This window comes from Spirosoma montaniterrae (assembly GCF_001988955.1).
GTDB lineage: Bacteria > Bacteroidota > Bacteroidia > Cytophagales > Spirosomataceae > Spirosoma > Spirosoma montaniterrae.
On record NZ_CP014263.1, the window covers coordinates 2,304,175 to 2,361,845 of the forward strand.

At 52.2% G+C, this 57,671-nt stretch carries 53 protein-coding genes (2 of these 53 only partly in view); 35 read left to right on the top strand and 18 right to left on the bottom strand.

All coding sequences use genetic code 11. The annotated features are described in order from the left end of the window. A protein-coding gene (locus AWR27_RS10045) for a 3-keto-disaccharide hydrolase (RefSeq protein WP_077131052.1) crosses the window boundary here: on the bottom strand, positions 1–322 show its start. It extends 485 nt beyond the left edge of the window; the window shows 322 of its 807 coding nt (coding positions 1–322); it begins with the start codon at positions 320–322; the stop codon falls past the left edge of the window. A 253-nt stretch (positions 323–575) separates the two neighbouring features. On the opposite strand from AWR27_RS10045, the gene AWR27_RS25500 reads away from it, so the two are divergent. Beyond that, positions 576–1,094 (top strand): collagen-like protein, encoded by a 519-nt coding sequence (locus AWR27_RS25500; RefSeq protein ID WP_198045126.1) that lies wholly within the window; start codon positions 576–578, stop codon positions 1,092–1,094. An 84-nt stretch (positions 1,095–1,178) separates the two neighbouring features. Here AWR27_RS25500 and AWR27_RS25255 read toward each other — a convergent pair whose 3' ends face one another. Beyond that, positions 1,179–1,337 carry a hypothetical protein gene (locus AWR27_RS25255; protein WP_157579186.1) on the bottom strand — a complete coding sequence of 53 codons (159 nt, stop codon included), beginning with the start codon at positions 1,335–1,337 and terminating at the stop codon, positions 1,179–1,181. Between the two features lie 107 nt (positions 1,338–1,444). On the opposite strand from AWR27_RS25255, the gene AWR27_RS10055 reads away from it, so the two are divergent. The 4 genes from AWR27_RS10055 (at position 1,445) to AWR27_RS10070 (ending at position 4,359) form a co-directional block, all read left to right on the top strand. Next, a complete protein-coding gene (locus tag AWR27_RS10055) occupies positions 1,445–2,101 on the top strand; it encodes an SDR family NAD(P)-dependent oxidoreductase (protein WP_077131054.1) in 657 nt (218 codons plus the stop codon). Between the two features lie 114 nt (positions 2,102–2,215). Beyond that, positions 2,216–3,664, top strand: coding sequence for a hypothetical protein (locus AWR27_RS10060; RefSeq protein ID WP_157579187.1), 1,449 nt, complete (start codon positions 2,216–2,218; stop codon positions 3,662–3,664). After that, complete coding sequence (locus AWR27_RS10065; RefSeq protein WP_077131056.1) at positions 3,664–4,068, top strand: hypothetical protein; 405 nt, start codon at positions 3,664–3,666, stop codon at positions 4,066–4,068. The genes AWR27_RS10060 and AWR27_RS10065 overlap by 1 nt, the downstream gene beginning before the upstream one ends. Before the next feature lie 6 nt (positions 4,069–4,074). Next, positions 4,075–4,359, top strand: coding sequence for a hypothetical protein (locus AWR27_RS10070; protein ID WP_077131057.1), 285 nt, complete (start codon positions 4,075–4,077; stop codon positions 4,357–4,359). Positions 4,360–4,372: 13 nt separating this feature from the next. Here AWR27_RS10070 and AWR27_RS10075 read toward each other — a convergent pair whose 3' ends face one another. Continuing rightward, a complete protein-coding gene (locus AWR27_RS10075; RefSeq protein ID WP_077131058.1) occupies positions 4,373–5,641 on the bottom strand; it encodes an asparagine synthetase B in 1,269 nt (422 codons plus the stop codon). A gap of 41 nt (positions 5,642–5,682) precedes the next feature. Between AWR27_RS10075 and AWR27_RS10080 the strand changes: the two genes are divergently transcribed. Then, a complete protein-coding gene (locus AWR27_RS10080) occupies positions 5,683–8,292 on the top strand; it encodes a M1 family aminopeptidase (RefSeq protein ID WP_083732809.1) in 2,610 nt (869 codons plus the stop codon). A 71-nt stretch (positions 8,293–8,363) separates the two neighbouring features. On the opposite strand, the gene AWR27_RS10085 is transcribed toward AWR27_RS10080, so the two are convergent. Then, on the bottom strand, positions 8,364–8,696 hold the full coding sequence (locus tag AWR27_RS10085; RefSeq protein WP_077131060.1) for a hypothetical protein: 333 nt from the start codon (positions 8,694–8,696) through the stop codon (positions 8,364–8,366). Positions 8,697–8,836: 140 nt separating this feature from the next. Here AWR27_RS10085 and AWR27_RS10090 point away from each other — a divergent pair, with 140 nt between their 5' ends. After that, positions 8,837–9,997, top strand: a complete 1,161-nt coding sequence (locus AWR27_RS10090; protein ID WP_077131061.1) for a catalase — start codon at positions 8,837–8,839, stop codon at positions 9,995–9,997. Between the two features lie 3 nt (positions 9,998–10,000). On the opposite strand, the gene AWR27_RS10095 is transcribed toward AWR27_RS10090, so the two are convergent. The 3 genes from AWR27_RS10095 to AWR27_RS10105 all read right to left on the bottom strand — a co-directional run bounded on the left by AWR27_RS10095 (position 10,001) and on the right by AWR27_RS10105 (position 11,830). Beyond that, positions 10,001–10,705, bottom strand: a complete 705-nt coding sequence (locus AWR27_RS10095; RefSeq protein WP_077131062.1) for a DUF4386 domain-containing protein — start codon at positions 10,703–10,705, stop codon at positions 10,001–10,003. A gap of 21 nt (positions 10,706–10,726) precedes the next feature. Next, positions 10,727–11,176: a hypothetical protein gene (locus AWR27_RS10100; protein WP_077131063.1), complete on the bottom strand. Its 450-nt coding sequence runs from the start codon at positions 11,174–11,176 to the stop codon at positions 10,727–10,729. Positions 11,177–11,266: 90 nt separating this feature from the next. After that, a complete protein-coding gene (locus AWR27_RS10105; RefSeq protein ID WP_077131064.1) occupies positions 11,267–11,830 on the bottom strand; it encodes a Crp/Fnr family transcriptional regulator in 564 nt (187 codons plus the stop codon). A 148-nt stretch (positions 11,831–11,978) separates the two neighbouring features. Between AWR27_RS10105 and AWR27_RS10110 the strand changes: the two genes are divergently transcribed. The 3 genes from AWR27_RS10110 (at position 11,979) to AWR27_RS10120 (ending at position 14,041) form a co-directional block, all read left to right on the top strand. Beyond that, a complete protein-coding gene (locus tag AWR27_RS10110) occupies positions 11,979–12,836 on the top strand; it encodes a bifunctional transcriptional activator/DNA repair enzyme AdaA (protein ID WP_077131065.1) in 858 nt (285 codons plus the stop codon). Positions 12,837–12,897: 61 nt separating this feature from the next. Next, positions 12,898–13,485, top strand: a complete 588-nt coding sequence (locus tag AWR27_RS10115; protein WP_077131066.1) for a hypothetical protein — start codon at positions 12,898–12,900, stop codon at positions 13,483–13,485. A gap of 4 nt (positions 13,486–13,489) precedes the next feature. Continuing rightward, a complete protein-coding gene (locus AWR27_RS10120) occupies positions 13,490–14,041 on the top strand; it encodes a GNAT family N-acetyltransferase (RefSeq protein WP_077131067.1) in 552 nt (183 codons plus the stop codon). On the opposite strand, the gene AWR27_RS10125 is transcribed toward AWR27_RS10120, so the two are convergent. Continuing rightward, complete coding sequence (locus AWR27_RS10125) at positions 14,036–14,890, bottom strand: glutamate racemase (protein WP_077131068.1); 855 nt, start codon at positions 14,888–14,890, stop codon at positions 14,036–14,038. The two genes, AWR27_RS10120 and AWR27_RS10125, sit on opposite strands and share 6 nt — an antisense overlap. 2 nt (positions 14,891–14,892) lie before the next feature. Continuing rightward, positions 14,893–17,571, bottom strand: a complete 2,679-nt coding sequence (gene alaS / locus AWR27_RS10130) for an alanine--tRNA ligase (RefSeq protein WP_077131069.1) — start codon at positions 17,569–17,571, stop codon at positions 14,893–14,895. Positions 17,572–17,642: 71 nt separating this feature from the next. Here alaS and AWR27_RS10135 point away from each other — a divergent pair, with 71 nt between their 5' ends. Then, a complete protein-coding gene (locus AWR27_RS10135) occupies positions 17,643–18,026 on the top strand; it encodes a MerR family transcriptional regulator (RefSeq protein ID WP_232326028.1) in 384 nt (127 codons plus the stop codon). Between the two features lie 60 nt (positions 18,027–18,086). On the opposite strand, the gene AWR27_RS10140 is transcribed toward AWR27_RS10135, so the two are convergent. Continuing rightward, positions 18,087–19,892: a cytochrome c peroxidase gene (locus AWR27_RS10140; RefSeq protein ID WP_077131071.1), complete on the bottom strand. Its 1,806-nt coding sequence runs from the start codon at positions 19,890–19,892 to the stop codon at positions 18,087–18,089. A gap of 81 nt (positions 19,893–19,973) precedes the next feature. Further along, a complete protein-coding gene (locus AWR27_RS10145; protein WP_077131072.1) occupies positions 19,974–21,434 on the bottom strand; it encodes an alkaline phosphatase PhoX in 1,461 nt (486 codons plus the stop codon). 214 nt (positions 21,435–21,648) lie between these two features. On the opposite strand from AWR27_RS10145, the gene dprA reads away from it, so the two are divergent. The 4 genes from dprA (at position 21,649) to AWR27_RS10165 (ending at position 26,283) form a co-directional block, all read left to right on the top strand. Next, entirely contained in the window at positions 21,649–22,761 is a 1,113-nt protein-coding gene (dprA, locus tag AWR27_RS10150; protein ID WP_077131073.1) for a DNA-processing protein DprA, read from the top strand. 47 nt (positions 22,762–22,808) lie between these two features. Then, entirely contained in the window at positions 22,809–23,414 is a 606-nt protein-coding gene (locus AWR27_RS25505; RefSeq protein WP_077131074.1) for a class I SAM-dependent methyltransferase, read from the top strand. Between the two features lie 48 nt (positions 23,415–23,462). Continuing rightward, positions 23,463–23,903, top strand: a complete 441-nt coding sequence (locus AWR27_RS10160) for a hypothetical protein (protein WP_077131075.1) — start codon at positions 23,463–23,465, stop codon at positions 23,901–23,903. A gap of 187 nt (positions 23,904–24,090) precedes the next feature. Next, positions 24,091–26,283, top strand: a complete 2,193-nt coding sequence (locus AWR27_RS10165; protein ID WP_157579188.1) for a DUF5916 domain-containing protein — start codon at positions 24,091–24,093, stop codon at positions 26,281–26,283. 58 nt (positions 26,284–26,341) lie between these two features. On the opposite strand, the gene AWR27_RS10170 is transcribed toward AWR27_RS10165, so the two are convergent. The 3 genes from AWR27_RS10170 to AWR27_RS10180 form a co-directional block, all read right to left on the bottom strand. After that, entirely contained in the window at positions 26,342–26,572 is a 231-nt protein-coding gene (locus AWR27_RS10170) for a hypothetical protein (protein WP_077131076.1), read from the bottom strand. Positions 26,573–26,752: 180 nt separating this feature from the next. Beyond that, complete coding sequence (locus AWR27_RS10175; protein ID WP_077131077.1) at positions 26,753–27,859, bottom strand: Gfo/Idh/MocA family protein; 1,107 nt, start codon at positions 27,857–27,859, stop codon at positions 26,753–26,755. Between the two features lie 138 nt (positions 27,860–27,997). Continuing rightward, positions 27,998–28,210, bottom strand: a complete 213-nt coding sequence (locus AWR27_RS10180; RefSeq protein WP_077131078.1) for a hypothetical protein — start codon at positions 28,208–28,210, stop codon at positions 27,998–28,000. Between the two features lie 176 nt (positions 28,211–28,386). Between AWR27_RS10180 and AWR27_RS10185 the strand changes: the two genes are divergently transcribed. The 5 genes from AWR27_RS10185 (at position 28,387) to AWR27_RS10205 (ending at position 34,759) form a co-directional block, all read left to right on the top strand. After that, on the top strand, positions 28,387–29,259 hold the full coding sequence (locus AWR27_RS10185) for a carbon-nitrogen hydrolase (protein ID WP_077131079.1): 873 nt from the start codon (positions 28,387–28,389) through the stop codon (positions 29,257–29,259). Positions 29,260–29,323: 64 nt separating this feature from the next. Then, the gene (locus tag AWR27_RS10190) at positions 29,324–30,931 is read left to right on the top strand and encodes a hypothetical protein (protein ID WP_077131080.1); all 1,608 of its coding nucleotides are present in this window, start codon (positions 29,324–29,326) and stop codon (positions 30,929–30,931) included. Positions 30,932–31,193: 262 nt separating this feature from the next. Next, complete coding sequence (locus AWR27_RS10195) at positions 31,194–33,176, top strand: ArnT family glycosyltransferase (RefSeq protein WP_157579189.1); 1,983 nt, start codon at positions 31,194–31,196, stop codon at positions 33,174–33,176. 61 nt (positions 33,177–33,237) lie between these two features. Then, a complete protein-coding gene (locus AWR27_RS10200; RefSeq protein WP_077131082.1) occupies positions 33,238–34,167 on the top strand; it encodes an ROK family protein in 930 nt (309 codons plus the stop codon). A 19-nt stretch (positions 34,168–34,186) separates the two neighbouring features. After that, positions 34,187–34,759 carry a D-sedoheptulose-7-phosphate isomerase gene (locus AWR27_RS10205; RefSeq protein WP_077131083.1) on the top strand — a complete coding sequence of 191 codons (573 nt, stop codon included), beginning with the start codon at positions 34,187–34,189 and terminating at the stop codon, positions 34,757–34,759. An 81-nt stretch (positions 34,760–34,840) separates the two neighbouring features. Here AWR27_RS10205 and AWR27_RS10210 read toward each other — a convergent pair whose 3' ends face one another. The 4 genes from AWR27_RS10210 to AWR27_RS10225 form a co-directional block, all read right to left on the bottom strand. Further along, a complete protein-coding gene (locus AWR27_RS10210) occupies positions 34,841–35,533 on the bottom strand; it encodes a molybdopterin-dependent oxidoreductase (protein WP_077131084.1) in 693 nt (230 codons plus the stop codon). A 105-nt stretch (positions 35,534–35,638) separates the two neighbouring features. Next, on the bottom strand, positions 35,639–37,018 hold the full coding sequence (locus AWR27_RS10215) for a flavin monoamine oxidase family protein (RefSeq protein ID WP_077131085.1): 1,380 nt from the start codon (positions 37,016–37,018) through the stop codon (positions 35,639–35,641). 13 nt (positions 37,019–37,031) lie between these two features. Continuing rightward, positions 37,032–38,105: a prephenate dehydratase gene (gene pheA, locus AWR27_RS10220; RefSeq protein ID WP_077131086.1), complete on the bottom strand. Its 1,074-nt coding sequence runs from the start codon at positions 38,103–38,105 to the stop codon at positions 37,032–37,034. Positions 38,106–38,183: 78 nt separating this feature from the next. Continuing rightward, positions 38,184–40,076, bottom strand: a complete 1,893-nt coding sequence (locus tag AWR27_RS10225) for a DNA topoisomerase IV subunit B (protein ID WP_198045127.1) — start codon at positions 40,074–40,076, stop codon at positions 38,184–38,186. Positions 40,077–40,324: 248 nt separating this feature from the next. On the opposite strand from AWR27_RS10225, the gene AWR27_RS10230 reads away from it, so the two are divergent. The 15 genes from AWR27_RS10230 to AWR27_RS10300 all read left to right on the top strand — a co-directional run. Further along, a complete protein-coding gene (locus tag AWR27_RS10230) occupies positions 40,325–42,940 on the top strand; it encodes a polysaccharide biosynthesis/export family protein (RefSeq protein ID WP_077131087.1) in 2,616 nt (871 codons plus the stop codon). 12 nt (positions 42,941–42,952) lie between these two features. Continuing rightward, positions 42,953–44,065, top strand: coding sequence for a GumC domain-containing protein (locus AWR27_RS10235; protein WP_077131088.1), 1,113 nt, complete (start codon positions 42,953–42,955; stop codon positions 44,063–44,065). 21 nt (positions 44,066–44,086) lie between these two features. Then, positions 44,087–44,926 (top strand): ABC transporter permease, encoded by an 840-nt coding sequence (locus AWR27_RS10240; protein WP_077131089.1) that lies wholly within the window; start codon positions 44,087–44,089, stop codon positions 44,924–44,926. Positions 44,927–44,949: 23 nt separating this feature from the next. Continuing rightward, on the top strand, positions 44,950–46,203 hold the full coding sequence (locus tag AWR27_RS10245) for an ABC transporter ATP-binding protein (protein ID WP_077131090.1): 1,254 nt from the start codon (positions 44,950–44,952) through the stop codon (positions 46,201–46,203). A gap of 98 nt (positions 46,204–46,301) precedes the next feature. Then, complete coding sequence (locus AWR27_RS10250) at positions 46,302–47,396, top strand: DegT/DnrJ/EryC1/StrS family aminotransferase (protein ID WP_077131091.1); 1,095 nt, start codon at positions 46,302–46,304, stop codon at positions 47,394–47,396. Positions 47,397–47,415: 19 nt separating this feature from the next. After that, positions 47,416–49,545 carry a protein O-mannosyl-transferase family gene (locus AWR27_RS10255; RefSeq protein ID WP_077131092.1) on the top strand — a complete coding sequence of 710 codons (2,130 nt, stop codon included), beginning with the start codon at positions 47,416–47,418 and terminating at the stop codon, positions 49,543–49,545. A gap of 3 nt (positions 49,546–49,548) precedes the next feature. After that, positions 49,549–50,262 (top strand): WbqC family protein, encoded by a 714-nt coding sequence (locus AWR27_RS10260; RefSeq protein ID WP_077131093.1) that lies wholly within the window; start codon positions 49,549–49,551, stop codon positions 50,260–50,262. 39 nt (positions 50,263–50,301) lie between these two features. Then, positions 50,302–50,958: an acetyltransferase gene (locus AWR27_RS10265; protein ID WP_077131094.1), complete on the top strand. Its 657-nt coding sequence runs from the start codon at positions 50,302–50,304 to the stop codon at positions 50,956–50,958. A gap of 5 nt (positions 50,959–50,963) precedes the next feature. After that, positions 50,964–52,184, top strand: coding sequence for a glycosyltransferase family 4 protein (locus tag AWR27_RS10270; protein ID WP_232326029.1), 1,221 nt, complete (start codon positions 50,964–50,966; stop codon positions 52,182–52,184). Next, entirely contained in the window at positions 52,171–52,857 is a 687-nt protein-coding gene (locus tag AWR27_RS10275) for an NAD-dependent epimerase/dehydratase family protein (protein WP_077131095.1), read from the top strand. Before AWR27_RS10270 ends, AWR27_RS10275 begins: the two co-directional genes overlap by 14 nt. Further along, positions 52,854–53,840, top strand: coding sequence for a glycosyltransferase family protein (locus tag AWR27_RS10280; RefSeq protein WP_077131096.1), 987 nt, complete (start codon positions 52,854–52,856; stop codon positions 53,838–53,840). Before AWR27_RS10275 ends, AWR27_RS10280 begins: the two co-directional genes overlap by 4 nt. Position 53,841: 1 nt before the next feature. Continuing rightward, positions 53,842–54,876 carry a glycosyltransferase family 9 protein gene (locus AWR27_RS10285; RefSeq protein WP_077131097.1) on the top strand — a complete coding sequence of 345 codons (1,035 nt, stop codon included), beginning with the start codon at positions 53,842–53,844 and terminating at the stop codon, positions 54,874–54,876. Then, positions 54,873–55,700: a DUF5672 family protein gene (locus AWR27_RS10290; protein WP_077131098.1), complete on the top strand. Its 828-nt coding sequence runs from the start codon at positions 54,873–54,875 to the stop codon at positions 55,698–55,700. Before AWR27_RS10285 ends, AWR27_RS10290 begins: the two co-directional genes overlap by 4 nt. Before the next feature lie 8 nt (positions 55,701–55,708). Next, positions 55,709–56,731 carry a glycosyltransferase gene (locus AWR27_RS10295; RefSeq protein WP_077131099.1) on the top strand — a complete coding sequence of 341 codons (1,023 nt, stop codon included), beginning with the start codon at positions 55,709–55,711 and terminating at the stop codon, positions 56,729–56,731. A gap of 18 nt (positions 56,732–56,749) precedes the next feature. Then, positions 56,750–57,671 carry the 5' portion of a hypothetical protein gene (locus AWR27_RS10300; protein WP_077131100.1) on the top strand. It continues 95 nt past the right edge of the window, so the window shows 922 of its 1,017 coding nt (coding positions 1–922); its start codon is at positions 56,750–56,752; its stop codon lies beyond the right edge, outside the window.

Genomic DNA, 57,671 nt, shown 5'->3' on the forward strand with positions numbered 1-57,671 from the left:
TGTCGGCGGCTCCGTATTTACCGCCCGCTGCTGCCGGGTCGTTGGTATTCAGCACCATGCCGGGCCGCGTTCGGTCGGGCTGCGTTTGGTCGCCATCAACGGGGTCTTTCACCAGAAACCACTTGATGGGCAGGGTCGTACTCAGGCGCGGGCCATCCCAGTACGTCCATTTCTCATCGAGCATCTGCCGGGTTCCGTCGAAAAACACCTCTGCCCCGGCAACGGGCTTCGCGCCTACACCAACCTGCGCCCACGCTGTTGGTAGTAAGGCAATACAACACAAAACAACCAGCGGCATAGATGTCAGAACAGAACGCTTCATGGGAGTGAATAAAGTTTTTTAGTACGATACGAATCTTACGCATTATAAGCCACATGTCGGCTACATCTACCGCAACGTGAAAACAAATAAGAGCCTACACCGGAGAAACAGCATAACAGTAACTTCACATCAGGTAAATACCCTGACTCTCAAATAGTTATTGGCTGCGTAGTTTTACTTGATTTAATGATAGTTGTTTGCCAGCACGGTTTATGGCGCGACCAAAGAGCTGTTAAACAAAATCTCTTTCACTATGAAATCTATCTATACTGGCATTCTGATGATTGCCATCATTTTCGGCTCTCTTAACTTCCAGGCGTGTCAGCCCAAAGATGGCGAACCCGGTCCGGCAGGCCCAGCCGGGCCAGCGGGACCAGCCGGACCCGCTGGGCCAGCCGGACCAGCAGGTAGCGCAAACGTACAGTATTCCCCCTGGAGTACCATTACACTCACCGGAAGTGGCACGTCGTACTCGGTGTTTTTGAACGCCCCGGCTATCACGCAGGCCGTACTCGATCAGGCTGCTGTGTTCGCCTATATCAATTTCACGACGGGCGAATATTTTCAACTACCTTATCTTGATGGAACCCGCTTTTTCCGCGCCCGTTTCTATGTAGGACGCATTGAGTTTTCGGCTAACTATGCCACTTCACCAAACCAGCGCGTTCGCTATGTGATTATCCCCGGCGGCACAACCGTAGGCGGACGCAAAGCAGCCGTCGACATGAGCAATTATCAGGCCGTAAAAGCCTATTACCATCTTCCTGACTGATTCCGCACCCTTCCTGAAACGCCCGGCCCCGGCAATACGTAATTTCGCGTATTGCCGGGGCTGTTTTTGATACCCAATACGTAGCTACTGAAGTGAGCAGACGAGCGGATAGTTTATCGGTAAAACAGGGGCGGCAACCTGTGTACGGATTGGCTCAGCAGGCCGGGCCAATACCTGTTGCTGATGCCGGACGGTTACGTAAACAAGAGCCAGAAGCATAAAAAAGAGCGATATAACTTTCATGACGTTTTACCAGTTGCTATGATACGGACGATATAGCAAAGGTTAGGCCAAAAATTGCACATACCGAATCTTTTCTTTCACCCTACCGAGCAACTGGAAAATCAACCATGTCTAATCATCTGCTGATTGTAGGCGCAGGACCGGGCGTAGCCCTCGGTGTAGCCAAACGCTTTGGCCGCGAGAATTTTCGGGTGTCGCTCGTTGCCCGCCGGATTGAATCGCTTCAGAATCTGCAACAGCAACTCGCTACTGATGGCGTTGACGTAGGCAACTACTCCGCCGACGTTGCCAACTTCGATCAGCTTCGCCAAACGCTGCTGACCGTACTGGCCGAACGCGGCCCGGCAACGGTGTTGCTCTATAACCCATCTGTATATCGGGAAGCCGACGCCCTGACCCTCGACCCGGAATTGTTCATGCAGGATATGCGTACCGACGTGGCCGGGCTGTTGGTAGCCGTTCAGGCGGTCGCTCCTGCCATGCAGCAAGCCGGGAGCGGCACGGTGCTGGTAACAGGGGGCAGCACGGCCTTACAACCGTATGGCCCGCTAACGTCGCTCTCGGTTGGCAAAGCGGCTGTTCGGAACATGGCCGAGTGTGTGCGCCAGACGCTCGAACCGCTCGGCATTCGGGTCGGCACCGTCACCATTATGGGAGCCGTCGGCAGCAACGACCATTTCTCACCCGACCGCATCGCCGACGCCTTCTGGACCCTGTATCAGCAACCACGAACGCAGTGGACGTTTGAGCGGATGTATGAATGAGGGATACGGGGAAAAGCAGAATAAATACGGGAAAAACCCCATTGCCACGAGCAAAAGGTTGCTATAGTTTTGTTCGTGTCCGCTCTGGCTCTGAACCTTCTGCCCCCGTATGCTATGAAGCATGTTTCTCAACCCGGCCTTTTCCAAAAGCTCGCCGGGCTACTTGTATTTTTGTTTACACTATCTCATCCCAGCCCCGCTCAACCGAAGATTATTACAATCGATACGCTGACGGGCGTTCCATCGGAGACATTACCATTCCATCGACCTTTTTTTCTAAAACTTCTCACCCGTAAAGATAATCCCGTTGCTATTAGTCTATTCGATCACAAACGGAATAAGACACTGGACGAAACAATTATTGAGCGAACCCAGGAGCGTATCGTCATTTATGATGCAGACGGAAATCCAAAAACGGTTTCCAGACCAAAGAATTACAACCCTCGAAGAATTCCTGAAGATTACTTTTTCATCCGAAAAGAAGGCGAAAAAGCGTATCTCTACATCAATTTCCGGGATAACGTTGCCCTTCAACCGTCCACACAATATACGATTGCTATTTACTATAAAGCACACCCTGACGCGCCCAAAGTCTTTCGCTACCTCCACAAAGCGGACTCGCTGCCCGCCACTTCTCTAAAAGCCCGAGCTTTGCTAATTCGGAAAGCGGTAGATGAGTACAACAAGATTGCGGAGAAGAGTAAAAAAGGTTCAGTCTATTTTGGGATGACCCGACTCAGTTATCCAGATTCTGCAAAGCTGGTCACAGCATCCGGTACTGATTTCGAATCAAGCGGAGTGGTTAAATCATCCTTTAAGTGGATACCAGTTGCGGGTAATCCAGGTAGTTTGACAACATATGACTCTGGCATAATAGACGTAAAAGCATTAGCTGATTATCATCAAAAGAACGTAAAACCATTATTCAAGGCCGATTCAACACTCAAAAAAACATTAGACAGTGCCGTGCAGGTTAGCCGCCGAACCAGTTTTCACAGCAGTTCAAGACCCCTGCTCGACACACTCGGTTGGTTATTCCTAAACTACGACACCCTGTCGGCCAGTAAACTCCGGGATATGTTTACGCATGACAATAACCGGGTGTTGCGTACACTTGAACAACTTAAGAGCCTAATCGGGCAAACTCATGATGATATACTTGGTGGCCTACGACCGCTCTTGTGTGAGTTCTGCGTGAACACTAATAAAAGTAATCTTGATGGACGCATAAAAAATATCGAAGAAACCGTTGCTGACCTTAATCGGGTGCGTTTGTTGAACCAGCTTTTAGTTCTTCAGAAAACCACATTGGCCGATCTTGACAGGCAACTAACTCAGCTACTCACTGATCTGGCTTTCAACCGGGCAGTACTGAAAAAAATGGTAGATAATCAAACAAAGATAAACAAGGCCATTGCCGACAATGGAAGTTTCATGACAACCGATTTTACGGGTGGCGATACTTATATTTTTAATTTTGAAACCCGTACAAAACACAGTCTGGTACCTGATTTTGGTTTGGTTTCCGATTTTCCGCTGGGCCGGGCAGCAACTATCTATTGATGCCATTCGTGGGTGCTACGATTAATTTTGCCCCGCTCGACCGCGACGTGCCTTACCACCTCATCCGAAACAAAACCTGCTGGCAGAATTTTGGCCTGACGCTGGGCTACACGCTCGTATCGCTCAAAGACAGCACAGCCAATCCGCCCCGAGATAATTTCTTTGAAAAAAGCGCATTCGTAACCGGATTGAGTTATCGGCTTAGTAACACTGTGAAGCTTACAGGGGGCTTTACTTGGTACTTTAAACGAGAAGATAGTCTGCGTAAACTAACCAGCTTTCCGGTTATCGGTATATCCTTTGACCTCGATGTCAAAAAATACCTGTCTGACTTAGTGGGAGCCATAACGTCATCGAAGGCCCCATCTGCAAAAACAACGGCAACGAATTCACCAACTCCATAAAATCTCATGAACGACCAGACCGAAAAGCTTAATCAGGCGTTGCCCGAACTAACCAAAGCAGTACAACAAATTTTATCTGATTATGACATATCAGAGGTATCTATTGAGCAACTGACCTTTAAAAGTAGTCCGCCAGCCGATATATTTTCGGATGCTGAAAAGATAACACTCTGGACAATGGAGCAGAACCAAATGGATATCCCGGTGTGCCCGCCCATCAGTGAAATACACGGTTGCATCGTTTGCCGCGACCCAGCCACCAACGAAATTCGGCATATTTGCCGACCGTAAATGCTATTCTCTCCTACGTTTTCCGTTTCTTCTTCCGGGCCGATGGGAACAGTACGTTGTTGAGAATGAGCCGGTAGCCGGGCGAGTGAGGGTGCAGGTTGAGGTCGGTGGGGGTGCGCCAGCTTCCGCCCCCGCGTGTGCCTTCGGGGTCGTGACCGCCGTAGAACGTCCATTGCCCACGCCCTACTTCACCGTAAATGTAGCGGTCAGAGGTTTTGCCTTCGCCCATCACGAGTGCGCTCGGCTTCACGGCTGTTTTGCGAAAAGCCGTAGTTTGGCCGATAAACTCTTTGATGATGTGTTCGTGGTTCTGGGTCAGCATGGCCGGAATAACGTCCCACTTGGCCGAAAAGTCGAACAGTTGAAAAAATCCCTGCGGCTGATCGTAGCCGCGTCCGCCCGTTGCGTTAATGTCGGAGAAGGTCGAAAAGCCCCGGTAGCCATTGTCGCCTTCAAGCGTGAAATTCTGAAAGGCCAGCGTTTTGTCGAAGTCGAGTTTGCTTTGCGCGTCGGCGTCCATGCCGTCGCCGTCGTAGCTGCTGCTGACAATATCGACACCTTCAGCCGCCAGCGCAATGTCGAGCGTTTCGGCACCTGAACACATGGCAAACAGGTAGCCGCCCCCCGTGCAGAACGATTTAATGCCCTTCGCCACGGCTAATTTCATCTGCGAGACTTTCGAGAATCCGTATTTTTTGGCGATGTCTTCCTGCGCTTTCATATCGGCCAGCGTCATGCGGTGCAGGCTGCGGCCAAACTGCCCGGTAAAATCTTCGTGGTGCAAATGCAGCCAGTCGTATTTGGGCAGGTCGCCTTTCAGAATCTCTTCGTCGTAAACAATCTCGTAAGGAATCTCGGCGTAGGTCAACACGAGCAATACGGCGTCAGTATTTTCAAACTCCGACGGGCTGACTTTTACGGGTGAATAGACGATGATTTTAGCCGCTTTCTGCAACGTCACGACATTCATGTTCACGTCGGGGTTGCCAATTTGCTGCCGGAGCGAGGCCGCCTGCGCATCGGAAAGCGTCTCGAACGATACGCCCCGCACCCGACACTCGGTTTCGAGAGCCGCGCTACTGGTAATCAGAAACGAACCGCCCCGGTAATTCAGCAGCCAGTCGACTTCCTGATCGTCTTTCAGCCATTTATACGCAATACCGTAGGCTTTGAGGTGGTTGGCCTGTCGGTCGTCCATCGGAATCAGGACGGAGTTGGCCCGTGCGCACAGGGCGCAGCAGCCAATCGAAAAAAGCAGCCAGAGAGAGACGTGTCGTTTCATGCTTCGCCTTACCTTTATTGTGTTCGCAATTCGTTTCGTTCATGCACACATTCTGTTACGGCTCACTCCTGTTGCTACTTTGTATGGCTTTCGCCCGCCCGTTCTCAATTGCCCAACCCGTACCTGTCGAAGCGGGTGTCTCGAAAACGCTGGCCGTTGCCCGGCAAAAAAGCATCAGCAACGTAGACTACGAATTAAATTTCGACATTCCCGCCGACAAAAACCAGCCCATTCCAGCCAGCGAAACCGTTACATTCGACTGGAAGCCCAACGGCCAGCCGGTTCAGCTCGATTTTAAAGAAGAACGCACTCACATTCAGGCTGTTTCGGTAAACGGCGCGTCGGTCCCGATTGTTTTCGAGAACGAACACCTGCTCATCGGTCCCGACCTGCTGAAGCGCGGACCGAACCGCGTTGACATTCAGTTTATTGCCGGTAATCTTTCGCTCAACCGCAACGACGATTACGCTTACACGCTGCTCGTACCCGACCGCGCCCGTACCGTTTTTCCCTGTTTCGACCAGCCCGATCTAAAAGCTACCTTTCAGCTTTCGCTTACTGTTCCGGCCAACTGGCAGGCCATGACCAATGCTTCGCTTCGGCACACAATTTACAATACAGACAAAAGCCGACTAACCTATGATTTCGTGCCTTCGGAAAAGATTCCGACGTACCTGTTTTCGTTCGTAGCGGGCCGGTTTACGCCCGTTTCCCGAACAATAGACAAACGGTCTATGACGCTGCTGCACCGCGAAACCGATAGCACCAAACTCCGGCTGAGCCTTGACCCGATTTTCACGCTGCACGCCGACGCGCTGCGATTTCTGGAAGACTACACGCAGCTACCGTATCCGTTTCAGAAGTTCGGTTTTGCGGCCATTCCCGATTTTCAGTACGGCGGCATGGAACACGTCGGAGCTATCGATTACCGCTCGTCGGCCCTGTTTTTAGACGATGGAGCCACCCGCGACCAGAAGCTAAGCCGGGCCACGCTTATTGCCCACGAAACGGCGCATATGTGGTTTGGCGACCTCGTAACGATGCGGTGGTTCGATGATGTGTGGCTGAAAGAAGTCTTCGCTAATTTCATAGCCGATAAGATTGTAGAAAAAAGCACCGACGCATCGGGTTCTTCCGAAGCTAACTATGACCTGCAATTTGTGGTCGATCATTTTCCGGCGGCTTATGCCGTTGACCGCACCGCCGGGGCCAATCCCATCGGGCAACCGCTCGCCAATTTGCAGGAAGCCGGTACACTCTATGGCGGCATTATCTACCACAAAGCACCGATCATGATGCGGCAGTTGGAGCGGCTGATGGGAAAAGACGCCCTCCGCGACGGCCTGCGCGAGTACCTGAAAACCTACGCCTTCGGCAACGCGACGTGGACCGACCTGATTACGATTTTAGACAAACGAACGCCCGTCGATCTGGCTGCGTGGAGCCGTATCTGGGTCAGCGAAACGGGCCGACCCGTGTTTTCGCACCAGTTAAACCAGCAGGGCGGACGCATCACGCAGTTCACGATTTCGCAAATGGGCGAAGATGGTTCGGCGCGGCTTTGGCCGCAACTGTTCGAGGTTGCGCTGGTGTATGCCGACCGGGTTGAGGAACTAACCGTGAACATGAACGCCCGAACGGTTTCGGTCGCTAAAGCCATCGGAAAAGCCGCGCCATTGTTTGTGCTGTTCAATACGTCGGGGCAGGGCTACGGGCGGTTTCCGATTGGCGTTTCAAGTATGCCATTGCTTGACGTAATGGCATACCTGAAACGCATAAAAAGCCCGGTTGCCCGCGCGGCCACTTACATCAATCTGTATGAAAACATGCTGGCGGGGAAGGGTATCTCGCCGAATCAGTTAGCGGATTTTTATCAGCAACAACTTGCCGACGAAGCCGATGAATTAGCACTGCGATTGCTGACGGGGCAATTGTCTGATCTTGTCTGGCACTTCACCAAACCCGCCGACCGACCTGCCCGCGCTGTTGCGGTGGAGCAAGTTGCATGGCAGGCCATGAACCAGGCTAAAACGCCCGGCCTACGCAAGCTGCTGTTTCGACTGTATCAGAACGTTGCCCTGACCGACACGGCCCAACAGCGGCTTTATGGTATCTGGGAAACGCAAAACGCTCCGGCAGGGGTTACGCTGACCGAAGACGACTACACGAATCTGGCCCTTGCGCTGGCCGTTCGCGACTATCCCGCCGATATGATTTTACCGCGTCAACTGGCCCGCGTCAAAAACCCCGACCGACAAAAACGGCTGGCCTTTCTCATGCCCGCGCTCTCGCCCGACATGGCCGAGCGCGACGCTTTTTTTGCGGGATTGGCTGTAGATAAAAATCGCGACCGCGAAGCCTGGGTTACGGCGGCTTTGGGCTATCTGCACCACCCACTCCGGGCCGAAACGTCGAAAAAATATCTACCCAAAAGTCTTGACCTTCTGGACGAAATACAGCGAACGGGCGATATTTTCTTTCCTGAACAATGGCTACGGGCCACGCTGGGCGCGTATCAAACGCCCGACGTGGCCGCGCTAATTCGCCAGTTTCTAACCGACCGCCCGAACTACAACCCGCGTTTGCGAAACAAACTGCTGCAAGCTGCCGACACGCCGTTTCGGGCCAGTCGGTTATTATATGGGCGATAAGCCGTTATTCCGCCCATTCCGTAAGGGGGCGAATTAATTCCGGGACGCGTAGTCGCCCCCTTACGGAATGGCTACAGCACGTTCATTAACATGATGCCCAGATGCACCACGGCACTTACGGCGAAGGCCGGAAAAACGTATTTCATCGACTGGGCCGATAGAATGGGCACCAATGCCAGCAGAAAACAAAGGTTACAGACCAGCAGTTGCCAATCGCCACCGCCAAAATAAAACATCGTGAGCAGAGCTACCGGCGATAGCAAACAGCCCTGAACGGTGAGGATCGTTGCTGCCCAGCCAGCCCGGTTAAAATCAGCCTTTTCGGCAAACTGTTTATAGGTAGAAAGCCAGTTGAGGGTTTCTGTCTGGGGATGTGTGTATGTCGATTGTGCGAGCGTTGCCATGATTGTTTATCGTTTCGTTGACAATACAAAACAACACACAGGTAGCTGCCCCAATCCTGACCGGCGTCAATCAGAAAATTGATTTTTAACAGATTTTCGTTTCTCGCGGATTTTAGCATATTGCCGCCAATTCTATTCATATGGAAAGTCAGCCTCAAGAATTCACGCCCGCACCGGGCCGTCCGCATTCCGAAGATAAGAGCGACCAGTCCTATCTACACACCAGATGGTCAGGAGCTTACGGCACGTTTATCGTAACGCATGACGTGTCGGCCTACACCAGCACCAGGGTGTTTAGTGAAGTGGGCAAGCGCACCCGCGTATCGGTACGCTTCGGGATGGTGGGCGCTGAAAACGATGCTACCGATACCGAACGCAACATGTGCGGTTTTGCCGTGACATTTCATTCCGACGAGGGCAACTGGGAAATAGCCGGTAGCAACCTGCCCGTTTTTTCGGTGAACGATCCGCAAAAATTCAGCGATTTCGTTCACACACCACCCGCTCATCTGAAATCGCCGACGATGCTGTGGGATTACTGGAGTCAGACCCCCGAAAGTCTGCATCAGGTGATGATGTTGATGAGCGACCGGGGATTGCCACAGAGCTACCGATTCATGAACGGCTATGGCGTACATACGTTCAGTTTCATCAACGCCAACGGCGAGCGGTTCTGGGCGAAAATACGCGTCAAATCGGCGCAGGGCATAGAATTTTTCGCCGATACCGAAAAGAAAGCTAAAGGCATTGACTTCGCGCAGCGCGACCTCGCCGAAGCCATCGACCGGGGTGAGTTTCCGCGCTGGAGCCTGAAAGTACAGGTGATGCCCGAAGCCGAAGCCACTACCTACCGCTACGACCCGTTCGATCTTACCAACGTATGGCCCCACATCGATTATCCACTCATCGACGTGGGCGTGGTAGAGCTAAACGAAAAGTCGGGCTTTCTTCCCAACAGTTTCGCCGATGCCGCTGTTGATACCCGCTTCAGCGAACCCGCCCCGAATCCCGATTACCCCACTCCGGTCTGGTATGAACGCCCCGCCGGAAGAGCCGACGACCCGTATAGTCAACCGGGCGACTTGTTCCGTAGGGTGATGAAAGCCGACGAACGCAGGCGGCTGGTTGCCAATGTCGTGGCGTCGATGAACAGCATCAGTGGCCCTAACCGCGAGATCATTATTGATCGGCAACTGTGCCACTGGTTCCGCTGCGACATTGCGCTGGGCATGGCGATTGCGCAGGGTCTCGGCGTCGACATGGCGAACCTGCGACGGATGATGACCGGGCAGCACGGATGAACATCAATCCATGCGTCTGAATTGTATGCCTACAACCAGCAACCATACCAGCCAGAGCGTGCTGCCCAGCAACCCGGCCAGCTCCCAATTCGGGAAGCCGGGTATGACCGTCGCGAAGAGTTCGGCCTGTGCCAGCAGATAAATACCCGACGCGCCGTAGCCGAGGTAGCTTACCCAGTGCGGAAACAACCCCAGCCGCTCCAACGCCCTCGACAATAGCACAGTATAAATAATGGTCAGTAGCTGCCCCATATGCTCGCCCAGTACCACCCCTCCGTACTGGTGTACCGCACTGAAAACGATTGCCACGACTTGCCGGGTGGCCGGGTCTGTAGCGTTGACGTACTGAGCAGCCAACACCGGCACTACAAACGGCCATCGCAGCAATCCGACGATTTGTACCACTGCCGAGATAATCCCCAGCGCAGTAGCCCACCGAATCGCTGAATCCAGACCTTCAAGTCGCTGACCGATAAGTACATACGCCCGAAGCAAGGGCAATCCGCTGATGGCAAACAGCCACCATAGCCCAACGAGTGTACTGCCTCCTTCATGGAAGCGGGTCAGCACAATGCCGGGGTCCTGCCGCAGAATGTCGGGGTAGTCGAAGACCATCGTCAGCGTTGTGTAGGGAAGCATGATGAGTACAACCCCACCAATGAGCAAGTTGCCAATATGTTGGTCAGACGGAAGTGTTGCCGTTTTCATTGACTATGTGAGATGGGTGAATTACCAGTGAAACGAGTAGCTGATGCCGGGAGTAGGATTGATTTTGAGATCGTTGTCGGTGCTGGCTATGGCAATCACGCCAAGCCGCAGGTTTAGCCCCCGCCAGACCATCCACCGGAAACCAACCTCTGCCGAAGCCGCATTCTGATCCCGATAATCGCGATTCAGACCGTGCAGGTAAGCCACCGACGTGTACAATGACGACGGATTTTCGCGCCGGCCAACGGGCAGAAACCAGTAGGTCAGGCCCGTTTTGACAAATTGCGTTGTTGTGTTGGGCGTGAAGTTGGTGACGTAATAGCCCGCATGAACCGAAACGTGATTTCGGCGGTATTCGAGACCGATGGATGGATTACGAAACCCATTGATACTGATTTCGTTGCGTGGAAAACGCTGGGCAAATGCTGAGCCGACCGACAGCAGCAGTCCGGCTATAATAATTGATTTCATACCGTCATTTTTTTATGTTAGCGACGGTACAAAGGTGGTTGTCGGGTTCAGCCGAAAACGTAGACAAATGTCTAATTCGGTAGGGGCGGTTCAGCGAATCTGCCCCCGGATACGGCTCAGATGGCGGGGCGTAACTCCCAGAATCGACGCCAGATAATGCAGCGGCACTTCCTGCAACAAATGCGGCTCTTCGTCCATCATTTTTTGATACCGCTGTTCAGCCGTCAGTGTCAGCAAGTTATACCGGCTCTCTTCAATGCAGTTGATCTGGTCTTCGAGTAATCCGACGTAAAACGTTTCAAAAGGTGGCAGGTCGTGGCGAAGCTGCACGAACGCCTGCCGGGAAATTACCCAGATGACACTGTCGGTCAGCGCACGGATCGATTCGCGGGCTGGCTGCTGTTTTAGAAAACTGCTCAACGAAACCAAAAAATCGTCGGGACCGGCGGTGTAGGTCGTTAGTTCGTCGCCGTTGCGGTCGCAGAAAAACTGAAACAGACCCTGTTCCACAAACCCTAAGCGGTCGCAGATACGCCCCTCCTGGGTGAATAATTCGCCTTTGTGCAATTGCTGCCGCTGAAACTTTCCAATTACGGTTGTTTGCTGATCGGCTTCAAAGCCACTGGCTACCAGAAATTCGTATAATCTATCCACGCTGCTGTTTTTTTGCCGACGTATCCAAAGCTACATACCATTGGCTCTGTCTGCAAACCAACACCGCAAGAATCGGGTTTTGTGCGGCTGCGTTTCTACCGACCTTTGTAGAGGTCAACACAACCGAAACGTCGGACCGAAAACGCTCATGAACACCAGCCACGCGTATACGTATCAGCAAATTGCCCGCGCTATCGAGCATCTGGCAGGCCATTATCAGCAACAGCCTACCTTAGCCGAACTGGCCGAGCGGGCCAGTCTCAGCGAGTTTCATTTTCAACGGCTTTTCACCGAGTGGGCCGGAGTAAGTCCGAAAAAATTCAGCCAGTTTCTGACCCTCGAACATGCCAAAGCGCAGCTTCGCCGGGGCGTTCCACTGACCGAAGCAGCCTACGATGCGGGCTTGTCGGGCACGGGGCGGCTTCACGATTTGTTCGTAACCATTGAAGGCGTTACGCCGGGGCAGTTTAAACAGGCCGGAGCCGGATTAGTGATGCATTACGGCGTGTTCGATAGCCCGTTCGGTGCGTATCTGCTCGGCGTTATCGGCGGCAAAATTGCCCTGCTCCAGTTTATAGACGAAACGAATCAGCCTGAAACGCTCCTGCAAACCGCCTGGCCCGAAGCCAACCACCAGCACAATCCAGCCGCGCTGGAGACGCTGGCTGCTCAAATCTTTCCGGTAGCCGGTACGTTAGCTAATCGGCCAAATCAGCCGTTGCCGGTGTTGCTGCGTGGGTCGGCGTTTCAGTTGAAAGTCTGGGAAGCGTTGCTGAAAATTCCCGAAGGTCGGTTGGTTAGCTACGATCAGATTGCCGAATCCATCGGCCAGCCTTCGGCATCGCGGGCGGTTGGCACGGCCATTGGCAGCAACCCTGTTGGTTATTTGATCCCGTGTCATCGCGTTATCAAAAAAACCGGTCTATTTGGCGGCTACCGCTGGGGCACCGACCGCAAGCAGGCCATGCTCGGCTGGGAAGCCGCCCGAACAGTGGGTGAGTTATAAACAAAAAACAGCCGTTTCTTTTACCTTTACGTTCATAATCAGCCATTTATTCACACTGACTATGAAACGGTCTACAGGTTGTCTGGCGGGTTTGGGCCTGCTGATTTTGGTATCGCTGGTATACGGGGGTATTAGCTTTTATGGCGGCAAATGGATCGACCGTTACCAGCAACCGTGGGCCTACAGCACCAGCGAACCCATCTTAGTGGGGCAATGGCAGTGTCAGTTCAAAGACCCCGATGGTGTTGCCAAAACGCTTTCGCTAACTATTGGAGAACCCACTACCGACGATGAACGCTGGGATAAGGCGTTCAGCAAACGAAAACGCAGGTCGCGAACCAACAAACGCGCTTTCGATGGCATGGCCGAGGTTTCGAGCCGCTTGGGTCGGGAGCCGTACGAAATCTGGGGAAGCGTGACCGAAGACGACATGCACCAGCTAAATCAGGTCGAATTTCGTTCGACGCTCGACAAGGGATTACCTAAACCGAACTTCTTCATCAACCTGACCAAAAACGGTCACTGGGACAACAATGCACTCCTGTTCACGCTGGTTTTCAGCTACCGCCGACCCGACGGTTCCAGCTTCTGGAGCAGCGACAACCCCCGCTTTAACCGCGAAATTCCTGTCAGGCTGGCCCGGCAGTGAGTCTATGGATACACCCGTTACGCTCCAAACCCAGCGGTTGCGGCTGCGCCCGTGGCTACCTGCCGACGCCGAACCATTTGCCCGCATGAACGCCGACCCGGAGGTGATGGCCCACTACCCTACCCGACTGACCCGCGCCCAAAGCGATGAGCAGATGAACCGGCTGGCCCGGCACATCACCGAAACCGGCTGGGGACTTTGGGCCGTTGAAGTCATTGACATTGAGCCGTTTATTGGCTATTGCGGCTTGTGGCCCGCAACATTCGACGCGCCTTTTACACCGGCCATTGAAATTGGCTGGCGCATAGCCCGGCCCTTCTGGGGAAAAAGCTACGCGTTTGAAGCAGCCGAAGCCGCCATGAATTTTGGCTTTGAAACGTTGGGCTTAGCCGAAATTGTGTCGTTCACCACTCCGGCTAATGTGCGTTCGCAACGGCTTATGGAGCGGCTTGGCATGAGCCGCAACCCCGCCGACGATTTTGACCATCCGCGCCTGCCTGTCGGCCACCCGATGCGCCCGCACGTGCTGTACCGCAAAAGCCGTGACTTATCATAATACCAGCATGTCAGACCGCACGGCTTCGCCGTAGAACACGGTCGCCTGCCGGTCAAAGTCGGCGGTTGAATCGGTTGTCAGGAAGGTGCGCTGCCCGTGTTGGCTGCACTGCCGCTCGATTTCAGGATGGCGCAGCAGATAATCAGCCAAACTATCGGCCACAATACCGCCCTGACTGAGAATGGTTGTTTCTGCCGGAACATACTGCCGTATCTTATTGACTAACAGCGGATAGTGCGTACAAGCCAATAGCAGCGTGTCGATGTCAGGCGATTGCGCCAGCAGCCGGTCGAGGTGTTGACGCACGAAATAATCGGCACCGGGCCGGTCGTACTCGCCATTTTCGACCAATGGCACCCACATCGGGCAGGCTTCCTGAAACACGCGCAGTTCGGGAAAAAACTTCTCAATCTCAACTACATACGACTCCGACGAAACCGTACCGCGCGTTGCCAGAATGCCAACCTGCCCGGTTTTGGTATAATTGCCAATTACCTCGGTCGTAGGTCGAATTACGCCCAACACGCGCCGGTTCGGACCGTCGAGTCCGGGACCATCCAGTCCGGGAGCAAGCGTTGGCAAATCGAGTTGCTGAATATTACGCAGGGCTTTAGCCGACGCCGTGTTGCAGGCCAGAATCACGAGCCGACAGCCCCGGTCGAACAAATGCCGGACACATTCGAGCGTGTAGTGGTACACGGTCTCGAAGGAGCGGGTGCCGTAGGGCGTTCGGGCGTTGTCGCCGAGGTACACGTAATCGTACTGCGGCAGTTTCTGTACAATCTCACGCAGCACCGTTAACCCGCCGTAACCAGAGTCAAAAACGCCGATTGGTTGGTTTTCGACCATCGTCACCCCAGCAGTTCTTTGCCCTGTGCCAGCGCGGCATCAAGCCCCGACGCATCGGAGCCGCCCGCCGTAGCGAAGAAGGGTTGCCCACCGCCACCGCCTTTGATGTTTTTGGCGAGTTCTTTTACCACCTGCCCGGCATTGAGGTTTCTACTCTGAATCAGCGAATCGGGCAGCATCACGGCGAGTTGCGGCTTGCCGTTAATGTCGGCACCCAGCACCAGCGCGAGGTTATCGACTTTGGCTTTCAGGTCGTAGGCCAACTGCTTCAGCGCGTCGGCGTTGGGCACGTCTACGCGCTCAACCAAACGGGCATGCCCCGGTCCGCCGTTGCGGTTTACAACTTCTACTTTTTCGAGCAACTGCCCTTTTAGTTGCTGCACTTTCTCGTTCTGCAACGCTTCGACCTGCTTTTGCAGTGCGCTACGTTCTTCCAGCAAGGTCTGTACGGCTTTCACCACGTCTTTGGGAGCTTTTAGCAACTCTTTCAGTTCGCTGACAACGGCCATTTGCTCGTTCACCAACTGCTCGGCTCCTACCGACGTTTTGCCCTCTACCCGCCGAATGCCCGTTGACACCGAGCCTTCACCCGTGAATTTGAACAGCCCGATATGGCCCGTTGCCGGCACGTGCGTACCGCCACAAAGTTCGACCGAGTACGTTGGGTCGAACGTAATGACACGAACAAAATCGCCGTATTTCTCGCCGAACAGGGCCGTGGCTCCCATGTTTTTGGCCTGTTCGATGGGTACGTTCCGTTTCTCATCTAATTTGATGTCTTCGCGGATTTTCTCATTCACAATCCGCTCGATTTCAGCTAATTGCGCGTCGTCTACTTTCTGGAAATGCGAGAAGTCGAACCGGAGCGCGTCGGGTCCGACGTATGAGCCTTTCTGAGCTACGTGCGTTCCCAGCACCTCGCGCAGGGCAGCATGTAGCAGGTGCGTAGCCGAGTGGTTGCTGGAGGTCAGGTTTCGGCGAGTGGTGTCAATAGTGGCGTAGACCGAATCAGCATCAGTCAGCAAGTCGTCGATGCCGGATACATTCTCAACAATATGAACGCTCAGGTCGTTTTCTTTCCTCGTATCAATTACTTCAAGCACACACAGGGGCGTTCCGGCCTTGCTCAATGTCAACGTACCCGTATCGCCAATCTGCCCACCTGATTCAGCATAAAACGGCGTTTCGGCCAGCACAAGCTGATACTGCGTTCCCTGTTTGTTCTGTATTTTTCGGTATTTCAGGATCTGGGTTTCTACCTCTGTCTGGTCATAGCCAACAAAGCCAGCTTGGCTGTCAGATTCATTGACTTCCACCCAATCACCTGCCGACGACGTGGCGTCTTTGCGCGAACGGGCTTTCTGCTCGGCCAATGCTTTCTCGAAACCGGCCTGATCGATGCTCAGTCCTTTTTCGCGGGCGATGAGCGCGGTCAGGTCGGCGGGAAAACCGAAGGTGTCGTTTAACTCGAACACCGTTGCGCCGGGAATCTCGCTTTCACCTTCCGTTGTGAGTTGACCAATAATCTGGTCTAAACGACCCAATCCCGTACCCAACGTGCGCAGGAACGAAATTTCTTCTTCCCGAATTACGGTAGCCACAAAATCGCGCTGGGCGTTCAATTCGGAGAATACGTCGGCAAACTGCATCGCCAGCGTTGGCACGAGTTTGGTCATAAACGGCTCGGTCAGACCGAGATACGAGTAGCCGTACCGGATGGCCCGGCGCAGAATCCGCCGAATCACGTAGCCCGCTTTGGCGTTGCTCGGCACCAATCCGTCGGCAATAGCGAAACTCACGGCCCGGATGTGATCGGCAATCACGCGCATCGCCACGTCCGACTTGTCGGTTCCACGCGTGTATTTTTGGCCCGACAGTTCTTCGATTACGTGAATCGTACCGCTGAACACGTCGGTGTCGTAGTTGCTTTGCTTGCCCTGTATTGCCATACAAAGCCGCTCGAAACCCATGCCCGTGTCGACGTGCCGGGCGGGTAGTTCTTCCAACGAACCATCGGCTTTGCGATTGAACTGCATGAACACGTTGTTCCAGATTTCAACCACCTGCGGATGGTCGGCGTTCACGAGTTCTTTGCCCGGTTTCTGCGCTACTTCGTCTGCCGAGCGCAGGTCGATATGGATTTCGGAACACGGCCCACACGGACCCGTGTCGCCCATTTCCCAGAAATTATCTTTTTTGTTGCCCAGAATAATCCGGCTCTCATCACCAATGATGCCTTTCCACAAATCCCACGACTCCTGATCGAACGGCACCCCGTCGCGCTCATCGCCTTTGAACACCGATACGTAGATGCGGTCTTTCGGAAGTTTGTAGACTTCCGTCAGCAACTCCCACGACCAGGTGAGGGCTTCTTTCTTGAAATAATCACCGAACGACCAGTTGCCCAGCATCTCGAACATGGTGTGGTGATAGGTGTCGAAACCCACGTCTTCGAGATCGTTATGCTTACCCGATACGCGCAGGCATTTCTGCGTGTCGGCCACGCGGGGCGCGGGTGGTGTGCCATTGCCAAGAAAAAAGTCTTTAAACTGCGCCATGCCTGAATTGTTGAACATCAGCGTCGGGTCGTTTTTGGCAACGAGCGGAGCCGATGGCACAATCAGGTGCTGTTTGGAACGGAAGAAGTCGAGAAATTGCCGACGTATTTCGTGGGAAGTCATTTCAGTGAGCAGTTAGCAGTGAGCAGCCAACAGGGGTAACAGGCTGACCGCTCTTTAATGGGGCAATAAAATTGAGGGGCAAAATTACGCCAAAACTTGCGTTTATTCAGGCGGTTGGGGAAGTTTGTCGGATGGAAGGCGGAGGAAAACTGTATTACGGCATTAAGGAAGTGGCCGAGTTGTTCGGCATCAACGCATCGAAACTGCGCTTCTACGAGAAGGAGTTTCCGACGCTTCAACCCAAAAAAAACCGCTCTGGCGACCGCGTGTACACGCCCGCCGACATCGAACACCTGCGCGAAATTTTAGACCTGACGCAGAACAAAGGCTACACGCTACCCGGTGCCCGCGAATACCTGAAAACCCGCGATGCCGCCCGACGCGAAAACGCCCGCTACATCGCCAAACTCAAACAAATCAAAACGTTTCTGGAGCAAATTCGCGATGGCCTGTAATTTCGATTCTGTTCCGTAAGGGGGCGAATTAATTCGCCCCCTTACGGAACAGAATCGAAATTACAACGCCTTCATAAACGCTACCAACGCTTTTTTCTCCGAACCCGAAAGATTCAGCTTGTCTTCGGGAAGCGTCTGATTATCAAGACCGAAACCGAAGCCGTTGCCCCCGCCCTGATTGTAGAAATCAACCACCTGTTCGAGCGTTTGATACACGCCGTTGTGCATGTACGGAGCCGTGCGGGCTATGTTGCGCACAGTTGGTGTTTTGAAAGCATACTTCAGCGGATCGAGTTTGGTGTGGGCGTAGCGGCCCAGGTCGGGGTCAAGTTGCCGATTGCTGGCGGTGGCGGGTGTGCCGATGACTTCCGATTCGCTGTCGGTGTAGGCGGGCGGCACCGTGCCGTTGAAGAGTGGCATGAAGTGGCAGATACCGCATTTGGCCTTCCCCATAAACAGGTTGAACCCATGAATCTCCTCTGCCGACAATGCCGTTTTTTCACCCTGCATATACCGGTCAAAACGCGAATCGAACGACGTTAAGGTGCGTTCGTAAGCCGCCAGTGCATTCTGAATGTGTGTGGAAGCAATGGCTCCCTGCGCCGTTGGAAACGCTTTTTTGAACAAATCTACATAGTCGGGGCTGCGTTGTAGTTCCTGAGCCGCCCGCTCCATCGATCCGCGCATCTCCGACGTGTTGTGAACTACGTCGAATACCTGCCCTTCGAGCGACGATGTCCGCAGGTCGTAAAACTGTCCGGCTTGCAGAGCCGCGTTGAGCAACGTGGGGGTATTGCGCCCAATCAGGCCCTGCCCGGTCAGGGTTTTGTTTTTAACCAATCCGTCGGTAAATGCCTTGTCGGGCTGATGGCAACTCGCACACGACCGTTGCCCATTGGCCGACAATACCGGGTCATAGAATAACCGTTTGCCCAGTGCTACTTTAGCCGGGTTTCGGCGGGCATCGAGCGTTGTCGCGTAGGCATCGGGGTCGAACACGTTGGCCGCAAAAAGTGTGGGCGCGTCGGGGCGCAGCGGTCGTTTGTCGGTAAAGGGCAGAATACCAAGCTGTTTCTGATAGTCGAGTAGCTGTGTCGATAGCGGATTAGCGTAGGTGGTGATGAAGTGCGCCCGGTCGAAACTGTCGAAATCCGGATGTTGACGCAGGTACGTCCCGGCCCCGGCCAGCAACGTTTGCAACGACGCGAACGCGGGTTTTTCTGACACATACGGAGCCAGATAAGCCTGTACCGATGTCAGCAACGTAGCTGCTTCTGGGATGGCCGTGCGCGAGAGGGGCGTATCGAATCCACTGATACCGAGCGAGATGGAGCGAAATACGGCCAGCCGAAGCGCGTCGAATACATGGGCATCGGTCAGTTCGGTGGCTTCCCAGAGACCGCCGTACCGTTTGAGTTCGCGTTTCAGTTTTCGGACCTCGCGCACCAGTTCGTCGCGCCCGGCGGGGTCGAACGTTGGGTATAAAAACTCTTCGATTACCTGAAGTCCGCCCGGTTCAAACAGCTTGGTTTCTTCTACCTCGATTTCGGGCAGTGGCGGGCCGTTCACTAAGCGCGTGGTGGTCGGGAAGTAGTACTCAGCAAACGGCTCGATGCGTTTGTAAGCCGTTCGGCAGGCCAGAAACGCCCGTTGCAGCGAGTCGGTCGACGTGCTACGCTCGGCAAGGGGCAGCAACACCCGATTCGTCAGCGAATCGAGCGTTTGCAGGTCTTGCCAAAACCGGGCTTTGGTCTGCTCGACGGGTGCCAGAACGGGGCGACTCCAGCGCGAAGCCATCCCGGCCAGTGCAACAAACAGGGTAGTTGTCACCAAAATCGCCAGTAACAATTTTAGGGATTGTTGCATAGTCTTCTATGGTATTGGTGTTATAGAAAAGAACCCTCCGCCCGGCGGGGCAGAGGGCTATACGTTTATGATGAACTGGGCTTACTTGGCAATGCCGCGCACAATCACAACCTGACCGCCTTCACGATTGCCCGACACTTTCGAGCCATCAGCGTCTTTAAACTTATCTTCCTGCCAGGTGTGGGGGTGCAGGTTTACCAAAAACGTGTTGGGCGTACCAACGAGGTCCGAAATGTCGAACATGGCACCGTATTCCCACGAACTCAGGTTCTTCGAGTTCACTGAGTTATACTTGGCTTCAAACGTAGCATCACCCCGGCGGTGATTCATTTCGATCATTGGCTTGTTCTCGTTTGTAGCGATGTTGAACTGCCAGATGCGGCCATCGTGCTTGGTATCTAAGTAGAACGAATCGCCGTCTTCCTGAATATACACGAAGTTGTCCGTTACGCAGAGGTTATCGGGGTTCACGATGCTGTTGCCTGGATTTACGCCCCCGTCGATAACGGGCGTCAGTTTACCCGTCAGCGGGTTGGCAGCATCCATCACGAGTTTGTACACCCGGCCCCACATCGTTTTACCGGCTACCGGCGTCTTTTTGTCATTCTCGCTCACCCCCGTAGCGGTGAAATACACCTCGCGGGCAGCCGCAGCACTGCCTTTGCGATAGTCGATGTCTTCAACACGGGCAAACTGAATGGCCTTCTTCGTTACCGACTGAGCGGCAATCTGTACGCCGGTCGAAGTTTTTACGTTGTCGACCTCCACAAACTCTACATCATAAGTTTGACCTACTTTCAGATTTGTCTCGATAGGGTCCTGGTTTTTCGTGCGCAGGAAGTAGAGCTTACCGTTTTGCAGATCACCTACCGTGTTCGATACATAAGCCAATAATTGGCCGTTACCGTCGTCTTCACCAATGATGATCACCGTTTTGCCGGGGAATGCGTCTTTCGGCAGTGGCACAGCGTTCTCCATCGACGCCCGGCCCAGTGCAGGCAGTACGCGGTCTTTGTTTTTCTTGTCGGCAGGGCCGGTCGGGCTAATGGCGTGTACTAATGATTCGGCACCGCTCTCGCCCGCCGTCAGAAACACCGGACCGAAACCATGCTCGGCGGGCGTAGCCAGCGTTGCCGAACATAACCGCCACTGACCACCCTCGCCATCAACGATGTATTCACCTTTGGTGGGCTGGAATGTTTTGTCGAGGTACACCCGCGACACGGCCCGGTGAATCTCGTGGTTGTTGATCAGAATATAGCCATCACCAGCAGGGTCTTTCATAAGAGCCGCACCGTCGGGCTGTGCACCGAAGATAAAATCGGGCGAACCAGCCAGTTTGTCGTCTGAGCTAATAAGCGTGTTGACCTGGAGATTCTCGAAACCGGGCAGCGTTTTCACCAGCGACGGGTTCACCGAATAGTCTTTGAATACAACCGGCGATGTAGGCGTAGTCGTTGGGTTCTCTTCGGTGTTACAGGCTACCGCCATGAACAGCGAGAGCAATGCAGTAGAGGACAGTAAAAGTTTGTTCGTTCGCATTAGGTTGATTATTTTTATCAACTGATTTTCCCACAAAAGTACCTCGTCAATTTTACCTGACTATGACGCCATTTTTACCAAACTACTATCATTTGTGAAGAAACGATAACACTTAATTGATGATGCCTCGCCTAACTTATTGGCTTCACACGCCGTTGCTGACGGGAAAATTAGTAAGATTGCAACCGATTCTTACGTTTTCGTTTGTCCAACCGTGACTGCATCTTCTCAATCTGCCGTTGCCCTGACGCTTGTTCCTGGTCTGGGTAGTATTCTTATCCGCCAATTAGTTAGCTATTGCGGCTCACCCGACGAAGTGTTTCGGTCGCCGTTGGGCAAGTTGCTGAAAGTGCCGGGCATTGGCGAGGTTACGGCCCGCGCCATCCTCAAATCCGACACCCAGAATCAGGCCGAACAGGTTTTAAAACGGTTGGATACGCTCGGCGCATCGGCTCTGTTTTATACCGACAAAAACTATCCGGCCCGGCTCAAAACCCTTTACGATGCCCCTGCCCTGCTCTATTTTCAGGGGTCGGGCAACCTCAATGCTCCGCGCACTATTGGACTGGTAGGCACCCGGCAGGCCACCGAATACGGTCGGCGCGTTACAAACGAGATCATCGAAGCACTTGCCCCCTACAGCGTGTCGGTCATTAGCGGGCTGGCTTATGGCATCGACATTGCCGCCCACCGCGCCAGTTTGGCCCATGTGCTGCCCACCATTGGCGTGATGGCAAGCGGGCTTGACATTATTTATCCGAACGTGCACTATAAAACGGCGCAGGAAATGCTGGTACTCGGTGGTTTGCTAACCGAGAGCATTCCCGGCACCAAACCCGACGCGCACCTGTTTCCGGCCCGAAATCGCATTATCGCGGGCCTGAGCGATGCCATTGTGGTGGTCGAAGCAGCCGCAAAAGGCGGGGCACTCATCACCGCCGAATACGCCAACAACTACCACCGCGAGGTGTTCGCCGTGCCGGGCCAACTGACGCAGGCATTTTCGGCAGGCTGCAACAAACTGATTCGCGAGAACAAAGCGCAGATTTACACCAGCCCGCATGACCTGATCGAAACCCTGAACTGGGATACGCCCATTGACCAGCCAACCCGGAAAAATCAGGCACCACCCCTACCCTCCGACCTGACCGACGACGAAAGTCAGATATTGGCACTGTTGCGGCAGGCTACCGACTGGCACATTGACGACATTAGCTGGAAAAGCCAGATTCCGATGGGTCGGCTGGCGTCGCTGCTGCTTAATTTAGAATTTCGGGGGTTTGTGCGGTCACTACCGGGAAAGAAATATGCTGCTGTATATGTGTAACAACATTTTTTAATCTAACATTAACGGTCACATTACGTTATCGTGGTATGCAGGAAACCTATCACGACTACGTCATCAGCAATGGTCAGTTCGTCGGCAAATTCGAGGAAATGTACCAGAAATTCGATCAGCCCTGGATGCAGGACCGTCAACCGAACCCCTATTCGCGGCAGGCAGGAATTTTTCACCTTCAGAAGTATGGCATTCGGTCGGTGCTGGAATGCGGCAGCGGGCTGGGCTATTACGCCGAAGCCATTTACCAGCAAACGGGCATCATTCCCGAAGGCATCGAAATATCGCCTACCGCCGTTGAAAAGGCCAAAACACTATTTCCGCACCTGCGTTTCAACGTCGATACGGTGCAGAATCTGGCGAACTATAAACACCTCGATGCCATTCTGTTTGCTGAGATAACCTGGTACATCTTGCCCGACCTAAACGATTTGTTCGCCCGTATGAAAGAACATTTCGCGGGTAAATACTTCATTCACAATCTTGTGTTTTACAAAGGCTCACAGAAATACGGCACTGATTATTTTACAAACCTTCAGGAGTTTATTACCTACGTACCCTTTACACTATTAGGTTACTGTGAGGCCACCACTGAACAGGATTCCACGATTGAAACATCTACTATTTTTAAGATCGAGTAATCCTCGGTTTGAGATAGGTAGGATGTAACAGAAACCACCACTACACAGATGAAATTAGCATCAGTCGTTTTGTTTTGCGTTTTCTATTCATTCGCTACCACCACCCACGCACAAAAACAGTTCACACCCGCCGACCTAAAAACCAAGATTCTACAGCGGGAAGATTCGTTGCGGAGCCTGATTTCAGTGTACCGGGGGCGAAGTATGAAACGCGGGCGCAAATCGCGGATTGTTGGCCTTAGAGCCGTCAATGGAACGTTTATTAAAGTGTATCAGGAGCGGATCAAAATTTTTAAAAGTGGGCAGATGCTCAGCCGACGGACTCATTTGTACCTGACTATGAACGGCACGGTGCCGGTGTTCGGCAATAACCCTATCTTGAAAATCAGGGCTATGAATGGTAAATTCCTGTACGCTAACTATCAAATGCCCCGTCAAACTCTCGAACTTTTTAACGAAAATACCGTAACGACAACGTCGGGTTTCTAACATTTGCGAATCGACAATTGCCCCCTTACATTTGCCCCGTCAACGCCTTACGCCAATGATACGCTTCTACTGATTAGCCGCCCGGTTGTTTTATACACCGTTTATCCGTGCAACCCGGCATGGGCCGTTTTGCCGTTGCCAACGGATTCTGATCAACTATTCATTGGTTCCAGTTCAACTTGTCTTTATGCTTCATCATCTACGTTATGGCGCATGGCTGCTGGTCAGTCTGTGCGTATCTACCACACTTTTTGCACAATCGCTGCGTGTTTTGCCCACCGATTCGTTGATTCGGGTCGATGGCAACCTGACGGAGTCGGTCTGGCAGCGGGCGGAGGTTGCGGGTAATTTTATTCAGAATTTCCCGAACGATACTATGCCCGCCCTCAACCGCACCGACGTGCGCATGACCTACGACAACGGGCATCTGTACGTAGCAGTGGTGTGCTTCGATAAAAATCCTGAAAAACGGTTCATAGCATCGTCGCTGCGCCGGGATTGGGAATGGGATCAGAACGATAATTTTACGGTTTACCTCGACCCTTTCGGCGACCGCACCAATGGTTTTACCTTCAACGTAACGCCCCTCGGCGTAGAGCGCGAAGGGCAAATGTTCAACGGCGAGCGCGTGGCCCCGGAATGGGACAACAAGTGGCGGTCGGCAGTAAAAACATTTCCCGACCGCTGGCAGGCCGAACTGATGATTCCGCTCAAGAGCATCCGTTACCGGAAAGATCCTGACTGGTTCCTGATGAATTTTGCGCGGCACGACCTCAAAAATAACCAGCGTACTTCGTGGCGACGCGTGCCCATTGCCTACCGCATTTCGGCATTAGCTTTTGCCGACACGGTGCGGTTTGCCACGCCCCTGCCCAACGCCGGACCAAACATATCCCTGATTCCCTACGTCAGTGGTCGGCTCGACGACTACCGGGGCGAAGGTGGCAGCAGGCGGCTCGCGGGCGGCATTGGCTTCGACGCTAAAATTGCCATTACGCCCTCGCTCAATCTCGACCTGACCGTAAATCCCGACTTCTCGCAGGTCGAAGTCGATCAGCAGGTTACGAACCTCGAACGATTCGAAATTTTCTTCCCCGAACGGCGGCAGTTTTTCTTAGAAAACAATGACTTGTTCGCCAACCTCGGTTTTGAGCAGTCCCGCCCGTTTTTCAGTCGGCGCATCGGCATCGGGCGCGACACAAACACGGGCGTTATTGTGCAGAATCCGATTCTGTACGGCGCACGACTAAGCGGCAAAATCGATAAAAACTGGCGCATCGGGTTGCTGAATACGCAAACGGCCCGGCAAAACAGCCGGGGTATCACACCTCAGAATTATACCGTCGGAATTGTGCAGCGGCAGGTGTTTACGCGCTCGAACGTAGTGGGCTTTTTCGTCAACCGCGATGGCGAAGGGGCAAGCCCAACGGCATCGCGCTACACCCGCGTTGCCGGGGCCGAATTTAATTTACTGACCGACGATAACCGCTGGAGCGGTAAGGTATGGGGCCACAAGGCATTCCGGTCTGACCTGGAAGGCAAACCCCTCGAAAGCGCGGCTCACGGCCTGTTTTTGAACTACACAAGCCGCAACCTGACGCTGGAGTGGGCGCACGAATACATCGGGGCACACTATAACATCAACGACGTGGGCTTTGTGGCCCGGCGCGGGCAGTGGGGCTTTTTTCCGCAGGCGCAGTACACCTTCTATCCCGAAAACAACCGGTGGCTCGTGAGTCACGGCCCACAGCTTGAAACAACCCTTTATCGGGATTTAACCGGTAAATTGCTCGACCGGGAATTATTCTACGGCTACAATTTCGCGCTGAAAAATACAATGGAGTTTGGCGGAGGGTACTACAACCTGTTCACGTACCTGTTTTTTCCGTTCGATCCGACGAACTTAGGTGGCGAGAAACTGCCCGCCAGCACCAACTACCGACAACGGGGCGGATTCTGGTTTATAAACAGCGACCGGCGCAAGCTGCTTACGCTACAGGCCGAAGGCTGGACAGGTGGCTTCTTCAACGGACGTAATACCAATGCTCAGGCCGTACTCAACTACCGGTTCCAGCCCTACGGTTCGTTTGGCATCTCAGCCGAGCATAATAATATTCGGCTACCTGAACCGTATAATTCGGCCAGACTCTGGCTGATTGGCCCGCGCTTAGACCTGACCTTCTCGCGTAAGCTGTTCTGGACTACGTTCGTTCAGTTTAACAACCAAACCAACAATACGCTGCTGAACACGCGCCTGCAATGGCGATACGCGCCTGTTTCGGACTTATTTGTGGTGTATCAGGAAAATTATTTTCCCAGTTCGTTTGCCAGCAAAAACCGGGCATTGGTAATAAAACTGTCGTACTGGCTGAATGTGTAGGGAAGAGCGCATGAAGCTTTGATTAGCGGGCGAATTAATTCGCCCGCTAATCAAAGCTTCATGCTAAATACGGCAAATACGGCTCCAGCCGGTCGGTGTCGTTGAAGACTGCTACTTGCTGGAGATTGCTGCGATAGGCGTCGTATTGCAATTCGACGTAGAAGTTTTTGAGACTATACAGCAAAAAAATGTGATCACCTTCGTAGCGATTGGCTAAAATGTCGCCCGCGAAGTAAAGCGTGTCGAGTTGTTGTTGGGGCGCAAGCTGAGTAAAATCGGCGGGCTTCATAAGCAGTTGGGGTTGACAAGCGAAATAAGCGAAAACCCGGCCCTTACACAAACCCAGTGACAGAGTTTATATGCTACACAAAAAACAGCACCCTATTACAACTAAAACATAAAGTATACCAACGCATTACGTACCAATGAGTTTCAGGTTCGCCCATGCATGGGCGAACCTGAAAAATTTTTAGCTGATTTTCACTTCACGGCCTGTGCGGGCGGCCTGATAGATTGCTTCAACGATTTTAATGTCGCGCAGACCTTCTTCGCCGGGCACCAGCACGGGTTTGTTTTTCAGGATCGCTTCGGCATCGTCGTCCATTTGCTTTGCCTGCTGCCAGGGTACGTCATACGGGTGATTGATACTGCCGCTGGATTTCCCCATAAATTCGCCTTTCACCCCGTTATAGGGCGAATAAGGTTCCATGCGCAACGTGCCTTTATCGCCCGTTACGTGCAGGAAGTTCATATTCATGCCATAGCTCGTTTGCACAGCCGCCCGCGCTCCACTTGGAAAAATCAGTTGCGCCATCGTGGTTTCGTCAAGACCATTTTTGTAGACGTCGGGGCGGGTCGTGAACTGCTGGGCGGTTACGGCAATAGGTTCTTCGCCAGTGGCTAAACGGGCACCCTGCAATACATATACGCCCATGTCGTACATGACACCTCCGCCCATTTCTTTTTTCTGTTTCCAGTGATCAGTGCGTCCGTCATAATAGCCTGCCGAGCAGCTAACCATCTGAATTTTACCGATTTTTCCATCGCGCAGGGCCTTTACGTATTCCTGCGTGTTGGGTTCGTGATGCAGCCGGTAGCCTACCGTCAGTGAGCGTTTATTTTTGGCGCAGGCATCGATCATGTTCTGGCACTCTTTCGCCGTTACGGCCATCGGCTTTTCTACCCAAACGTGTTTTCCAGCACGAGCCGCCCGCACCACGTATTCCTCGTGCATCGACGGGGGCAGCACCACGTACACCACGTCGATGTCGGGGTTATTGGCAATCTGGTCGAACGTCTGGTACGAATAGATGTTTTTGTCGGGGATGTTGTATTTCTTTTTCCAGGCTTCAGCCTTGCCGGGCGTTCCGGTCACGATACCGGCGAGGTAGCAGTTTTTGGTCTGCTGCAAAGCGGGAGCCAGCAGGTCGGTGCTGTAATAGCCCAGCCCCACGAGGGCCACGCCGAGCCGGTCTTTTTTCGGACCTGTAGCGGCCAGCAACACATTGGGCGAAAACGTTGCGGCTGCGCTGATGAGGGATGCGGTCTGGAGGAAGTGTCTGCGGGAAGAGGTCATGTTTCGGCTTGTTCTTCAGTGTATTACTATGATTCGTTAGCTAATAAGGACAAAAACTCATCTGGCGTAAAAACCCCTATTTTGGGAAAAGGGAGTTCTTTTACTATATTGAAGTGGCCGTCATAGGTAAGAATATAATCAGCACCACCCGTGGCCTTTGGCCCAAGATTCGATAGTATCTTCATTCCACCCATTCTCCTGGCAAAGTTTCTCCATTTCGGCATCGGCTTTATTCAGAAAATACTGTGCTAAGAGCTGGCGAATCTCTGTAAGCTGCTCATCAGCCAATGGATAAGCAAAGGTTTGCAACAATTCGATTTGCAAATTGGTCAATTTAGGAGGAGCAACCATGTTTTTAGCTTTTTTGTGAAGTTAGTCAATTGACTGCATTTACAAATCAACAGCCCAAGAAACTGGCATGTCAACGTTCATCTTTGTATCTTAACACCATATTTTCCACGAACCCACCGGCTAAGACTTTTGTTGAAGATTGGCGTTCTTTTACCTGAACGCTCTACTTTTGCAATATGTCAAAGAACGTCAATATCGGGCTGGTACAGATGAGTTGCACCGCCGATGTAGAGTCGAATATCCAGAAAGCCATTGCCCGCATCCGCGAAGCCGCACAGCAGGGCGCACAGATTGTTTGTTTGCAGGAACTGTTTACGTCGCTGTATTTCTGCGATGTAGAAGACCACCACAATTTCAGTCTGGCCGAGGCTATTCCTGGCCCTACTACCGAGCGGTTGGGCAACCTGGCGGGTGAATTGAATGTTGTCATTATTGCGTCGCTGTTCGAGAAACGGGCACAGGGGCTATATCATAACACCACCGCCGTGCTCGATGCCGACGGTACGTATCTGGGCAAATACCGGAAAATGCACATTCCCGATGATCCGGGCTACTACGAGAAGTTTTACTTTACGCCCGGCGATCTTGGCTACAAAGTTTTTGATACCAAATTTGCCCGTATCGGTGTACTGATCTGCTGGGATCAGTGGTATCCTGAAGCGGCCCGTATCACAAGCCTGATGGGTGCTGAAGTTCTCTTCTACCCTACGGCCATCGGCTGGGACACTACCGAACCCGATCCCGCTCAGAATACCGAACAATACAACGCCTGGCAAACCATTCAGCGGAGCCACGCCATTGCCAACGGCGTTCATGTGGTATCGGTGAACCGCGTCGGCGAAGAGAACGGGCAGCAGTTCTGGGGCGGCTCATTCGTAGCTAATCCGTTCGGGTCGCTGTTGTACTTGGCCCCCCACGAAGAGGAAGTGGTTCATGTTCAATCGATTGACCTGGCATTATCCGACAAATACCGGACTACCTGGCCCTACTTCCGCGACCGGCGCATCGACTCGTACCAGCCTATCACTAAGCGGTATATCGACGAGTAGGGCGGCTGGAAAGCCGCTTTGTTCCTAATAGATCGGCGGCTTTCCAGCCGCTCTACTCATCGATATGCCTATTGTCCGTACCCTTTCGCTGATTGCGCTGGTCTGGCTGGCAATCGCTGCTTACCACATTTTGCAGCAACCTCCCAATCCCAGGCCGGTAGCATTGGGCGGACCGTTGCCTGCGCAAACACCCCTGACACCCACGCCCCGCGCCCGGTTTACGCCCACAACCCGCAAAGGCTACTACAACATCGACGTTGTTAGCGATTTTACGTTGCCTGCTTCTAAAGCTCTGATTTTCTGTGGGGCCGGGCGCAACCTGCACGTTCGGCAGGATCGTGATAAACTGTTTCGGCGCGGCTTTTCGGCGGTCAATCAAACGCACATGATCGCTGAAATTGAACATTGGCCGACCGACAACCCACCACCGGGCTGGCGCAGTTCGCTGAAGCCCAGTCAGCGGGCTGTTATTCTATACCAGAATTATTTTCGGGACTCGTTTGGTTTACCGTGGGCGGCTAACTCATTGAAGGCCAGCGAGACGGTATACAAAACCTTGCCCGGCGCACCAGCGAGCCGAAACACGTTGCATCAGGCTTGCCACGAGTTGTCGGGAGCCTGCGTTGGTTTCGGCGATTGTCCACCTACGGGGCATCAAAGCACGTTTGGGCATATTGTGCTTGACATCGAGAACGACCCAACTCCGGTGTTTAACCGGCAGGAGCAGGTCAACCTGTATACGTTTATGGCAAAAACGATTCGGGGGCGCATTAGTCCGCAAACCAAACTCGGATCAATTGCCCCGGTGCCGCATAATAGTTACGGTTACTCCCGCGCTCAGGATTACACCGCCCAACCCGACTGGCTCTGGAACACCCCTGCCCGCCATACCGCCACCAGCCGAGAGCGTGGCATGCCCGACGACATTCTGGGCAAATCGTTCGCCGATTATGTCGATTTTCAGATGCCTGGCACGTATTATCTCTACCCCGAATTTGACTACAGCATCGACCATACCGGCAACCGGTCGCGGCACTGGCTGGCCGCGCTACTGGGCGAGCAGGAGGTAAACCGGCAACTGTCGGCCAAACCGCGTATGGCCTGGCATTGGCTGTTCAACACGCAGAACGACAAGTTCAATAAAAGTGCCAAAGCTGAACACCCCAACCCACCTACCGTAGCCGAAGGAATGGCCGTTTTTTTCTGGTTCACAGGTGCTTACGGGGTGTTGTTCTGGGACGACCACATCGACCTCCTCCCCGACCAGTCGACCCCTGCCGACCCTGCCCGTCAGAACCTCGGCAACGACCGTATTTATGCCTGTTATGAACACTACGTTCACGGTCTCTGGCGGCTGTTCAGACACCACAGCGACCTGTTTAATGGCCGTGAGACCTACCTGAACGAAGCGACAGACTGTTCGTATGACGGGGGTAAAACGTGGGTACAGTATAATGCCAATCAGTTAAAGACCCGTGATCTGCCGTTTGTGCGGGCTATTGTCAACGGCAACCAGATTCTCATTGCCGCCACGAAAGCCTATGCCCGGCCCGACCAAACTACAAACGTGATGGTGCGTTACGTGCAAAATGGTTACCTATTTTATACATCTTTACGACTAACAGGCGATCAGATATTTCTGGGACGGGCCACTATGCCTCGTTTACGTTAACTCACTTTCGAGAGCGGGTTATTAGTTGACTACCATTTTGGTGAGAGTCTCTATATATTTCAGTTAGTTTTTTGCTTATCCTCTTTTTCATGAATTTCTGTCTACTATTACTCTTTTTTGTTGTTTTCTCCTATTGTTTTTATACCGTAATAGCATCCAGCACGGTGCTTTTACGGCATTCCGGCTGGCTTTTATTTATGCATCGCTTGTTTTATGTATAGCCGTTTTCAGCTACAACGAAGTTTTTTCATACCTCCAACGAATGAATGCCGAAACCGCCTGCGTCTTTTGGTCGATTGGCGTTCTGGTTGGGCTAAGTACGCTGCTTTGGTCGCTCCGAAAACCGCATGACCGTCAATTACTTGTCAAGCAGTTAAGCATTGTTTTTCGGTTGCATGGCTGTCCGAATTCAGTACGCTGGCTGACCGTTGCGGGATTTGTCCTGCTTTATTTGCCCCTGCTTTTTTTAGCCCTTTACGCGCCACCCAGTAATTTAGATTCGCACAACTACCACCTGAACCGGATTCTGTTCTGGGTCTGGAACCAAAACCTCGATCATTTCCCTACGGTCTACGGCCCGCAATTGTATCATAACGTGTTCGCCGAGTATGTAGTTATGCATACGGGTCTGCTCACAGGTTCCGATCAGTTTGTTAACCTAATTCAGTTTAGTGCCATGACTGGGGCGGTGTTAAGTATTAGTCTGCTGGCGAAAGAATTTGGGCTTAATGTACGCGGGCAGTTTCTGGCCGGTGTGTTACTATTTAGTTTACCGATTGGTTTATTTGAAAGCACAACCACACAGAACGACTACATAACCTGCTATTTGTTCATTAGCTTCGTTGTGCTGGGGTATCGGGCCATTCGTCACCACGATTACAAAGTCATGGCCTGGTGTTTACTGGCCCTGTTTTTCGCGGGCTTCACAAAATACACAGCCCTGATGTTCGGCCTACCGTTTGCTGTCTTCTTTGGGATAAACCTGCTGAAGCAACGCGGCTTCGTGTATAGTGCAAGGATTCTCGCAATGGGACTTTTGTTGTTCGGGCTAATTTTCGGTTCTTTTTTTTATCGTAACTACCAGCTTTACGGCTCACTAATTGGCCCCCGCCCCGGCACACGGCTGGCTCTTGAAAAACTTTCCTGCGATACCTATTCACTCCCATTTACGACCGCCAATGTGCTAAAGAACGTAGGTCTACACCTAGGGCTCCCTTACAGTGCCTATAACCGTCAGATCGATTCGGGAATGGTTGCGTTGCATCGTACACTGGGCGTTTCGCTGACCGAGCCAGCCATAACGATGGACCACTATCACGCCCGCTTTTCGATGCAGGAAGATATGGTTCCGAACACGATTCACTTCTGCCTTTTGTTACTTTCAAGCGTTTTTTTGTTCATACGACGGGATCATGGCGACGTAAAAATACTGCTCATACTGGCCCTGCTTGGATTCGTTCTGTTCTGCACGTTAGTGAAATTCCAGTTGTGGAGTTCGCGAACGCACATGCCGCTGTTTGCTGTTGGGTGCGTCGTTATTGGTTACGTTGTTCGGCGGCTTTTAGGTATGAGAGAAATTTACCTAAGCACTGCCATGCTACTATTATCGGTGGTAATTGTCTACGGCAATCCGGCAAAAATGCTGATTCCGGTGCGCTATGTTTCTCAGAAGCTCGTGGCTCATGTTCCGCGCGACATTTCACCCCCGGATAGTAGTCATGCGAAGAGTTTTAGAAACCTGCTTGGCCCTTACTACGATACATCAGTTGCCAGTATCTACCCAATCCGGCACACCTATTCGTATAGGGAACGGCAGGCAATTTTCCAGAAACTCGACTCGGTTGCTTATTTCTGGCACGATAAACAGGGCAGCATCCTCGCTAAAAGCCGGACCGAGGCTTACTTTGCTAATCATCTGGCCGACTATACGAGTTATAGTAAGCTGCTGCCGCACATTGGACCTGATGTACTAAACATCGGGGTTGCTTACCTGGGTGAAAATGGCTTTTACCACTATTGGCGCGTACTGAACCAGCCTGTTCAGATGCGCTACATTCGTTACCGCCACGAGTTCAACGCACTGTCAAACACCCATCGCCGATTTCGGTACAACTACATCCTTTCCGACGAAATTGGCACGGCCCTGCGCTGCACAGAACCCGGCAATGTAGCTGCTGTCTATAAAACCGATAAACTCATACTTGTCAAATTAAAGCGTCCGTCTGAGCGGGTCTATCTCTTTTGACCGGTAAGCTCCGAGCCGACCTGCCAACATTTGTGCTAAGTTTGTGGCTCTTTTGAACGGCATGAACGTAGGTATTGAAATTGGCGGCACCAAGCTGCAAGTAGTAACAAGCGACGCATCGAATACGATCACCCAACGATTTCGGTATGCTGTTGATAGGACACAGGGAGCTACCGGTATTTTGGCAACTATCGAGCAGGTTATCGGCCAGTTGCCCGAAACACCTGAGTCCATCGGCGTGGGCTTCGGTGGGCCAGTCCATTGGCAGACGGGCCGCATTGCCACCTCGCATCAGGTCAACGGCTGGGCTGGCTTCGACTTGAGGTCCTGGTTTGCCGAACGCGCACCAGGTGCCAGCATACAGATCGAAAACGACGCTAACGTAGCGGCTCTTGCCGAAGCCCGACAAGGTGTGGCAACGGGATTTCGGCATGTGTTTTACGTTACGCTCGGCAGCGGTGTTGGCGGAGGGATGGTGGTAGATGGCAAACTCTACCACGGAGCCAGCCCTGGAGAGGCCGAAATTGGGCACCTGTGGCTCGTACCGCCAGACGCGGATTCGCCGGGACAAACCATCGAGCAAACCGTGTCGGGCTGGGCCGTTGACCGGCAAATTCGGGGCCTGTTGCCGCAATTACCTGCTGATTCGGTCCTGAAAAAATTGGTAGAAAAGTCGCCCGACGAAGCCGCTGCTCAATTTCTGCATCCAGCCTACGAAACTGGCGACCCGGTTGCCAAAATGCTGATTGAACACGTCGGTTCGGTATTGGCGTTGGGCCTCTCGCACGTTGTACATCTGTTTCATCCCGACGCTATTGTGCTGGGTGGGGGCTTATCGCTCATAGGAGAACCATTGCGGGCTGCGGTGCGGCAGGCTCTTCCACGTTTTGTGATGAAAGCGTTTCAACCACCTGTTGTGCTGCTGGCGAAACTCGGCGAAGATACTGTGCCGGTAGGCGCACTTCAGTTAGCTATTAGCAGGCAACAGTAAGCAATTTTTTGAATCGATTATGAATCAGACTTATCTCCAAAATTACGTTCAGCAGCAAAAGGCAGCTTACGACGCCATCCCGCTCGACCGGGTCGAACACCTGATTGGTCTCGTACACCAGTGCTGGAAAGATGGGCGGCAACTTTTTGCGTTTGGCAATGGCGGCAGCGCATCAAACGTATCGCATTTTATCACCGACCTCGGCAAGAGCGCGTCCGACCGTATGAGTCAGCAGGAACCCGGCAAGCGATTCCGGTGCCTGTCGCTGAACGAAAATCTCTCGTGGATAACGGCCATTGGTAACGATTATGCCTACGAAGACGTGTATCTGCGCCAGCTTCAGAACTACGCCCAACCCGGCGATCTGGTGCTCACACTGAGCGTAAGCGGCAACTCGCCAAACGTCGTCAACGCTATTGAATGGGCCAACACCAATGGGCTGACAACCATTGGATTAGTAGGCAGCAAGCGCGGTCGCGTGGCCGATATTGCGCACGAAGTTATTGTCATCAACGACACGCATTATGGCCGCGTGGAAGATGCCCAGATGACCATCTGCCACATGATTTGCTATTCGTTTATAGAACAGTAGAGACGCAAGATGTTGCGTCTCCTGACCGGATGGTTTTTGCTGACGCACAGGAGACGCAACATCTTGCGTCTCTACACCTTTTCAACTATACCGATCATTGCGCCAGGGGTAGGCGGTGTCGGAGTAGCCGCGTTCTTCCCAGAAACCCAGTTGGTTCTTCGGCAGGAATTCGATGCGCTTGATCCATTTCGAGCCTTTCCAGGCGTAAAGCTGGGGAGTAATCATGCGGAGCGGACCGCCATGTTCGCGGGGCAATGGCTGACCGTCGGCGGTATGTACCAGCAGCACGTCGGGTTTTAGGGCTTCTTCGAGCGAAACGTTGGTTGAATAGCCATCGTAACCATAGCACATAATGTGCGTAGCCGAGCCTTTGGGGTCAACCAGCGCGGCCAAATCCATGAACCGCACCCCCACCCACGGAATGTTGAGCCGCGACCAGGTTGTAACGCAGTGAAAATCGCTGACGTCTTCTGTTTGCGGCAAAGCCATCAAATCGGCCCATTTTAACCGCACGGGGTTGTTCACTTCGCCGTCAATTGCCAACTGCCATTTATCGAGCGGAATGCTGGGCTGATAACCCAAATCGAGTACGGGCCATTTGGTCGTCACGGTTTGACCGATAGGCACCGTTGGCATACCGTGACGATTAATCGGCCCCGACCCGCGCGGCTTTGTATCGCTTACCGACGGCGTTTGGCTCATTTTTTCCTCAAACCGCCGTTTGAGTTTCATCCGCGCGTCAATGATTTTATCCGTCTTTTCGTTTGCTTCCATCAGTATACAGCCGAGTCGAAGAATCTAACTCCATACGTGTAACTGTAGCCGGTTGTCAGTGGTTCTGAGAAATCTACTCTTTTAGCAACTGTTATGAGCGACCCGTTAGTTTACCAGCACTTCTCTGGCCGCTCGTTGCCCGGTTTCCATTGCCCCGTGAGCCGTGCCGCTGTGACCAGCCGTATGCGTGGCTTCGCCTGCAAAAAAAAGCTTGTTCTGCACTGGGTTCGCCAACGCTTGCCGCATCACCAAACCACCCCCAACAACAGGAAACGAGTAAGCACCACGAATAAACGGTTCCTTTGTCCAATCCATAATGTAACTCTTGGTCACGAATTGGCTGGCCCGGCCAGCATACAGCGCGTCTAATTCTTTAAGAACTATTTCGGTAGCTCCCGACCCCTGCTGGCTGAGAAACTCGGCTTTTTCACCCATCACAAAAGCCGTCAATACAAACTGGTTCTGGCTACGTCCTGCCGACGTTACCCAAAATTCAGGCACATAGCCATTGCCGTATAGCGAACCAAGACCCTCGGGCCAAAACGGACGATTGAAATGTAGAATAAGTTTCATACCAGCCCCCATGCCAATGTTCGATAAAGCACTGATTTTGTCAGAAGGCAGGGCAGGCGTAAACTGAATATCGCCCGCCTTCAGAATAGTCAATGGCACGGTAATAATTACCCGATCAGCAGTGTATTTGCGGCCCTGCTGGTCAGTGACTGTTACCTGAGAATTTCTGTAGTCGACCTCTCTCACAACCGCACCGGTAGTTACCCGGCCTACCACATCAGACCACGCGGTACGAATACTATCGAGATATGACCGATTGGTAAGTATAAAATTTCTGTCGCCCGCTGTCCAGGCTCGATCTTCTTCGGTAATACCGCGCAAACTGAGCCGGTCCATGCTTGTGCCATATTCATTACCGATTTGTGCATTTACGAACGGAGCCGCCTGCGCCGACAACCCCGATGCCCGAAAGTACTGACCCACTGTTTGGTCAGTAGCCCCGGAGTAGTTAGTAGCCTGTTCCACAAACGTTTGCGCAGCGCGAAAGCCTGAATCGCCCGACAGTGTGTCGTCTGAACGAGCCTGCCCGTTCCATACAACATAATCAGTACCACCATCTGCCGACTGCAATATGCCCCCCGCACTGGCAATTAGTTTGTACCATTCTGTGCGCTGCCCATGAATCTCTTCAGCACCCAACTCAATGGCAAAGTCGGCGAAGCCAGTCAATGGTCGAATTCGTCCGCCAATATGGGTTGATGCTTCCAGCACCGTTACATCAACACCGCGTTGCATCAGTAGATGAGCAGCATACAAGCCCGCTATCCCCGCCCCAATTATCAGCACATTGCCGCTGAAACTGGTGTTGTCGGGGAATGCCTCTTCAGTTGACGTGCAGGCAATTACTTGCGGGGCCGTAGCTGATGCTGCCAGAATGCGGGCCGACTGGCCTAAAAAAGTACGGCGTAACATACTGATTGACCTATTATGCCATTCTGACGTAACTGCCCAGCAACTTCACATCAGCCGCGTGGTGGTTCAGAACCTCTTGCAAGTCGGGATCGTTGGCGTGACCTTCGCATTCGAGCAGGAACCAATACCGGAATGTGGCCCCCTCGCGCAACGGACGACTTTCTATCTTGGTCAGGTTGATGCTGCGGGCATTGAATTCCTGAAGAAATTCGGCCAGCACACCCGGTTTTTCAGTATTGGGCAAACGGGCAATCAGCGTGGTTTTATCATAACCACTGGGCTGATTGACAAACTCTTTCGCCAGAATCAGAAAGCGCGTCCGGTTCAGGTCTGAGTCTTCGATATTATCGAACAGCACCGGCACGTCGAACAGTTTGGCCGCGATGCCTGAGCAGATGGCCGCCGTATGGGGTTGTTGCCCGGCAAGTTTGGCGGCTTTCGAGGTCGATTCTACCGGTACGAGTTCGGCCTTTAGCCCATCGAACGTATCGTTCAGGAATTTGCTGCACTGCCGAAACGCAATGTCTTTCGAATAAATGTGCGTGATGTCGGCCAGATTTTCGGTTTGGGTGGCAAACGTAAAATGAACCGGAATCTGCGCTTCGGCGGCAATGGTCAGGTCTTTTTCGAGCAGCAAATCAATGGCTTCGCTCACGATACCTTCCTGATTGTTTTCGATGGGCACCACACCAAACCGCGCCCGGCCCGTTTCAACGCTTTCAAACACCGACCGAATGGTAGGCAGAGCGGTGTAGGCACTCATAGCCCCAAACCGGCTCTCGGCGGCCTGATGCGTAAAGCTACCTTCCGGTCCCAGATAGGCCACACGTTCGGGCAGCTCAAGATTGCGCGATACGGCGAAGATTTCCAGAAAAATAGCTTCGATAGCCTGCCGGTTCAGTAAGCCATCGTTCTGACCATGAAGCCGGTCGAGAATTTGTTTTTCGCGTTCGGGGCGGTAAATAACGGCGTTGGTAGTACGTTTCAGTTCGCCCACTTTCCTGACCAGTTCCATGCGCTGATTCAGCAGCGTCAGCAAGTGGTCGTCGAGGGCATCGATTTCGTTACGGAGAGACTCTAAATTCATTTCTGTTGGCAGTTGGCACAAAAAAACAGGCAGTGTTCTGCAAAAGTACACTGCCTGCCGACCTCTGCAAACTGTTAGCTACACCAAAGCGGCTTCGTCAATGTCTTTTTCGATGCGGAGGTTGTCGATAATGAACCGCTGACGGTCGGGTGTATTCTTACCCATATAATAGCTGAGCAGTTTGGGTACGGAGGTTTCTTTCTCCATAATCACCGGCTCCAAGCGCATGTTTTCGCCGATAAACAGACCAAATTCTTCCGGCGAAATCTCGCCTAATCCTTTGAAACGCGTAATCTCTACTTTCTTGCCGCCTTTGGTCAGGTTATTGATAGCGGCCTGTTTTTCTTCTTCCGAATAGCAATAGGTGGTTTCCTTATGATTTTTCGGGTTACGCACCCGAAACAGGGGCGTTTCGAGAATGTATAAGTGTCCGTTGCGCACCAGGTCGGGGAAGAATTGCAGGAAAAACGTCAGCATCAGCAGTCGGATGTGCATGCCATCAACGTCGGCGTCGGTGGCAATTACGATGCGGTTGTAACGCAGCCCTTCCAGCCCGTCCTCAATATCGAGCGCGTGTTGCAGCAGGTTAAACTCCTCATTTTCGTAGACCACTTTTTTGGTCAGACCGAAGCAGTTAAGCGGCTTTCCGCGCAAACTGAACACGGCCTGATGCTGTACGTTACGGCTTTTGGTGATGGAGCCGCTGGCAGAGTCACCTTCGGTAATGAACAACGTACTTTGGTAGCGATCTTCGGCTTTCAGGTCGGGCAGGTGGTTTCGGCAGTCGCGTAGTTTTTTGTTATGCAGGCTGGCTTTTTTGGCTCGGTCGTTGGCTAATTTTTTGATACCGGCCAGTTCCTTCCGCTCCCGTTCCGACTGTTCGATTCGCTTCTTGAGTGCATCGCGCACAGCGGGTTTCATGTGCAGAAAATCATCGAGTCGTTCTTTCACAAAATCTTTCACGAACGAGTTTACCGACTGCGCGTTCGGCTCCGGCGACATATTCACCGATCCCAGTTTCGTTTTCGTCTGCGACTCAAAAACCGGCTCCTGCACCCGAATGCTGATAGCCGCAATAATGCTGGCCCGGATGTCGGTGGTTTCGTAATTTTTATCAAAGTGTTTGCGTATTGTTTCGACTACCGCTTCTTTGAGCGCGTTGAGATGGGTGCCGTGCTGAGTGGTATTTTGCCCATTCACAAACGAGTAATATTGTTCGCCATATTGGTTGCCGTGGGTCATGGCAATCTCAATATCATGGCCTTTCAGGTGAATGATCGGGTACCGAAGCGCGTCTTCGTCTGTCTCATTGCGCAGCAGGTCGAGCAAACCGTTCTGCGAAATGTACTTCTGCTTATTAAAGGCAATGGTCAATCCGGCATTCAGGTAGCAGTAGTTCCAGATCATCTTCTCCAGGTACTGCGGAATATAGTGAAAGTGTTTGAACACCGAATCGTCGGGTTCAAAGGCAATCAGCGTACCGTTGCGCTCGTTTGTTGGTTCATCGGCCTGCTGTTTGAGATACCCTCGCTCAAATTCGGCCCAAACCGTGCGGCCATCGCGAAACGACTGAACCCGGAAATACGTGGAAAGCGCGTTCACGGCTTTCGTCCCAACGCCATTCAGCCCCACCGATTTCTGGAAGGCACCTGAATCGTATTTACCACCGGTATTGATCTTGGAAACAACCTCTACCACTTTGCCAAGTGGAATGCCCCGCCCGTAATCGCGCACTTCAACGCGGTGGTCGGTTACGCGCACGTCGATGATTTTGCCGTGGCCCATCACGTGTTCGTCGATGCAGTTATCGATGGTTTCTTTCAGGAGTACGTAGATGCCATCGTCGGCAGCCGAGCCGTCGCCGAGTTTACCAATATACATGCCCGGTCGGAGCCGGATGTGTTCGCGCCAGTCGAGCGAACGGATGCTATCTTCGTTATACTGAACAGGTTGATTTGTCAAATCTGCCATAAAAGTTACTGATAAAGGTGCGAAACGGCGGGGAAGGCATAAACGATTGATCAACTATACATCGGAAAAGTTATACCCCGATGTCAGATAGCCGGAAAAGCTTCCACTTGATAGGAAACTATTCATAATCCAACAAAAGTTCGCTTACTTTGCCGACTGAACTCAACCGTGTACCATACGGTCGATCCTGTCGTTAGGTTAGGGACATCGTTGCTGTTGTTGCCGCTGCTGTTCGACATCTTAAAAATATGCAAAATTCATCAGTTAACCAACACGTTTCGCGTAATTCTTTCCACTCCGTAACATCTCTGATTACCGGTCGGCTCCGGGTATGCGTTGTTACACTGCTGCTCACTGCCACTGGCCTTGCGGCTCAGGCGCAGGTTGCTCCAGCACCGTCGGGCGGGGGCGTTGTTGCTCCTTCAACTCCAGCCGGTCCGGCATCGCAGCCCGGTCGTGGAACGGCACAGCCCGGGCGCGGAACGGGGTTGCCTCCGGGGGTTAACACCAACAACCTTCCGGCCAATGTTCAACAGCAAATTCAGCAGCGGGCCGCTCAGCAGCAAGGCAATAACGGAGGACGAACAGCCCCGCAACAGGCCGATGCCAACGGTGATCCAGATGTTCGGGAAATGTCTGCCGATAGTTTGAATACGCCTGAAGAAGCGGAGAAAAAAGCAGCATTGGAAGACGGCTACGAAGCCGCCCGCGTTCGTGAAGCCGCCGAACTACGTCGTAAATTGTTCGGGAGTTCGATCTTCAACAACCGATCACTGGCAACTTCCTTTCAGCCGAATCTGTCAATGGCTACACCCCGTAACTACATCGTTGGCCCCGGCGACCGGCTCAATATTCGGGTGTATGGTTATTCTGAGTTTGACTTTAGCCAGACTGTTTCGCCCGAAGGTAACGTATACATTGCACAAGGTACTGGAATTGGCCCTATTTTCGTGTCAGGGCTGTCGGTCGAACAGGTTAAAACGCGCTTGTCCAGCCGGTTGTCGGCTAAGTTCGTAGGGTTGAAAAGTTCGGCGGCTGGTTCGGCCAACACCTACCTCGAAGTGTCGCTGTCCGGTATTCGCAGCATCCGCGTAACGGTTACGGGCGACGCGCTCCGGCCCGGCACCTATACGCTCTCGTCGCTCTCAACGGTGATGAACGCCATTTATCAGGCGGGTGGCCCCAATGAGTTAGGTTCGTTTCGCAAAGTGCAACTGATTCGGAACAACCGGGTAGCAGCTACGCTCGACTTGTACGACTATCTGCTGAATGGTACGCAGCGCAACGACCTCCGGTTGCAGGATAATGACAACATCCGGTTCACGACCTTCATCAGCCGGGTCGAAATTACGGGGACGGTAAAACGCATCAATATCTTTGAGATGCTGCCCGGCGAAACACTTGACCGGCTACTATTCTACGCTGGTGATTTTGCCGCCAATGCGTATAAAAGCCGTATTAAAGTAACCCGCCTGACCGACCGCGAACGAAAGGTGATTGACGTGGCCGCTGCCGATTTTAAAACATTCGTCATGCAGGACGGCGACATAGCCGACGTTGAGCGGCTTCTGGATCGCTTTGAGAATCAGGTCAATATCGAAGGAGCGGTTTTCCGTCCGGGTCAGTATTCGCTCGATCAGAACAAGACTCTGACGCAGCTTATCAAAACAGCCGAGGGGCTGAAAGGGGATGCTTTTGTTGGGCGTATCAACATCATCCGTACCCGCGAAGATCTGGCAATTGAAAACCTGACAGTCAACCTGACCAACATTCTGGCAGGCACCGAACCCGACGTACCGCTTCAGCGTGAAGATCAGGTAGTAATCCCGTCGAAGTTTGAACTGGCCCAGACCGCGCTGATATCGGTGCAGGGCGAAGTAAACCGGCCCAGCAGCGATATGCCGTACATGGCAAACATGACCTTGAACGATGCGTTGGTACGGGCAGGTGGTATGCTCGAATCAGCGGCCACGTCGCAAATTGAGGTAGTTCGCCGAAAGAAAGATTTCGACCCCAAATCAACGTCTTCACAGTTGGCCGATATTTTCCGATTCGACGTAAGCCGCGACCTGTCGATCAACGCTGACGTGAACCGGTTTGTACTCGAACCGTTCGACCAGATTATTGTGCGCCGGTCGCCTAATTACGCAATTCAGACCTATGCTGCGGTTGAAGGCGAGGTAATTGTTCCGGGCCAATATGCCATTAAAAGCAAAGAGCAGAAAGTGTCGGACCTGATTACCTTAGCTGGTGGCCTAACCCCACAGGCGTATGTAGAAGGCGCAACGCTGGTTCGGATTGTGCAACTTAGCCCCGACGAAATTGCCCGGCAGCAACAGGCTATTCGCGATGCAGCCGATGCAGCCAGTACGGCTGGAAGAGTAATTGTTGAAACCGAGGATTCAGCGGCTCAGCAGTCTCAGGCTATCGGTATTAACATGAAAAAGATTCTGGAAGACCCAAACTCATCCGAAAATATCCTTGTGCAGGCTGGCGACATCCTGCGCATTCCGAAAATTCTTGAAACTGTTCGGATTCAGGGTGAAGTACTCCAGCCGTCGACGGTAAAATACCGGGTAGGCCAAACGTTTCAGGATTACATTTCGCAGGCGGGTGGGTTCACCTCGAAGTCGCAGCGTCGGCGGTCGTTTATTGTTTATGCCAACGGTTCGGTCGACAGAACGCGGAAGTTTATGTTCTTTAATATTTATCCCCGTGTGCAGCCGGGTTCGGAAGTTGTAGTTCCAAAACGCAATGCCGTACCGCTCACTCCGCAGCAGATTCTGGCCTCAACGGCAGGCACGATCTCGTCGCTGCTTTCGGTAATTGGTCTCATCATCGCCCTGACTCGCGTGGGTAATTAATTGCAGAAAACCATGACTCCCCCGGATCAAAACAATATAGCCAACACGCCTTACGTAGTAAAGCCATTGCCGCCCGATCAGATCTCACCCAAGTCGGTTGTGCTGACGGTGCTTAAGCTAAAAAACGTTGTTCGGCGTAACTGGAAAGTTCTTGTTGTTCTGCTGTTGATAGGTGGCATCGGCGGCTTCATTTATGACCTCACGCACGAGAAAAAGCCGCTCTACAATGCGTCGATTACATTCAATCTCGGCGGTGGTTCTGGCGGTAGCAACTTCGGCGAACTGGGTGCGCTGGCTGGCGCATTTGGTCTGTCGTCGGGAGCACCGGATGCCAATATTTTTGTGGGCGACAACTTCCAGATTTATGCCAAATCGCGGCCTGTTGTCGAAAAAACGCTGATGCGAACCGTAAAGATCAATGGGCAAGACACCCTGTTGATCGATTACTACATACAGCACAGCGGCATTCGGGACGAAGAATGGGAAGAGAGTGATTCGCTGCGGGCATTTGCTTTCCGCAAAGGCAAGAAAACCGAAGAGTTTAACCGGCAGGAGCAATTAGCCATGTCGGATATTTATACCCGCATCAAAAGTGAGATGAGTGTTCAGCAACCCGAACGAAAGTCTTCGTTTATGGAGATTCGGGCCAGTATGCAGGACGAACAACTGACAGCGGTGTTTCTGTCGACTCACCTCGAAACCATTGAGGAAGATTATCGGAAAAAACAAACGAAGAAAACCCGCGAAATGCTCGATTTGCTCGATAACCGGGCCGATTCGCTGGCGCGGGTACTAACGGGCACCGAAAGCCGACTGGCGCAGTACATCGATCAGAATCAGCAGGTAGTGGCGGCTCAGGGGCGTATCAACGAAACCAAGCTGACGCGCAACTCCACGTTTTTGAGTACCTTATATTATCAGGCTCTGCAAAGTGCCGACAACATGCGTCTGTCGCTGATTCGGGAAGCTCCGCTGTTCACGATTATCGAACCGGTTACGTTCCCGCTTTATCGCGAAATTGTGACGACCAATGGTAAACAAATTGGTATTGCTCTGGCGTTGTTGTTATCATTCCTGATTATTTTCTTCCGCGAGACGTATCGCTCCGTTATGCGCGAAGAGTAATTTTTTACTTACCAAACCACCTTGAGAACGCACGAAGTTATAATTGAGCCGGGCCGCGCCGAACGTCATTACTGGCGTGATTTGTGGCGCAACCGTGAACTACTGTATATTTTATCGATGCGCGACGTGTCGGTGCGCTATAAGCAAACGGCACTCGGCGCGGCCTGGGGTCTGATTCGTCCGCTGACAACCATGCTCATCATGGTATTTGTGTTCAGCAAAATCGCCAAACTGACAGGCGACCCCGGCATTCCATATCCGTTGATGGTGCTGGGCGGCATCACCGTCTGGACTTTTTTTGCAACCGCTTTCACCCAAATCAGCAACAGCGTGACGCTGAACTCAAATCTCGTCACAAAGGTGTATTTTCCCCGGTTGATTATGCCCCTCAGTGCCGTTGCCGTTAGTTTTATCGACTTTCTGGTCTCATTGGGGCTATTTATTCTGCTGGCAATCTGGTATCAGTTCGTACCCGACTGGCATTTACTGCTGCTGCCTGTATTTATCGTACTGGCGGTGTTGGCTGCTTTTGCCTTTGGGCTGTTTTTTGCCGTTGTCAACGTGCGTTTTCGTGATATTGGGCAACTGATTCCATTCATAGTGCAGGTTGGTTTCTACGTTTGTCCTATTGCCTACAGCAGTCGTCTGGTAGCGCAAAAAGCTGGCGAATGGTGGGAACCATTCTATTGGTTTAATCCAATGGTAGGCATTATCGACGGCTTCCGCTGGGCATTGCTGGGCGAAAATGCGTACTTTAATCCGCGAAGCCTGCTCATATCAGTTGCCATTATCACTGTGTGCCTGGGTTTATCGCTCTATTTTTTTCGCAAGCGTGAAAACACGTTTGTCGATGACATTTAATCGCAAATTGTACTGACGAAACTATGTCTGTCATTACCGTCGAAAATATAAGTAAGCAATACATCATCGACCATCAGAAGGGCAAGGGTTCCAACACCCTTCGCGACGTGCTGGTGGAGAATTTTCGTCAACTTTTCAACGGTAAAAACAAGGCGGACGGTCTTACCAGGGAGGAGTTCTGGGCCTTGCGCGACGTTAGTTTTTCAATTGAACAGGGCGACCGCGTGGGTATCGTCGGGCATAACGGTGCCGGTAAATCGACGATGCTCAAAATCCTGAGCAAAATCATCGAACCAACCACCGGCAGTGTCCGCATTCGGGGGCGGGTTGCTTCGCTGCTTGAAGTCGGTACGGGCTTTCACCCTGAACTGACGGGCCGCGAGAATATCTACCTTAACGGGTCGCTGCTGGGCATGAGCCGCAGCGAAATTCGTAAACAGTTCGACGCCATCGTGGCGTTCGCCGGAGTTGAGAAATTCCTCGATACTCCCGTGAAACGCTATTCATCAGGAATGTACGTTCGGTTAGGGTTTGCTATCTCGGCTCACCTCGACCCCGAAATCATGATTGTCGACGAAGTGCTGGCTGTGGGCGACGCTGAATTTCAGAAGAAAAGTCTCGGCAAAATGCGCGATAATTCGGCCAGTGGGCGGACTATCATTTTCGTGAGCCACAACCTGACCGCCGTGCAGGCACTCTGTAACAAAACGCTGTATTTTGAGAAAGGACGACTCATCGAGCAGGGTGAAACCAATCAGGTGATTGCCTCGTATCTGAGTAAAGTGTCGAAAACGCGCCTGAAACGGGAATGGGATACGCCCGAAGACGCGCCCGGCAATGATCTGGTGCGCATTCGGCGAATCGAACTGATTCCCGATTACCCCGACGACCTGACCCATATCGACGTCAGAACGCCCATGAAGGTGCGGTTTGAGTTCTGGAACATGATGGAGAAGGCAAACCTGAACCTGTCGCTGCACCTGAATTCGCTGACGGGCGAGTGTATCTTCAACATCGGTACGCAATCGCGTCCATATGGCAAAGGGCTGATTGCTGGCGAATGCGTTATTCCGGGCTATTTTCTGAACGATGGCTCCTATACCATTTCGGTCATGGTAGTGAAGGATACCGTTACGCCCCTCTACATTATGGAAGAAGGCATTACCTTTGACGTGGAAGATTACCGAGAGGGCATCGCCTGGTACGGTAAATGGCCGGGCTACGTTCGTCCGCAGTTTCCGTTTGACATGGGGATGCTCGAACCTGTAAACAGTTAACCCTTACCAGTAAGCAGTTGTTAGTTTGCGTAAAACCCTGCTCACTGCTCACCGATGACTGGTAGCTGTTTGCTAATAACTGTTAACTGTTTATTGATATGATCAACGTCACAAAGTCATACTTACCTGATTTTGAAGAGTATACTGCTTACCTGAAGGGTGTCTGGGAGCGTGTTCATCTTACCAACGATGGCCCGCTGCTGCGCGAACTGGAAGCACAGATGAAAGAATTTCTGGGCGTGAAGCATCTGAAGTTCTGTAGTAATGGCACCGTTGTGTTGCAGATGGCCCTGAAGGCATTAGACATCACAAAGGAGGTTATCACAACTCCCTTCTCTTACGTTGCCACAACCAATGCCCTGCTCTGGGAAGGCTGTACGCCCGTTTTTGCCGACATTCGCCCGGACGATTTCAATATCGACGCCGACAAAATTGAGCCGCTAATAACTGAACACACGCAGGCGATTCTGGCAACGCACGTGTATGGAAACGCCTGTCAGGTTGAACAAATCCACGCTATCGCGGAAAAGTACAGGCTTAAGGTTATTTACGATGCAGCCCATACATTCGGAGCCACCTACAATGGCCGGTCGTTGCTAAGTTATGGTGATTTGAGTACCTGTAGTTTTCATGCCACCAAAGTGTTTCACACGGTTGAAGGCGGATGCATCGTTACGAACGACGACGCGATGGCGCAGAAACTGCATTTCTATCGCTCGTTCGGCCACCGCAACGACGATTATTATAGCATAGGCATCAACGCCAAAAATTCGGAGTTTCATGCAGCTATGGGCTTGTGCGTTCTGCCGAAAGTGCCGGAACTGATTGCTGCCCGCAGACGTGTTTTTGACTACTATAACAATCGGCTTGATTTCAGCCGGTTGACCCGCCCAACACTATCGCCCGGTATGGAGTACAATTATGCGTATTACCCGGTTGTGTTCGATTCGGAGGAAACCCTTTTGCGGGTGGTCGATGCCCTGAAAGCGCAGGAAATTGTACCGCGCCGTTATTTTTACCCTTCGCTTAACACCTTGCCCTTCGTACCATCTTACCAGGCTTGCCCGGTTTCGGAAGATATTGCGCTGCGTGTGCTGAGCCTGCCACTCTACCCCGATCTGGCAGAAAGTGACGTAGACCGAATCGCCGGTATTGTGAATGAAGCCATAGCTGTGTCTAATGTTGTCTACTAAATAGTCAGTAGTCAAAACTATGACGTTCATCTACCTTCTTTCTCTCCTTATTTTTCTGATTTACTTAGGTCGGCTGTCGGCGCGGATTTGCCGCCGGTCATTGGTGGAATGGCTGCTGACGACCTTTTTGCTCGGAGCCGGTAGCGTAATTCTGACCGGCTTTATATTATCGGCTCTGTATCAGACGGCTCATGCACCCGTATGGGCTGGGTCAGTGTTTATTACGGCAACGCTGCTGGGCTGGACCCTTCAACGGCTGGCGTGGTGGGGTACTGATAAGCCGCAACGCTTCTCCGTGTCGTTACTCATCCGCGAGCGACGGCATACGGCCCGCCGATGGTTCCAGAGCCTATCGCCTTATGTGCGGTTTCTGTTTTCGAGCCTGTTTATTACGTTGCTTATTATTGCCGTTACGAATCTGCTGCTGGTACTGTTCACCGTACCAAACGAGTGGGATAGTATGACAGGCCACCTCAATCGCGTGATGCAATACATTCAGCGCGGGTCGATGCGGCACTTCGGTGGCACGAACTGGAACATGGACACGTACCCGAAAAGCGTCTGTACGCTCCAGATTTATGCGTTCCTGATGACGGGCCATTTCGAGAACGGCTTCAAATTCATCCATCACCTCAGTTACTGGACCGCCATCGTCGCTGTGTTCGGTATTGTTCAACGAATTGGGCAACTCACGGCCCATTCGCCGGAGCCGCGTCGGATGAACCGGCTACTTTCGGCCAGTTTTTTCTGTGCGCTCGCCTACGCGCTGCTGCCTGACTTTCTGATGCAGGCCATCACAACGGAAACCGATATTGTACTGACAGCTTATCTGAGCGTATTGCTCTATATGCTGTTTTCGTATCGTCAGAGCGTGGCTGCCGGGCAACCCGACAACCGGTATTTGTATCTGGCAGGTATAGCGTTCGGCATAGCATTCGGGCATAAGATTACGTTCGCGCTGCTGCTGCCTTCGGTGTTTGTTGTAATGCTTTACACTGTGCTCTGGTCCGGGCCGGGTTCGGCAAACTCGCTGGCCGTTTGGTTCAACCGGGCGTGGCGGTTGGGCGCAGCCATTGTTGTTGGTATGTGCTTATGGACACTGCCAACGGGCTACCTGAAAAATATTGACGTCTTCGGCCACCCGATTGGTCCGCCAACGTCGCTCAAACATCAGTCGGTTGAACGGGCCGGCACGTTGCGAAATTTGCTCGAACAGGGAAGCCGGAACGTGGTTCGATATGCATACGATCATGTTAATTTAGACGGTATTCGGAACATCGCCCCCGGCGTCGAACTGAATCGGGTCATGCGTCGGCCAATCGTTGTGCTGGAAGACAAACTGAAAATGCGGTTAGACGAAGAAACCGACTTTTCCATTCAACCCTTCGCATTCGACCGGCGGTTTGTGTTTTACAATGCCAATCCATACTGGGGCGTTTTTGGTTTCGGGCTAATTTTTCCGCTTCTGCTACTGGTGTTGACGGGTATTGTGCGCTCAACGCCCCACATTTTTCTGGGCCTTGCCGTAGTGCTTCACTTTGCGGCCCTCTCCTACTCGGCACCTTACGACCCCTTTAAAGGGCGTTACTTCATCGAAACCGGGTTGTTTGGCGTCACGTTCCTGGCCCTGCTCTTTCTCCATCCGCGCACTACGGTCGATGTACGAAAGCGCGCCGTCTGGAAAGGCTATGTCGGATTGGTTACGCTATTGGGCTGTGTTTCGGCCTTGTTGTGTGTATTTTTCAACATTCGCGCCATGCCGTTTGGCGGTACGGCCCTCGACGGTAAAACCTACCCATCGGCGTTTGTGGCGGATCGTATTTACCAAATGACCATCGGGCGACCCGATACGTATGTGCCTTACAAGCGATTCGATGAACTGGTTCCGGCTAACGCAACCGTCGCGCTGGGTACGATCAACGACGATTTTGAATACCCGCTTTACGGTCCTGACCTGTCGCGTCGGCTAATTACGATCAACCCCTTCGAGCAGGGCGTTCAGCCGATTCCCAAACAAGCTGATTACCTCTTCTTCGCCAAAAGCGTGATTAAGCCACAACCGGGCGACATCCGGCTTGGCACCGACACTACCATCCGGCAGTCGATGATTGTACCGGCAGAGGATTATTACCTGAGAAAACTGAAATAGCCTATGACACTCGCCATAATGCAGCCGTATTTCCTGCCCTACATTGGCTACATGCAGTTGATGAAGGCCGTCGATACGTTTGTTCTATACGATGACGTAGCATTTATTAACCGGGGCTGGATTAATCGCAACAAGCTGCTTATAAACGGGCAGGAGTACCTGTTCACGGTGCCGCTCAAAGACGCCAGTCAGAACAAACGAATCAACGAAGTACACCTGGCCGATGACCCGAAGTGGCGGGGTAAGTTGTTGAAAACCATTGAACAGGGGTATCGCAAAGCTCCTCATTATGAAACGGTAATGCCGCTAACCGAAAAAATTATCAATTTTGCGACCGATTCCATTGCCGACCTGGTTCATACAAGTTTGGTTGAGTTGAACCAATACCTCAACTTACAGACGCAGTTGGTACCGTCGTCATCGATTTATAACAACGCCGACTTGAAAGCCCAGGAGCGTATTCTGGATATTTGCCGACAAACGAACGCCACACGGTATATCAACCCCATTGGCGGCACTGAATTATACGACAAACCAACCTTTGCCAATGCCGGAATCGAACTCAACTTTATCAAAGCGAAACAGGTCATATACAAACAGTCGGTGCGGGCAACCGACAACAGCGAATTTATTCCGTGGCTGTCGGTTGTGGATATTCTGATGTGGTGCGACGTGCCGACGGTGCAGGCAATGCTAACCGAGTATGAACTTTTATAAGCAGTGGATAGGTAGCTTCACTCATTCACGCACTAAACTATGGCAAACGTTATCATTTTTGGGGTAATGGACACCGCCGAACTGGCGCATTTTTACCTTACCCACGACTCCGAACACGAAGTAGCTGCCTTTACGGTAAGCCGCGAGTATATGAACGGGCAAACTGAGTTTCGCGGTCTGCCATTAGTGGCGTTTGAAGACGTAGAAACCTTGTTTCCTCCGCAGGAATACAAATTTTTCGCGCCAATGACGGGCCGGAACATGAACCGCAACCGGGAACGTATCTACCTCGAAGCCAAAGCAAAGGGCTACGAATTTATCAGCTACATCAGCTCAAAAGCTACTCTCTTCGGTAATCAGATTGGCGAAAATTGCTTTATTCTCGAAGATAATACCATTCAGCCGTTTACCACCATTGGCAACAACGTAGTGCTGTGGAGTGGCAATCATATCGGCCACCACGGGCAAATTAAAGACCACGTTTTCTTTACTTCGCACGTAGTCATGTCGGGCCACTGTGTTATTGAGCCGTATTGCTTTTTCGGTGTCAACAGCACCATCCGCGATTTTCTGCACATCGCCCAGGGAACGCTGGTTGGCATGGCATCGGCCATCTACAAAGACACCGACGAGTGGGGTCTGTATATCGGCAATCCAGCCAAAAAACTCCCCAAACCCAGCTACGAAGCCTATTAACCCATTTGTCTCTGAAAAAGCTGTTATTCATCGGCCATGATGCCAATCGGGCAGGGGCGCAATATCTGCTGTTGCACCTGCTAACGTATTTGCGCGAAACAGGCATGCAAACCGGCCTGGTATTAAGTGCCGACGGGCCACTCATGGCCGATTACGAACGCGTTACAACCGTTTACCGGGCTTTTGCATCAGGTAAGGCAAATCAGTCGGCTGGGTTGCCGAAACGGTTACTGACCAAAATTGGGCTTAAAACCACTGCCAACGGAGCCGATAATCTGCCACGTCTGGCAGAGTTATTGCAAACGTTGCGGGCCGAACAATACGATGCTATCGTAGCCAACACGATTGCGAATGGCGGATTGCTGCGACTGCTCGAACCGCTGGGTTTACCATTTGTGCTGTATGTACACGAACTCGAAACATCGATTCAGATTTACACCCGCCCCGACGACCTGACGTATGAACTGACGTATGCAGCCCACGTTTTCTGCGGCTCCGAAGCGGTACAGCAAAACTTGATTCGGCACCACGGCCTGAACACGGCCAACACGTCGGTGCTGAACTCGATTATCCGCACCGAAACGCTGCTGACTAAGCTACACGCCGTTGATCGACAGGCGGTTCGGCAGCGATTAGGTATTTCAGCAGATGCAGTGGTGGTGGGCGGTTGCGGCAATGCTGAGTGGCGCAAAGGCGTCGATTTGTTTTTGCTGGTGGCCCGGCAGGTACTGAACCAGCGACCCGACATGCATTTTGTGTGGGTGGGCGTACCCGATGCTGGCGAAGAAACCCGTCGGCTCCGCTACGACCTCGACCGCATGAACATGAACGACCGGGTGCATATGCTGCCGCCGGGTGGCGATTATCTGGATTATGTAGCCTGCTTCGACATATTTACGCTAACCTCACGCGAAGACCCCTACCCGCTCGTTATGCTGGAAGCCGGGCTGAACCACAATCCGGTGCTAAGTTTTGCCGGGTCGGGCGGTAGCTCCGATTTTGTTGGCACCGATACGGGTTGCCTGATTCCATATGCCGACTTGTCGGTAATGGTGACTGCATTAATTCGACTGGCCGATAATTCCGACGAACGAATTCGGCTGGGGGCTGTGTTCTACGACCGCGCCCTGGCTCATGATGTAGCCGTACTGGCTCCGAAATTATTGGCTGACCTTGACACATTCGTTTTCCACCAACCTTCATCTGCCCGCTATGGTAATCGGTAGCGGGATGATTGCCCAACGATTCAGCGACTATCATGCTAATGATAACGTCGTAATTTTTGCATCGGGCGTATCGAATTCCAAGGAAACGCGTTCTGAACCATACGCCCGCGAACGGCAGTTGGTCGAAACTACGCTGGCGCAGGCTGGTGAGCGTCTTTTCGTGTATTTTAGCACCGGCAGCATCAATGACCCCACCGAACAGGGGTCGGCCTACGTAGCCCACAAGCTGGCAATGGAAGAACTCATCAGCAGCCGGGCAATCCACTACCTGATAGTTCGGGCGTCGAACGTGGTGGGTGGCCCTGGTAATCCGCACACAATTCTGAATTATTTTTGGGAACGGATTCAGCAGGATGAGCCATTTACCATCTGGCAATATGCCACCCGCAACCTGATTGATCTGGATGATTTATATGAAGCCGTGACACACTGCATAACGAACCCGGCCCGCTGGAATCAATTAGTCGTCATCGCTAATCCGTACTCGGTCAGTCCGCTCCAGATTGTTGAGGCCATTGAAATGCATACAAACCGGAAAGCGCGGTACGAACTGATTGCGAAAGGGCTTCCTTTTTCATTTGATACGTACATCCACGATTTAATACCCATTAATGATGCCGACTGGCAACCGCACCCTTATTTATTGCGCTTACTTCGGAAATATTACCTATGACACTTGTCTTTACCATTTGTTCGATTAACTATCTGGCTCAGGCCCGCACGTTAGGCGACTCGCTCCGGCAAACAAACCCTGATTATCAGTATGTAATCGGTTTGGTTGATAAGCTGAATGTAGCGAATTTGCCCGATGAACTGATGCCGGAATATACCATGCTGGAGGTCGACAAAATTGGAATTCCCAACTTTGCGGCCATGTGCGACCGGTATGACATAACTGAATTAAATACTGCCGTTAAACCTTTTTACATCGATTATTTCTATAAATCATATTCAGAAGTCACTAAAATTATTTACTTTGACCCTGATATAATCGTTTATCAGCCTTTAACCGGTTTGAATCAGGCATTGGAGCAGCATAGTCTCGTACTAACGCCCCATACCTGTTCGCCAACACCCGACTGGGAACGGCCCAATGAGCAACATCATTTGAATACAGGTATTTTCAATCTCGGATTCATTGGTTTGCGAAATGACGGCACGGCCCGGTCGTTTGTCGACTGGTGGAAAGACCGTCTGGTATATGAGTGCCGAATTGACCTGTGTGCGGGCCTGTTCGTTGACCAGCACTGGGTTAATTTTGCGCCCGTGTATCACAACAATGTGCTGATTGAGCGGCATTTAGGCTATAATGTAGCCTACTGGAATTTACACGAACGGCAGTTATGGCAACATGTAACGGGCGACTGGATGGTAAATGAGGTAGAAAAATTACAGTTTTTTCATTACAGCGGTTACAACCCTGATCGCCCCGATGAGGTCTCTAAGTACCAAACCCGTTATACGTTCAGCCAACGGCCCGATGCCCGACCGCTGTTCGAGTATTACCGGGAGCGGCTGCTGGCAAATTTTAATACCGAATACCGACGGTATCCATGTGTGTACATTAAGCCTCCGAAGGTATTACTGTACCAGCGGGTGCGAAAGGCGATCAACTCGCCCATTAATCAACTTATCGCGTTGTTAGAATCAAATTGATATGGCTTCGTGGCCGCGCTTTCGGGCACTCTGGATTTATCGATTTCATAAATATACCCATCGATTGGGTAAGGTTTGGTCGTTTCTACGGAAATACCTGTATCTGCGTCTGCTCAAAGCCAGATTGGGTAATCGCAGAATAGTCGCCATTATTCTATCCGAACAAATGGGCGACATTATTGCCTGTGAGCCGGTTGCCCGCGAGGTTCGTCGGCAGCATCCGCATGAATACATCATCTGGGTCGTGCGGGAACCTTACCTCGAACTGGTCCGGTATCATCCCGATCTCGATGGCTTCCTGATTGAAAAATGCCCCAGCGAACGCGATTGGCTTTTGAAAGCCGGTGTTTATGACGTGGTGTATAACATGCACATTTCGCATCGGAAATGTCGCTACTGTGGGGGCGATCCGGTAAATCCAACCGCCGATAAGCTTGGGCTTACGTTCGATAATTATTACGATCAGGGCGATCTGTTGTATGTTTTCTCACAGGCCGCAGGTCTTCCCGCCCTTACCGACGATCCGAAGATGTACATACCCGACTCCGTTCGCAGTCAGGTAGCATCGCTCCATTTACCTCCGCGTCCTATCGTTATTCACTGCCAATCGAGCCACGTACTGCGCGATTGGCCTGCCGAACATTGGAATCAGTTGGTGAGCTGGCTGTTAGCCAATTATCCGCACTCAATTGTCGAAGTGGGTTTACAGCCGGTTGTTAATCTGGAGCACCCCCGCTTCCGAAGTTTATGCGGTCAGTTGAATTTACTGGAAACGGCGGCTGTTATTGAGCAGGCCCGCTTATTTATTGGCATCGACAGCGGTCCGGCACACATGGCTAATGCAGGTCATATAGACGGTGTTATTTTATTGGGCCAACTGTTTAATTTTGTGCGTTATTTGCCTTACTCAGGCCGTTACAAGCGTGGCGACGGCGTTACGATAGTAAACAATATTGGTCATCCCTGCGCCGAACTTCCCTATGCCTGGGTGCAACGGGCAGTGGAGCAGCGGCTGGGTCAGCCCAAATTAGTATGATGAATAAATCAGCGGCACAAGTAGCCGTCGTAGTACCCGTATACAAAACGCAACTAACCGCCTACGAACGCATCGCATTAACGCAATGCGTTCGTATTTTAGGTAGCTACCCCATTATTTTAGTGGCTCCGCATGGGCTTTCTATTTCCGAATACCGAGAAATATGCCCAACTTTGACGGTGCGAACGTTCGATAAACACTATTTTGCCAGCATACAGGGATACAATCAACTTATGCTGGCTGAAGAATTTTATCAGGCGTTTACTGACTTTACCTACATGCTGATTCATCAGTTAGACGCTTTTGTTTTTCAGGATGAACTGGCGGAATGGTGTCAACGCGGCTATGACTACATTGGTGCCCCCTGGCTGCGCGACCGTGATTTCACTAATTGGGGCGACGCTACCTGGTTTCGAACCAAACAATTCATAGCCACACTGCTTAACCTGAAAAAGCCAGACGGCATCACACCACGCGAAATCATCAGTCTCAACGCGGTGGGAAATGGCGGCTTGTCGCTCCGGCGCGTTGCAACCATGATTACGTCGTTGCGTCGGTTTAGAAGTCGGCTCAACGAATACCATCAAAATCATCAGGATCAGTATAACGAAGATGTTTTTTGGGGTATAGAAGTAAATCGCTACTGGCCGTTTCTACGTATTCCATCGTACCGAACGGCACTGCGCTTTGCGGTTGAGTTTTATCCACAACGAGCTATTGAAACATATAACAAAGGCAAGCTTCCATTTGGATGCCATGCCTGGGATATTCACGGAACTGATTACTGGCGGCCTATTTTTGCCCGGTATGGTTACCAAATTTGAGCGAACAAATGATTGCATCGGAACGGCCAACGATCTCGATTGCTATGTGTACATACAATGGCAGCGCACATCTGCCAGAGCAATGGCAGAGTTTGATTGACCAGAAACAGCATCCCGATGAGGTGGTCGTCTGCGATGACCAATCTACCGATAATACAATCGAGATACTTCAACAACTTGCTGCCGAAGCCCCTTTTCCGGTTCATATCAGTCAAAATTCAACCCGGCTGGGCTTTAATAAAAATTTTGAAGGTGCCCTCTCTGCGTGTACGGGTGACTTGATTTTCATCTGCGATCAGGATGACCATTGGTTGCCTGAAAAAATCAGCCGAATGACTCAATACATGATTGATCATCCTGAAGCGCAGCTAACGTTTTGTAACAGTTGGGTTACTGACGAAGACCTGAACGGGCGTGAAAGCCGGTTTTGGGAATGGATTCGATTTGATAAACAGGCACAGAAACGCTGGAAATCAGGCGATATGATGGATGTTATGCTCGACGGTAATCGAGTTATGGGCTGCGCAACCGTTATTCGACGCACGTATCTGGCAACCATTCTGCCTATTCCAACCGAAATTCCGGGGTATATTTATGACGGATGGATCGGTTTGGTTGGTGCTGCCGAAAATACGATTCATTTTTTAGACATACCCCTCCAGCTTTATCGTACACACGGCCAACAGGAAGTGGGCGTGCGCGTGGAAGAGCCAATGGAGCGTATTCGCCTGCGCGACCGCCTTAGCCGGCATCGGGCCAAAAAACTGGCTCCACTACGCGAGAAACAGGCACAATTGACTGTGATTAATCGCCTTCTATCGGAACGAGTATCGCCCGATGCGCCGGGTATCCCACTGTTACGCAGGCGGTTATCCCATTTCACCATGCGTTCCTGCCTGCCACACGACCGAATCAAACGGCTTGGCCCCGTGCTGAACAGTTTGCGTCAGGGTAATTATAAACGCTATGCCGATGTTGCCGCCAATTGGTATGCGCCTTATCTGGCCGCTTTGGGCGATTTGCTTGAATGAGTTAGTTTTGCGCCTACTGTGTTAGTAACGATTTGTAACATCCGCCAACTGCCCCAGGCATTTGCCCTCGGCGACAGTTTTATTCGACAGACGCCCCTGCAAACCGGCTCGTCGCCCGCCGTACTCATTGGTCTGGCCGACGACCCGGCCCGTTTACCGGCTAATTTCGAGTCGCCCTTTCCACTCGTACCTGTCAGCAACTTTCTCTCCGACAGTCAGTTAGCTGACTTGTCGGCAGCCTATACGCCAACTGAATTTGCGGCTGCCTGTAAACCAGCCTTTATTGCCGATGTGTTTCAACGATACGCTGATGTCGACGACGTTATCTATGCTGATCCAAACATTTTCTTTGTCAGTAGCACAATCCTAATAACCGACCGGCTTCGGCAAAGTACCCTACTGCTCACGCCCTACGTGACGCGTAGTCCGGGCGACGGCTTATGGCCCGACGAAAAGTTTTTTCAGAACGTTGGCCTGTACAATGCCGATTTTCTGGCTTTCCGCCGGTCAGATGAAACCGCGCGAATGCTGACTTGGTGGCAGGACCGCACCACAGGGCGCGCCCGTATCGACTTCTGCGAAGGGCTTTGTACCGACCAGATCTGGTTGATGCACGTACCTGTATTTTTTCGCGACGTACAGATCATCAAAAATCCGGGCTGGCACACAGGCATCTGGAATTTGCCCGAACGCCGGTTAGACAAAACGCCTGAGGGCTGGGTTGTTTCAGTACCGGCAGAGCAGAATCAGCCGCTGTTGTTTGCCAATTTCAAAGGGCTATACAACCGAAATGAAGGCTTTTTCCCCCATCAGACCCGGCTCAGTCTCGCCAGCCGTCCCGATGTTCGCACCCTGCTGACCGTTTATCAGCAAGCATTGTCGGTGCACCTGCATCCGGCCCTTGCTCAGGTAAGTCCCGCCCTTGGTCAACGTTCTGAAC

What these genes read in the sequence shown, in the direction of transcription:
- AWR27_RS10055 (WP_077131054.1), top strand. Translation starts at nt 1,445, where the DNA reads ATGTCTAATCATCTGCTGATTGTAGGCGCAGGACCGGGCGTAGCCCTC.
- AWR27_RS10115 (WP_077131066.1), top strand. Translation starts at nt 12,898, where the DNA reads ATGAAACGGTCTACAGGTTGTCTGGCGGGTTTGGGCCTGCTGATTTTG.
- AWR27_RS25505 (WP_077131074.1), top strand. Translation starts at nt 22,809, where the DNA reads ATGCAGGAAACCTATCACGACTACGTCATCAGCAATGGTCAGTTCGTC.
- alaS (WP_077131069.1), bottom strand. Translation starts at nt 17,571, where the DNA reads ATGACTTCCCACGAAATACGTCGGCAATTTCTCGACTTCTTCCGTTCC.
- AWR27_RS10125 (WP_077131068.1), bottom strand. Translation starts at nt 14,890, where the DNA reads ATGGTCGAAAACCAACCAATCGGCGTTTTTGACTCTGGTTACGGCGGG.
- AWR27_RS10235 (WP_077131088.1), top strand. Translation starts at nt 42,953, where the DNA reads ATGACTCCCCCGGATCAAAACAATATAGCCAACACGCCTTACGTAGTA.
- AWR27_RS10075 (WP_077131058.1), bottom strand. Translation starts at nt 5,641, where the DNA reads ATGAAACGACACGTCTCTCTCTGGCTGCTTTTTTCGATTGGCTGCTGC.
- AWR27_RS10110 (WP_077131065.1), top strand. Translation starts at nt 11,979, where the DNA reads ATGAACACCAGCCACGCGTATACGTATCAGCAAATTGCCCGCGCTATC.
- AWR27_RS10200 (WP_077131082.1), top strand. Translation starts at nt 33,238, where the DNA reads ATGAACGTAGGTATTGAAATTGGCGGCACCAAGCTGCAAGTAGTAACA.
- AWR27_RS10095 (WP_077131062.1), bottom strand. Translation starts at nt 10,705, where the DNA reads ATGAAAACGGCAACACTTCCGTCTGACCAACATATTGGCAACTTGCTC.
- AWR27_RS10255 (WP_077131092.1), top strand. Translation starts at nt 47,416, where the DNA reads ATGACGTTCATCTACCTTCTTTCTCTCCTTATTTTTCTGATTTACTTA.
- AWR27_RS10070 (WP_077131057.1), top strand. Translation starts at nt 4,075, where the DNA reads ATGAACGACCAGACCGAAAAGCTTAATCAGGCGTTGCCCGAACTAACC.
- AWR27_RS10250 (WP_077131091.1), top strand. Translation starts at nt 46,302, where the DNA reads ATGATCAACGTCACAAAGTCATACTTACCTGATTTTGAAGAGTATACT.
- AWR27_RS10295 (WP_077131099.1), top strand. Translation starts at nt 55,709, where the DNA reads ATGATTGCATCGGAACGGCCAACGATCTCGATTGCTATGTGTACATAC.
- AWR27_RS10280 (WP_077131096.1), top strand. Translation starts at nt 52,854, where the DNA reads ATGACACTTGTCTTTACCATTTGTTCGATTAACTATCTGGCTCAGGCC.
- pheA (WP_077131086.1), bottom strand. Translation starts at nt 38,105, where the DNA reads ATGAATTTAGAGTCTCTCCGTAACGAAATCGATGCCCTCGACGACCAC.
- AWR27_RS10230 (WP_077131087.1), top strand. Translation starts at nt 40,325, where the DNA reads ATGCAAAATTCATCAGTTAACCAACACGTTTCGCGTAATTCTTTCCAC.
- AWR27_RS10210 (WP_077131084.1), bottom strand. Translation starts at nt 35,533, where the DNA reads ATGGAAGCAAACGAAAAGACGGATAAAATCATTGACGCGCGGATGAAA.
- AWR27_RS10160 (WP_077131075.1), top strand. Translation starts at nt 23,463, where the DNA reads ATGAAATTAGCATCAGTCGTTTTGTTTTGCGTTTTCTATTCATTCGCT.
- AWR27_RS10195 (WP_157579189.1), top strand. Translation starts at nt 31,194, where the DNA reads ATGAATGCCGAAACCGCCTGCGTCTTTTGGTCGATTGGCGTTCTGGTT.
- AWR27_RS10140 (WP_077131071.1), bottom strand. Translation starts at nt 19,892, where the DNA reads ATGCAACAATCCCTAAAATTGTTACTGGCGATTTTGGTGACAACTACC.
- AWR27_RS10175 (WP_077131077.1), bottom strand. Translation starts at nt 27,859, where the DNA reads ATGACCTCTTCCCGCAGACACTTCCTCCAGACCGCATCCCTCATCAGC.
- AWR27_RS10145 (WP_077131072.1), bottom strand. Translation starts at nt 21,434, where the DNA reads ATGCGAACGAACAAACTTTTACTGTCCTCTACTGCATTGCTCTCGCTG.
- AWR27_RS10065 (WP_077131056.1), top strand. Translation starts at nt 3,664, where the DNA reads ATGCCATTCGTGGGTGCTACGATTAATTTTGCCCCGCTCGACCGCGAC.
- AWR27_RS10245 (WP_077131090.1), top strand. Translation starts at nt 44,950, where the DNA reads ATGTCTGTCATTACCGTCGAAAATATAAGTAAGCAATACATCATCGAC.
- AWR27_RS10170 (WP_077131076.1), bottom strand. Translation starts at nt 26,572, where the DNA reads ATGAAGCCCGCCGATTTTACTCAGCTTGCGCCCCAACAACAACTCGAC.
- AWR27_RS10275 (WP_077131095.1), top strand. Translation starts at nt 52,171, where the DNA reads ATGGTAATCGGTAGCGGGATGATTGCCCAACGATTCAGCGACTATCAT.
- AWR27_RS10120 (WP_077131067.1), top strand. Translation starts at nt 13,490, where the DNA reads ATGGATACACCCGTTACGCTCCAAACCCAGCGGTTGCGGCTGCGCCCG.
- AWR27_RS10190 (WP_077131080.1), top strand. Translation starts at nt 29,324, where the DNA reads ATGCCTATTGTCCGTACCCTTTCGCTGATTGCGCTGGTCTGGCTGGCA.
- AWR27_RS25255 (WP_157579186.1), bottom strand. Translation starts at nt 1,337, where the DNA reads ATGAAAGTTATATCGCTCTTTTTTATGCTTCTGGCTCTTGTTTACGTA.
- AWR27_RS10215 (WP_077131085.1), bottom strand. Translation starts at nt 37,018, where the DNA reads ATGTTACGCCGTACTTTTTTAGGCCAGTCGGCCCGCATTCTGGCAGCA.
- AWR27_RS10225 (WP_198045127.1), bottom strand. Translation starts at nt 40,076, where the DNA reads ATGGCAGATTTGACAAATCAACCTGTTCAGTATAACGAAGATAGCATC.
- AWR27_RS10060 (WP_157579187.1), top strand. Translation starts at nt 2,216, where the DNA reads ATGAAGCATGTTTCTCAACCCGGCCTTTTCCAAAAGCTCGCCGGGCTA.
- AWR27_RS10080 (WP_083732809.1), top strand. Translation starts at nt 5,683, where the DNA reads ATGCACACATTCTGTTACGGCTCACTCCTGTTGCTACTTTGTATGGCT.
- AWR27_RS10090 (WP_077131061.1), top strand. Translation starts at nt 8,837, where the DNA reads ATGGAAAGTCAGCCTCAAGAATTCACGCCCGCACCGGGCCGTCCGCAT.
- AWR27_RS10085 (WP_077131060.1), bottom strand. Translation starts at nt 8,696, where the DNA reads ATGGCAACGCTCGCACAATCGACATACACACATCCCCAGACAGAAACC.
- AWR27_RS10180 (WP_077131078.1), bottom strand. Translation starts at nt 28,210, where the DNA reads ATGGTTGCTCCTCCTAAATTGACCAATTTGCAAATCGAATTGTTGCAA.
- AWR27_RS10290 (WP_077131098.1), top strand. Translation starts at nt 54,873, where the DNA reads ATGATGAATAAATCAGCGGCACAAGTAGCCGTCGTAGTACCCGTATAC.
- AWR27_RS10265 (WP_077131094.1), top strand. Translation starts at nt 50,302, where the DNA reads ATGGCAAACGTTATCATTTTTGGGGTAATGGACACCGCCGAACTGGCG.
- AWR27_RS10205 (WP_077131083.1), top strand. Translation starts at nt 34,187, where the DNA reads ATGAATCAGACTTATCTCCAAAATTACGTTCAGCAGCAAAAGGCAGCT.
- AWR27_RS10100 (WP_077131063.1), bottom strand. Translation starts at nt 11,176, where the DNA reads ATGAAATCAATTATTATAGCCGGACTGCTGCTGTCGGTCGGCTCAGCA.
- AWR27_RS10185 (WP_077131079.1), top strand. Translation starts at nt 28,387, where the DNA reads ATGTCAAAGAACGTCAATATCGGGCTGGTACAGATGAGTTGCACCGCC.
- AWR27_RS10285 (WP_077131097.1), top strand. Translation starts at nt 53,842, where the DNA reads ATGGCTTCGTGGCCGCGCTTTCGGGCACTCTGGATTTATCGATTTCAT.
- AWR27_RS25500 (WP_198045126.1), top strand. Translation starts at nt 576, where the DNA reads ATGAAATCTATCTATACTGGCATTCTGATGATTGCCATCATTTTCGGC.
- AWR27_RS10260 (WP_077131093.1), top strand. Translation starts at nt 49,549, where the DNA reads ATGACACTCGCCATAATGCAGCCGTATTTCCTGCCCTACATTGGCTAC.
- AWR27_RS10165 (WP_157579188.1), top strand. Translation starts at nt 24,091, where the DNA reads ATGCTTCATCATCTACGTTATGGCGCATGGCTGCTGGTCAGTCTGTGC.